Raw genomic sequence first — 53037 nt, 5'->3', positions numbered from 1 at the left:
GTTGGCCTTGGCGCGGATGAGGCGAACATCGTCTTCTGCAATACCGGTCATTGGGCTTCGGTGGTGTGGTTCGGACTGTCGGAACTGCAGGGCAACAAGAACACCTCAATGTATGATGGATCCATGGCGGCCTGGACACAGGACGAATCCCGTCCCGTCCAGTGACCCCGGAAGACTTCATCTGATCGCATCAAACTGGCCCCGGTTCACGCCGGGGCCAGATTGGTGATCTGTCCGAATTCGGGCTTGCCCGGAAAGCGAGAATTTTAAGGTCATGTCTGACGCGACAATCAATGAAGGTGCCGATAGCCGTCCGGTTTTCCTGCCCCCGGTTAGTGCGGATCGCCTGCCACTTGCAGTGGTTGCCGCCGCGCTGGTTGCGGGCTTTGTCGTTCTCACAGTGCTGGTCGATCTGCGACAGGCGGCTCTATTCCTGGTTGGCGGATTGCTGGGTGCCACGCTGTTCCATGCTTCATTCGGGTTCACCGGTGGATGGCGGCGCCTGGTCGTTGAACGCCGCGGTCGGGGTGTGCGGGCACAGATGCTCATGATTGGAGTTGCCGCGATTGCGATGATCCCCCTGATTGCCGCCGGCAATCTCGGCGGGCAGGCTCTTGTGGGCGCGACCGCCCCGGTCGGCGTATCGGTGCTGGTCGGTGCGGCGATTTTCGGGCTGGGCATGCAACTTGGTGGCGGCTGCGGTTCCGGCACCTTGTTCACGGTCGGTGGTGGATCGTCCCGCATGCTGGTCACACTGATCTTTTTCATCCTTGGCGCGCTCATCGGTACTGCCCATTTGCCCTGGTGGTTGGGCCAGCCTTCACTGCCCGCGATTGCCCTTGGCGATGTCTTCGGCACAGGCGTTGCAATCGCCGTTACACTGGCCGGGCTGGCTGCCGTGGCTGCAGTCACCGTCCTGATCGAAAGGCGCTCTCACGGGGCGCTCGAGCAAGAGCCGGCGCCACGCCGTGAAGGGTGGACCTGGTTGCTGCGGGGCCCCTGGCCGCTGGCTGGGGCAGGCTTGCTGCTGGCCGTGCTCAACGTGGCTACGCTGTTGATTGCCGGGCATCCCTGGTCGGTCACTTTTGGATTCGGGCTATGGGGCGCCAAACTTGCCCAGGCGGCGGGTGTTCCTGTGTCGAGCTGGGAATTCTGGACCTGGCCCGGTCCCCAACAGGCGCTCACCCATTCAGTCCTGGCAGACACGGTTTCGGTTCTCAATTTCGGGGTCATTCTGGGGGCTGCTGCCGCTGCTTGCTTCGCAGGCAAGTTTGCACCCAAGGTAGTCGTGCCCCTGATGTCCTTTGCGGCCGCGGCCATCGGTGGGATCCTGATGGGATATGGAGCCAGATTGTCCTTTGGCTGCAATATTGGCGCGCTGTTCTCCGGGATCGCTTCGGGAAGCGTGCATGGCTGGCTTTGGTTTGCTGCCGCCTTCGCGGGCTCATATATCGGTGTCTGGGCGCGGCCCCTTTTCGGACTTGATGGGTTGAAACGGTCATGAGCAACACACGCAATACATTGCTCTTTGGTGCAGCGCTGGCCGTCACAACAGCCGCGGTCGCTGCGGACCATGCCACACACCCGGTACCCAGGGCCCAGCCAGCTATGACCAGCAGCACAGGCGGCGGCAGTGCACCCTGTTCTGCCGGTGCGCCTCGGGCCACCGCGCCCTGCTCGGCTGCTGCGCCCGCAACCCCGTCTGCAAATTCCGCGCCACCACCCCCGCCAGCGGCCAAGCCGTCCGAGGCGGCAGAGAAGGCAGCGCCGCCGCCGCCACCGCTCAAGCGTGACGATCAGGATGGGTGACATCGAACGGGCCAAGGCAGAGATCGCCTATTGCGAGGCAATACTCGCCAAGAGCGGCCTCAACGTGGTTGGTGAGACTCTACGGGACGCCGATGCAGTGACAGTCTGGGAGCATTATCCGGCAGGTGACGTGTTCGATCCGGAGACCGGTGCCCAGTGGTATTATCATTCGCATGAAACGGGCGAGGAAGGTGCGGAGCACGGACATTTCCATTGTTTCCTGCGGCCAAAGGGACAGGACGGTCCCATCCATCACCTGATCGCGATTGGTGTCGACGATCGCGGGCGCCCCTTGCGGCTCTTCACGGTCAACCAATGGGTTGTCGATGACGACTGGCTGGATGCCGCGGGCACGATCGCGCTCCTTGATCGATTCGATGTCAGCCTGGCGAGGCCTTCCTTCCTGGTGAACCGGTGGCTGACGGCACACTTCACCGCCTATACCGCCGAAATGGCGGCGCTGGTGCGCGAGCGCGACGCAAGACTGGCGAGCCACAAGCCCGTCGGCGGTGTAGATTCACGGTCTGACCGTTCGCTGGAAGTGACTTCAGAAATGGTGCTTCCAACCCTTGCCGGCTAACACCTATCGACCAGATTATCGAGGTTGATACCAACATGGGCCTCGCTCCCGAGGGGCCGAGGGAGTTTGCTTCCGCGATCTGCGCCGACTTCACCGAATTGACCTGTTTTTTTGTGCTTCGGACGAGGAGAAGCCAGGCTTCAAGCCGGGCGCAGGTCGATGCAAATGAATTTGCAGAATCGAAATTTCGAAAAAGTGCTTGCAAATCACGTGAGGTAATGCAAATCTTCCTGCACATTGATCGAATGTGAAGGAAAGTTTTCAGGCGATGGCCTTTGCCCAGCAAATTCAGCAGAGAGCGGAAAGCCTCACACCTTCTGAGCGGCGGCTGGTTTCCTCCGTGCTTGATCAGCCCCGGACTGCAGCGCTGAGTACGGTGACCGAACTGGCCAAGGGGGCCGGGGTGCATGAGGCCACCGTCTCTCGCCTGGCCCGCAAGCTTGGATATTCGGGGTTTGCCGCGTTCCGCCAGGCGCTTCAGGAAGAGTTCATTCCGAGCCAGGAAACCGCGACCCGCCTGAAAAAGACCATTGATACCGCAGGCGAGGAAGGTGTTCTCGGAACCCTTGTCGCCCATGAGGTGGAGGGCCTTTCAAAGCTTGGGCAGCACGTTGATGACGATGCCGTCACAGCGGTGGCGCGGGCGTTGATGAGCGCCCGCAAGATCTTCATTTTTGGGCACGGAAATGCGGAAATCCTGGCGCTGATGATGGCCAAGCGGTTCCGCCGCTTTGGCCGCGATGTCCACTTGTTGGCCGGCGATGCGCGTGAACTGGCCGAGCAGGCACTGGGCATGGGGGCACAGGACGTGCTCTTGGCCTACGCGTTTCGCCGGCCGCACCGACAATATGCCCCGTTGATGGGGTTGGCAGCCGAAGCCGGTACAAGAACCATCGTGATCTCCGGATCGTCCGGCCATGTACTGGTTCCGGCGCCCGATCAACTCCTGAGCGCGCCGCGGGGCGGCGATGCGCAGGGCTTCCAGACCTTGACCGTACCGATGGCGATCTCGAATGCGATCGTCATTGCCGCCGGGGCGCTCGACGAAAAAGCGTCTCTGAAAACGCTCGACAGGCTGGGGAGTCTCATCGAGCGCTTCGACTGAAGTAGACTGAAATTGGGAGGAACCATCATGAACGTCCGCTTCGCGGCGGTTGGCATCGCTGTGCTTATGACAGCATCCACCGCTTTTGCTCAGGATCTCGACCAGCTGAGCGCTGAAGACCTGCTACCTCATGCGCAAGCCGAGGGAACGGTAACCGTATATTCCTTCACCAGCCGTATCTCACGCGTCGAAACCGCCTTCGAAGAGGCCTATCCGGAAATCGACCTTCAGGGGTTTGACATTTCCTCGACCGAGCAGATTGCCAGGCTCAAGGCGGAAAGCGCCGCCGGGGTCGCCAATGCAGATGTCGTCTATATCTCCGACGCACCGGTCGTTCTGACCGAACTGCTGGCTGAGGACATTATCCGGCCTTATGTGCCCCCGCGGGTCGAAGACCGGGTACCCGAGAACTTCAAATGGCCGCTTCTGGCCCAGCGCCTTTCCACCAAGGTGCTGATGTATAATGAAGAGGCCAATCCGGACGGCGCGCCCGTCTCCAATCTCTGGGAACTCACCACCGGGGACTGGACTGGCCGGGTGGTTATGGTCGATCCGCTGCAGCGCGGAGACTATCTCGATCTCATGACCGAGATCGTGCTGCAATCGGATGCCATGGCTGAAGCCTATGAGGCGCAGTTCGGCTCGGCCATCGAACTCGGCGACGCTGCCAATGCCGGTGAAAGGTTCATCATGGATCTGTTCGCGAACGATTTGATCCTTGTTGGGTCGACCGACGATGTGAACGCTGCCGTCGGCAAGTTGGGCCAGGACAATCCGCCCATCGGCTTCACGAGCTATTCCGATCGCCGCGACAATGAAGAAGAAGGCTGGGCCTTGCAGGTGGCCAATGACGTCGATCCTGCGCCTGGGATCATCTTCCCCGCCGTGATCGCGATCGCGACCGATGCAGCCCATCCTGCCGCCGCGCGGCTGGTGATCGACTTCCTGATGGGTGATGAAAGCGAAACCGGCGGACCGGGCTTCGCACCGTTCTATGTGCCGGGCGACTATGCCACGCGCACCGATATCACCCCGCATCCGGACGCCGTCTCCCTTGATGACTTCCGCGCCTGGCGTTTGGCGCCGCTGGAAACCGCCAAGATCCGCGCCGATGTCGGCGACCTGATCCTGACGCTTCAGTAAAATAAACTGGTCCCGGGCGGCTCGGTCCGCCCGGCGACCCCGTTAGCCGAATATCTAGAAAGGAAGTCCGGGTATGGCGAACGCCGTTCTCGACCATGCCGGCCGCCGGGTGTATTTCCGGCAGGGAACCATCCTCAAGGCCGTCGTGCTGGCATTGCTGACCATGCTGATCGTGCTTCCGCTGGTCAGCACCGTTGCGGCAACCTTCGCGCCCGGGGCGATTGCGGCCTGGAACGACGTCCTGTTCAGCCGCCTGTCGCGCAACCTGTTTTACAGGCCCCTGACCAACACGCTGGTCATCGGTGTGGCTGTGTCGCTGAGCTGCGTCTTGCTGGGCGGGTTCCTGGCGTGGCTGGTTGTGATGACCAACGTGCCCTATCGCAGGGTAATCGGTGCGATGGCCACCTTGCCCTTCATGATCCCCTCATTTGCTGCGGCTCTCGCCTGGGGTACCCTGTTCCGTAACGACCGCGTCGGCGGCCAGGTCGGATTTCTTCAGGGGCTGGGCCTTGATATTCCCGACTGGCTGTCCTGGGGCATGGCGCCAACCCTGATCGTTCTGACGCTGCATTACTTCTCACTGGCGTTCACCGTCATCGCCGCGGCGCTGGCCACCGTGAACTCGGATCTCGTCGAGGCCGCTCAGATCGCGGGTGCCAAAGGACGGCGCATCGTTCTCGGCATCGTTCTGCCGGTCGCAATGCCGGCACTGATCGCCGGTGGATCCCTGTGCTTTGCCGGTGCGGTGTCGAATTTCGCCACGCCGGCACTGCTCGGCCTGCCGGTGCGCATGCAAACCCTGTCGACTCGCCTGTTCGGCATGATCGAGGTCGGACAGACCGCGCGCGGCTACGTCATCGGTATCCTGCTGGTGTTGATCTCCGCTGCGCTGTTGTGGGCGGGCAACCGGTTCGTTTCCGGCCGCCGGTCCTATGCCACGATCACCGGAAAGGGCGGGCGCGCCAAACGCTTCGATCTCGGCCCGGCCCGCTGGCCAGTGTTTGTCCTTGCCATGGTGCCATTGATTGCGGCCACCATAGTCCCGGCGGTGGTGCTGCTGGCGTCGAGCTTTGCGCCATCATCGGCGGAACTGTTTTCAAACTGGACCGCACATTACTGGATCGGACGGTCCGATCCGGCATTCGCCCAGGGTACGCCGGGTATCGTTCACAACCCCGATATTGTGCGGGCATTGGGTGTCACCATCGGGCTCGGCGTGTCGGTCGCGGTAACCGGCATGATGATCGGGCTGCTGACGTCCTTCACAACCGCGCGCTATCGCTCCGGCTTTGTTTCCGCCGCGATTACCCAGATCAGCTTTCTGCCGCTCCTGGTGCCCGGTATCGCATTTGGCGCCGCCTATATTGCCTACCTCGGTGCGCCGATTGGCCCGTTCCCGGCCCTTTACGGCACGTTTCTTCTCCTGGTGATCGCCGCAACCGCCTATCTGCTGCCGTTTTCTGCGCAAACCGGCCGCGCTGTCATTCAGCAGGTGTCCGGAGAACTGGAGGAGGCGGCCCGCCTCACAGGTGCGGGCTTTTTGCGCCGGCTCGGGGCGATCACCTTCCCGCTCGCGGTCAGGGGGCTCACGGCGGGCGGCATTCTGATCTTTGTCAAGATCGTGCGCGACCTGTCGCTCGTAGTCCTCTTGTTCACGCCGACCATGCCGGTGATGTCCGTTCTCGCCTATCGCTACGCTTCGGAGGGCTTCGCCCAGTTCGCGAACGCCATCACCGTCGTCATTCTCATCCTGTCGGTTGCGGCCACGCTGATCGCCAACCGGCTTCAATCCAAATCCCAGCCCTGGCTGAACAACTGATCAAGGCTATGCTCGAACTCAAATCACTCACAAAACGGTTTGGCGAATTCACCGCGGTGGATAATGCCTCGCTTTCGGTGCCCGACGGCGCATTCCTCGTTCTTCTGGGACCGTCGGGCTGCGGCAAGACCACGCTGTTGCGCATGCTGGCCGGGCTCGAAATCCCGAGCCGCGGACAGATCGTCTTTGACGGGCAAGTGGTCTCCGACGGGGACAAGAGCTGGTCCGTCGAGCCTGCGAAGCGCAATTCGGGGCTGGTGTTTCAGTCCTACGCCCTTTGGCCGCATATGTCCGTGCGCGGCAATGTCGAATGGCCGCTCAAGGTTGCCGGCATGTCGGCTGACGAGCGCGCAGCGCGCGTTGGTGAAGTCCTGAAGATGCTCGACATCGCGGCGCTTGCCGACCGTTATCCGAACGAGATTTCCGGCGGGCAGCAGCAGCGGGTCGCGATTGCGCGCACCATTGCGCCGAAGCCGGGCGTTCTCCTGTTTGACGAGCCGCTGTCCAATCTGGATGCCCGGCTCAGAATAGAAATGCGGACCGAACTCCTGCGCCTGCACCGGGCGACCGGCGCAACGACAGTCTATGTCACTCACGACCAGATCGAGGCCATGACCATGGCGTCCCACGTCGCGGTGATGAACGCCGGCCGGATCGAGCAGTTTGGCGCGCCGCTCGACCTGGTCGAACAGCCGGCGACGGCGTTCGTTGCGACTTTCGTGGGTACGCCGCCCAACAATCTGGTTCCGGTCGAAGCGGGTAGGGACGGCTGTGTCGTGCATGGCAAGATCATGCCCTTTTCACCGCCGGAGGGTGCCGTGACCGCGCTCTTTCCGGCAGATGACATCACCATTGCCGAGGGCGAAGGGCCTAGGACCCTGGACATGGAACTGGCGGAGTTCTCGCCCATCGCCGGGCGCGTCATGGTCACCTCGCTTGATCGGGGGCTGCGGATCACGTCGATCCTCGACGAAAGGCCGCCTGTGGGGGTGGGCGAACGCATTCACCTCAGCCTGCCGGCACAACCTGTCGCCTGGTTCGATGCTGCCGGGCAAAGGTTGGGCTGATGCGGGTGCTCCTCATCAGACACGGGCAATCGGAATGGAATGCCAGCAAGCGGCTGCAGGGACAGGCCGACATCTCGCTTTCGGAAACGGGACGCCGCCAGGCCTCGGCCTTGCGCGAGGTTCTTGCCGAGATCCGGCCGGACCGCGCCATCGGGTCAGACCTCAAGCGGGTGCGCGAAACCGTAGAACGGGCTTGGTCCGGAGAGGTCGAGTTCACCCCGGGACTGAGGGAAATCGATGTCGGCGACTGGACGGGCCGCGCGGTGCCGGAACTGATCGATGCCGAACCGCTGTACTATGCGGGGTGGCGGGCCGGGACGCATACACCGCCGGGCGGCGAAAGCTGGGCAGACTTCAAGCAGCGCGTTTCCGCGGTAATCGACCGCAATGGCAGGCTCGCATCCCACGATAATCTTCTGGTCGCCTGTCATGGCGGTGTGATCAGGGCGGTGCTGGACCACTATCTTGGCCTTGAACCGCGCCATATCATCCCCGTTGCGCCAGCCAGCCTGACCGCGATCAGGGTGCCGGGGGATGGCGGTCCGGCGCGCCTCGAACTGTTCAACTACCGGCCAACAGGACTTGATTTCGAGGCGCCGGACTGATGATCACGGCGATTGCTGCCCTTCTTGCCGGGGGAGCGCTTTTGTATTTTGGCGGCAACTGGCTGGTCGACGGCGCGGTGGACTTGGCACAGCGGCTTGGAATTTCCTCGGTTCTCGTCGCCATTGTCGTCGTCGGTTTCGGGACCTCACTGCCTGAGCTCATTGTTTCGGTCACAGCGGTGACGGATGACGCTGACGCCATCGCCATGGGCAATGTGGTCGGCTCGAATATTGCCAATCTGCTTTTTGTTCTAGCTGCCAGCGCGCTGATCCTTCCGATCACCATTCCGCGTATCTGCCTTCGGCTCGACGGCCTGGCCATGGGTCTGAGCGCAGCACTTCTGGCAGCGCTATGTGTTGATGGCGCGCTCACATGGTTGGACGGGCTGATACTCTGCGGGGCTCTATTGGCCTTCGTGTTTGTCCGTACCATTCTCGACCGCGCCGGGGATGAGGTGACGCTTGAAGGGGGCATGCCGGGACTTGCCACGGCTGGTGCGATCTGCGGTGGGCTTTTGGCGTTGCCGCTCGGGGCGCATCTGTTCGTGTTCGGCGGGGTCGAGCTCGCCCGGGCGCTGGGCGTGAGCGAGGCAGTGATCGGCTTGAGCGTCGTGGCGCTGGGCACTTCGCTCCCCGAGTTTGCGACCTGTATCGCGGCAGCCGTCAAACGCCAGTCCGGCGTCATTGTCGGCAATATCCTGGGCAGCAATGTCTTCAATTCAACCCTGGTGATCGGGGGCGCCGCCCTGGCCGAAACGATCTCCGTCGACCCGATCTTCACCCGATCGGTCCTTTGGATCATGATATTCGCAACCGCGCTCAGCCTGTTCTTCATGTGGACAGGCGCCCGGCTCAACCGAGCCGAGGGCCTGGTGATGCTCGCTCTTTATATCGGTGGGGTGGCCGGTCTTGCCTGGCTCTAGGGCCCGGGAAGGGAACTTGCTGATCTGGCGACGCGCTGGCGATAGGGACCCTGCTTCAATGATGCTCAAACAGCCTAAAACCTTCAAACGATTCGTAGCGCCACATTTGCAGAATGTTGTGGCCTCGGCAGTCCCTCGACGCCTAGCGCCTCCGGTGTACCGGTGCAGTCGGCCTTTGATGTCCGCCAACCGCATCTGATCACTCGTTGGTCGGGATCCAGTATTCGTTGGTTGCCAGTCTCGACCGGCGCAGGCGTTCGATCATCGGTTCGCCGACATTGATGGCGAGGATCGTTGTGAGGATGTCGATCACCATCAGATGGGCGATGCGAGTGGAGGATGAGGAATAAAGGAAAGTCTGCTCGTCAGAATCGACGTTGATCAGAATATCGGCTTCCTGGGCCAGCGCCGATGTCGAGCGAGAGATGACGATGACCTTGGCGCCCACCCGTCTGGCCAGCCTGGCCACATCGACGGTCTCCTTGCTCTGGCCGGCAAAGGACATGATGAGTGCAGCGTCGCCGGCTTCCATTGAAGCTGCCGCCTGTAGTTGCATATGCGGATCTGCCATCGCGATGGCGCAATAGCCCATGCGGGCAAGGCGGTGCTGAACCTCAGCAGCGACGAAGTTCGATTGCGCAATGCCGCATATGTCGATCCTGCGTGCACTGCCGATGACCTCTGCCGCTGCCACCACCTGATCGTAGTTGAGTTGGCTCTTGACCAGGTTGAGCTGCTTCATGGCCGTGCCCAGCATCTTGTCACCGACAATCTGGGGCGTGTCGATCATGCTGACATCGGCGTCAACAAATGGCATTCCCGTGGCGACATCGGTCGCCAGGGCGAGTTTGAGATCTGTAAATCCACCAAGACCAAGTTGACGGCAGAACCGGAGAACGGTCGGTTCGCTGACGCCCGCCTTGTCCGAAAGAGCCGCGATGCTCATCCGCATCACCTTTTCGGGTTCGCTGATCACGATCTCCCCGACCTTCTGCTCCGACGGCCGCATCTCGTCCAGATTACGAATAATATAGGCGGACAGCGAAGATCTGGTCTTCCCCTCGTTCATAGGTACGCCCTCTTTGTGGTTTTCCTACATCTATATAAATTGAAACTGACGCACAACATAAACTGCTATTTGTTCAAATGCTTTGTGCCAATGTTTTCGATGCAACGAAATTTATATTCAATTTCCGCGACCTTCAGATTGAAAACACGTTGGTTAGTAAAACTACATGATTTGAACTTCTGACACAAGTGGATGTTTTGCGGCCGTGTATGTTCCGAAGGCCGTATCAGAACTTTTAGTCATTTAAAATCAATATTTTAAGTCGCAAAACAGGCGTGAATCCGGATGTGGACATCCGTTTTTTCCGCAGAGCCGATTGACTCCCGATCCGAACAGGAGTTAGTAAAACAACATCACTGAGAGAGGTTCATGATTATGTCTACACGACCGGCTCACTGGGGCGACCCGGAGCTGTCCAAGTTCGACCCGCTTCCCAGGATTATGGCGTATGACAAGTTCTCCGACGGGATGCGCGGGTACACGGCGCTTGTGGGTAACTACGAGTACACGCTCGACAATGTGCTCCCGGGTTTTCGGGACATGAACCAGCCGATGCTGAGCAATGGCAGTCACTGGGAAACCGGCACGCATGGCGCGCTCAGTGGAACCTATGCGCTGAAGATTGCATCGCGTCCGCGTCCACGCTCGGTCAATATGGCGCTCAAGCGGATGACATTCCGCAAGGCCTGTCCAATCCAGATCGAAGCTTATTTCGCGATCAAGCCAGAGGCTACCGAACTGCTTTTGTCTGACCTTGATGTCGGTGCCTTCGGCCTGGTGCTCGACCTGCAGGATAACGAGCGCAGGATCATGCCGCATGTCCGTTATCTGAATGCACTCGGTGGCGAGCGGCAGCAGAAGTGGCAGTACAAGAGCGTGCTGGAGATGCCGCACGAGGTTGGCGGTGACGCTTCCACGGGTGAGACCCGTTCGCATCATCATTTTGGCGCCGATGGCTGGGTCGACGTCCCGGGGGGTGCGCAGGAGCTCTGCTATAATGAGGTGCCGACCAAATATAACTGGCACTATTTCAAGCTCGGCTTCGACCTGGCGTCCATGAGCTTCACCCATTTGCAGTGCAATGACCGGGTTTTCGATGTTTCGACCCTCGAGCCAATGCGCATGGGTGCGTGGCCCAATCTCAACTGCATGCTGAACGTCTGCTGGACCATCGAAAGCGACAGCAACAAACGCGCTTTTCTCTACCTGGACTCGGTCCTTGTTTCGGGAGACTGGGCCGATGCGTGAATCGATTTCCGCCGTTGTCGCCCGAAACGACGTCTGGGAAGGCGTTGCCGCCAGCGAACCCTATGAGGTGGCCTGGGCCTCCGAGGCCGTGATCTTTCTGCGAAATCTCGCATCGACGGGAACACCGGAAACAGCCCGGGCCTGGGTGCAGATCTCTCCTGACGGGCTTCATTGGACAGATGAGGGAACGCTGCTCGCGATCCCAAGAGAGGGCGATCTGACCAGCGTTCGCATCCGCGGCTTCGGCGCGTATCTGCGCGTGATGACCGTTCTACCTGAAGGGTCGAGCTTCAAGGCCCTGCTTACGTTTTCGCTGAAGGAGTAGATGAACATGCCAGCGAACAAGAAGATCGGATTTATCGGGCTTGGCGCGATGGGGCGCGGCCTGGCCGGCAATCTTACCAAAGCCGGATATGACGTTGTCGTCTGGGACAGAATGCCCGCTGCAGCCGAGGCTTTTGCCGCGCGTACGGGCGCACAGATTGCCGCTGGTCCCGCGGAGCTCGGTGCGCAGGTCGATGTCGCCATTTCCATGGTGCCGGACGCGCCGGATGTGCGCTCGATCACCCTCGAGGCCGGCGGGCTCATCGAGAGTGGCAACAAGGACTTCATCTATATCGACATGAGCACGATCGATCCCACGACCTCGCGTGAGGTCGGTTCAGCACTGGCCGAGGTCGGGATCAAGATGATCGATTCTCCCGTCGGCAGAGGCGTTGCCGAGGCCGAGGCGGGGACAGTGACCTTCATGGTTGGCGGCGAGCCGGACGTCTTGTCGGAGGTCCGGCCGATTCTCGAGGTCATGTCCTCGGAGATTCTGCATGTCGGCCCGTTGGGTGCCGGCTCTGCCATCAAGCTGGTCAACAATTTCCTCGGCGGCGGGATCATCGCCACGATCGCGGAGGCGCTGGCACTGGGCGTCAAATCGGGTCTTACCGTCGAGCAGATCATCGATCTGTCCGACCGTACCGGAACATTCAACAAGATCCTCAATACGGTTCTGCCGTCCAAGGCTTTCCTTGCGGACTACACCCCGGGGTTTGCCTCCAGGTTGGCCGCGAAAGATCAGCGGCTTGCGCTGAAACTGGGTTCGGATCTCGGAGTCGAACTGCCGGTCGGCGATGCCGTCATGGCACGCTACGCCGCGTGTGAAGAGGCGTTTCCGGATGAGGACTATATGGGCTCGGTCATGCGCCTGGTGGAAAAGCAGGCCGGTACAAAGCTTCGGTTCAAGGGACATTAGCCCGGGCCGCAACACCGCGATGCGGTGAAATCAAAGGAGGAGACCAATGAAGAAATCGATTGGACTATTGGCGCTGGCGGCGTCGCTCAGTTTGAGTGTGTTCGCCGTACCGGCATCGGCCCAGAGTATCAATGTGCTGGGTCACCGCGTTCATCAATCCGTGTCGACGGGCGAAAGCGCGGGAACGACCGGCGGTGACGTGACCGAGACCTGGCGGGCGGAAAACGGCGATATCAACTGGATTACGGCCGACGTGACGCCGATCCATGATCGCCTGTTCAGGGAAATGACCCTTGATGCGGGTAATATCGACCTGGCATTCTTCCTCAACCGTTTCGTTTCACCGGATGTCTTCGAGCTGCTGGAACCGCTCGACGGCTATCAGGCCGAAAGCCCCATTGAGGCGTTTGACGGCCTGAGTCAGGGGATGCGTGACGCCATGACTTATGACGGCAAGCTCTATGGCATCCCGTTCCGTCATGCCACGAATGCCCTTCTCTATAATTCGAAGATCCTTGCAGATCAGGGCATCGACAGCATTCCGGAGACGTTTGCCGAACTCGTCGATATGGCGATTGCCATTCACGAAAACGATCCTGAGGTGTACGGCTTTGCCAATCACTCGGGTACATCGCCGACCTTCATTCTCAACCTGGCTCTTGCTCACGGCGTTCAGTTCCTTGAGCCCGACTATACGCTGAATGCGGACACGCCGGAGTTTATCGAGACGCTCGAGACCCTGAAGCGGCTTTATGACAATGGCGGTCTGGTCCAGGATTACATTTCGGGCACGCTCGACACGATCATCGCTGACATGCAGAACGGCCGTGCGGCCCTGTCGCTCAATCCGTTCGGTCGTGTTGCGGTGCTCAACGATGCCGAGCTCTCCCGTTTCCCGGGCGACATCAAGGCGGTCGCGGTTCCGGCCGATCCCAATGGGGTGACCCCGGCTCAGACCGAGGTCTGGTACATGGTCATTCCGAAGAACTCGACCAACAAGGACCTAGCCTGGAGCCTCATTCGGGCGCTGTCCTCTCCGGATGCGACCGTGCGTGAGGCGCTCAACGGCAACGGGCCTGTCCGTCCGGCGGCCTATCAGGACCCGCGGATCGTGGAAACCAACCCGGCCGCCGAGGAGGAAGCCCTGTCGGTGGAATCCGCCAAGGTTGCGTTCCCCGGATTTGACCAGGCTGCACGAGCCCAGGAAATCCTGAGCGAGGAAGCCGATGCCATGCTGCTTGGTCGGCAGACGGCAGCGGAAGCTGCTGCCAATATGCAGGCGCGGATTTCACCGCTTCTGCCGACAAACTAACTATCCTCAAATCTCCGCATGGGCAGGTCTTCCTGCTCATGCGGAAACGCCCATCAGAGTGAACGTGCCGTCATGTATCGAATCCGACCAGTCCACCTCATATTCCTGACGCCTGCACAGGCTATGGTGACGTTCATGCTGGCCGGACCCGCCGTCTATGTGCTCTGGCTCAGTTTCACGGTTTCCAATTTCGGGCAGAACCCCCAGTTCGTGGGCTGGCAGAACTACGCTGCCATTCTAACGGACCGGTATTTCTGGACCGCGGCCTGGAACACCTTCATCGTCGTCAACGCCGTCGTCTATATCGAATTGCTTCTGGCGGTTCTGGTAGCGCTCGTGGTTGCGAGTCTGAAGACAGGCCGAATGCTCATGTTCGCCGTCGTGCTCGTGCCCTACGGGATCAGCGAAGTCGTGGGTGTGCTTTCCTGGCGGTTCCTGGCGGATCCCAGCATCGGGCTGATCACCAATACGCTTGCGCTGATCGGCATCGACTTCAACTGGACGCTCAATCCCGAGGCGGCGCTCGTGCTGATCACAACGATCAGCATCTGGCATCACCTGCCGTTCTCCTTTGTCATCATCTATGCGGCTATTATCTCGGTGCCCAATGAGCTCTATGAGGCGGCGCGGGTCGATGGCGCCACTAAGTGGCAGGAATTCTGGCTGATCACCGCACCGATCATCGTGCCGGCTGCACTGCTCGCCATCATCTTCAGGTACGTGTTCGCCTTCAGGATGTTCTCGGAGGTCTGGCTTGTGACACAGGGCGGGCCGATCCGGCTGACCGAAGTTTTGGGCACCTATCTCTATCGCACCGGATTCCGGTACTCGGATTTCGGCGGCGCCGCCGCCACAGGCTGGCTCATGGTTCTGGGCTCACTGCTCTTGGCCGCAATCTATCTCAGGGCGATCTACAGGAGCGCTTTCCGCGATGCGTAAGTTTATCGGACGATTTGGCAAGGCGCTTGCCGTTGGGCTGATCTCGGTGTGGTCGCTGTTTCCGATCGCCTATGTGGTGCTCAATGCCTTCAAGCAGCACCGGGACATCTTCGTGTTCCCGCCCGACGTGATCTTCACGCCGACCTTCGACAATTTCATCTCCATCGCAGAGGTCTATCCGCAGTTCTTCGGCTATATGCTCAACAGCCTTCTCATTTCGGTCTCGGCCACGCTCGTTTGCGTCGTCGCCTCCGCGCTTGCCGGCTATGTCTATTCCCGCTTCAGGGGCAAGGCGCTTGCCGCCAGCGCGTTCTACCTCGTGGCCATCCGGCTACTTCCCCCGCTGGTTATCACCATCCCCCTGTTTCCCTGGGTGAACATTCTGGGGCTGGCGGACACCTACTGGGTGCTGATTGCACTTTATGCGGCGTTCTGGCTGCCGCTCAACGTGCTGATCATGAAGGAATTCATCGATCAGATTCCGCGCAGCCTCGACGAGTCCGCGATCATTGACGGCGCCAGCGAATGGCAATTGCTGCGCCATATCATCCTGCCGCTTTCGGCACAGGGCATGGTGGCCTGCGCGGTCTTCGTGTTCGTGTTCTCGTGGAATGAATATGTCTATGCGTTCATCTTCACGATCCAGAACGCCAAGACGACGCCCCTTGTGCTTGCCGAGATCATGGATTCGGTGACCGGCACCAATTACGGCGTCCTTTTTGCCGCCGCCACCATTCAACTCATCCCAGTCGTTCTCCTGGTTCTCGTGCTCCAGCGTCAGCTGGTGGCGGGTCTCACCGCGGGCGCCGTGAAGGGCTAAGCCGCTCCTTATTCGATGGAAGATCAAACAGAATGCTGACTAACTGGATTTCGAACGCCGCAACGCCCTCTCATTCGGTCGAGACGATTGAAGTCATCAATCCCGCGAGCGAGGAGGTCATGGATCTCATCCCGAAGGGATCGGGCGAGGATGTCAGCGCGGCGGTGGAAGCAGCCAAAGCCGCACATGCTGGCTGGAGCGGGCTGGCCCCGGTTGAACGCAAGGCGGCGCTTTTGGCTGCTGCCGACAAGCTGATGGCCATGCATGAAGAGCTGGCGCGCCTGATCACCCAGGAAAACGGGAAGCCGCTGTTCCTTTCGCGCGGCGAAGTTGCCGGTGCCGCATCTGCCGCGCGCATGTTTGCGGAACTGTCGGTCCATTTGCGGGCGGGCAGCCAATTGGCGGCTTCCGGGCAGCTCAACTTCCAGCAGCGATACTCGCGCGGCGTCGTCGGATGTATCGTTCCCTGGAATTACCCGGTAGCGCTTGGCGTGGAAAATCTCGCCGCGGCAATCTCGGTCGGCAATACGGTGGTCTGGAAGCCTTCGGAGAAGACGCCGCTATCGTCCCGTCTCATCGTCGAGAAGGTTTTCGGCGATCTGCCGCCCGGCGTCGTCAACCTGGTTCTGGGAGACGGCACGGCGGGTGCTGCGCTGGTCGAGCATGAGGACGTCGATGCGATCCTGTTTGTGGGATCGGAAGGAACAGGCCGCCGGATCGGCGAGAGCTGCGGGCGAAATCTCAAAAAGGCCATACTGGAACTGGGCGGAAAGGATGCGCTTATCGTCGATGAAACCGTGGATGTCGCCAAGGCAGCAGCCCTGACCATCGACGCGGCCTATTTCAATGCGGGACAGCTCTGCACCGCAACCGAACGAGTCTATGTTGCGCGCCAGGTCTTCGAACCATTCGTCGAGGAAATGGTCAAACAGTCCAACGCCATTGTGCAGGATGATGGCCTGCTCGACGGGGTCGGGATGGGACCGATGGTCGATCACCTCCAGCTTGAACGCGTCATCGACCACGTTTCGGATGCCGGTGCGCATGGCGCCACGATCCATTGCGGTGGCGCGCGTCTGGACCGGAAGGGCTATTTCTTCCCGCCCACGGTTATGACCGGCATGTCAGCCGATGCGCCGATCATGGTGGAAGAGACGTTCGGACCCGTTGCCCCGATCGTGCCGTTCGACGATTTCGACGAAGCGATTGCAATGGCTAACTCCAGTCGCTTTGGGCTTGCGGGCGTGGTTTGCACCAATTCCTCGGATCGCGCGGTCAAGGTGCTGCACACGCTTCGTGCGGGCATGCTCAAGATCAACATGCCGCCGCGTAAGGCGCCCGGAGGGACATCCGAACCGGTGGGCGCAAGTGGTCTCGGTCACGGATACGGTCAGGAGCTACTTCTGGAACTTACGCGCCAGAGTTCCGTGCAGTGGAAAGGCCGGTTGTGATGGCCGCACGTGTTGCCATGGTTTCCGGCGCGTCCCGCGGTCTGGGTCTGGCTGTTGCCCACCGGTTGGCTTCTGCCGGCTGGCGGCTCAGCCTCGGCGTCAGGAACCCCGAGCGGCTGAAGGGTGATGTGCCGGGCGGTGATAATTCGATCGTTTGCACCTATGACGCGCTGCAACGGGATTCCGCGCAGCACTGGGTGGACAGCACCATCGAGCGCTTCGGTCGCGTCGATGCGGTGGTCAACAATGCCGGCACCGGTCTCAAATATGCGCTTACCGACGAGGATGAGACCGCCCTCGACACGCTGCTGGAGGTCAATCTCAAAGGACCCTTGCGGGTAACCCGTGCCGCGCTGCCCCACCTCATCGCGTCGGGTCAGGGCAGGGTGATCAACGTCTCCTCGCTGTCCGGCAAGCGGATCAACCATGCCAATGTCGGTTATGCGATGACAAAGCATGCCCTGATGGCATTGACCCATGCCACGCGCCGTATCGCCTGGGATGAGGGGGTCCGCGCTACGGCGTTGTGCCCCAGCTATATCGATACGGACTTCAATGAGGGCGTCACCGCGATCTCGAAAGACGAGATGATCCAGCCCGACGATCTCGCAGAGGCCGTGCTGCATCTCGCCAGCGCCCCGCAAACCTTCTCTGTTGCCGAACTGCTCGTGAACTGTCGGCTCGAAGACACACTATAGGAGTTAGACATGGTCGAAGTTGGCATCTCGAATGTTATCAAGAAATACGGCGCGGTCGACGCGATCAAAGGGATCTCCGCCTCGATCAAAGATGGCGAGTTTGTCGTGCTGGTAGGACCGTCCGGCTGCGGAAAATCAACCCTTTTGCGCATGATAGCCGGGCTTGAAGAGATATCCGGCGGCACGATTTCCATCGGCTCGAAAGTGGTCAATGACATGCCGCCCAAGCAGCGGAACATTGCCATGGTGTTCCAGAACTACGCCCTTTATCCGCATATGACGGTGGCCCAGAATATGGGCTTCGCCCTTCGGCTGGCGCGCGCTAATAAGGCCGAAATGGACAAGCGTGTGCGGGAGGTCGCCGAAATTCTCGGCCTGACCGAATATCTCGACCGCTTCCCCCGCGCTCTTTCAGGTGGACAACGCCAGCGTGTGGCCATGGGGCGGGCCATCGTCCGAGATCCGGCCGTGTTCCTGTTCGACGAGCCGCTTTCCAATCTCGACGCCAAGCTGCGCACGGAGATGCGCACTGAGATTAAGGCGCTTCATCTGAGGCTGAAAGCCACCATGATCTATGTGACCCATGATCAGATCGAAGCCATGACCATGGCCGATCGCATCATTGTCATGCATGACGGTCTGGTCGAGCAGATCGGTACGCCGCTGGAGTTGTATGACGAGCCGGTCAACAAATTCGTCGCCGGGTTCCTGGGCTCGCCGCCGATGAACTTCCTGCCGGCCCGGATCTCGGGGGGCAAGCTGCTGACTGATGCTGGCTCGGACAGTGTCTGCATTGCAGAAATGCCCGACCAGGAAGACCGGGACGGGCTGGATGTCGGCATCCGACCGGACAAGTTTGAAATCGCCGATGACGGTATTCCGATGCGGGTCAATGTCGTCGAGCCGACAGGCGCCGAGATCCAGGTTGTCGGAGATGTCGACGGCCGGAACATGGTCGTCGTGTTTCGCGACCGGCTTGTCTTCAATCACGGCGACATCGCGCGCGTTCGGCCCGTCCAGAACGGCTTCTACCTTTTCGATGCCAAAACCGGGGACCGGTTGCCCGTCGCGTGATCGCGACCGCGCGAACCCTTCAGCCCAATGATCTTGGAAGCAATATCCCTATGAACAGACACGCAATTGACCCAGTCCCGCGGGAAATGGATCTGAGCCGTTTCGACCCGCTTTCGCGGATCATGTTCTACGACGACTTCAATCACGGCATGTCTGGCTGGACGATTCTGACCGGGAACTACACCGGCAGCCTGCGCAACATGCATCCTGGATACCGTCAGTTCACGCCACCGATGCTCAGCAACCTGACCCAGTGGGACGGAGGGACGCATGGCGGGCTTTCGGGCTCCTATGCGCTCAAGCTTGCGACCCGCCCCAATGCCGGCGCGCAGACGGTCTCGCTCAAGCGCCTGACTTATCCGAAGGCCTGCACCATGCAGGTGGAGGCATTCTTCACCTTCAAGCCGGAAGCGACGGAGCTTGAACTTTCCGATCACGACGTTCGCTCTTTCGGCTTCGTGCTCGATATTCAGAACGCGCAGTACCGGGTGCTGCCGCAGATCCGATACCTCAACGCGCTCGACGGAACGCTGGCAAACAGATGGCAGTACAAACCCCGAACCAGGGAGTTCGACGACGTCGGCGACCGGACCGTCACGCTCTATCATTATGGCGAAGAAAACTGGGTCGATATCCCCGGTGGGTCCCAGACGCTTTGCTATAATGAGATTCCGACCAAGATCAACTGGCACTATTTCCGGCTCGGCTTTGACATTCGGACCCTGAGGTACACCGAGCTGCAGTGCAATGATCTGGTACTCGATCTGTCCGGTCTCGAGACGCTCAAATTCGATGCAATGCCCAATCTGAGCAACCTGTTCAACATCATTCCGTTTGTCGAAACCGACTCCCGGAAGCGGGCATTTCTCTACTTCGATTCAATTCTACTTTCGGGTGACTGGTGATGCTTGCAGAGAGCTATACGGCGGTAATTGCGCGGGGTGAGGACTGGACTGACGGTTCAGCCACCGAACCTTACGAGGCCAGCTGGGCGCGTGAGGCTGCAATTTCGCTGCGACGGTTGGAGGCGGCGCCGAGCAGTGGTGCCGCCAGTGCCAGGGTTCAGGTCTCGCTCGACGGTCTGCATTGGGTCGACGAAGGCACGGTCGTGGCAATCCCGTCCGAAGTCGACACGGTCACGCTGGCACGGATTACCGGGTTTCCCGGCTATTTGCGTCTGGTTGCCGACATGGCCGATGGCGACACTGCCTTCATGCTCGCGACCTTGTCGCTGAAAGGCTGAGTGTCTCGACCATGAAGGCCATCGAATGCACGAAACCGGAACAGCTGACGCTGGTCGACCGGTCCGTTCCCGAGCGCAAGACCGGCGAAGTTTTGCTTCGGATGTTGCGGGCGGGCATTTGCGGCACGGATATGCATATCTATGCGGGCAACCAGCCCTATTTCGAGTATCCGCGGGTGATCGGGCATGAATTGAGCGCGGAGGTTGTTGAGTCTGATCCCGAAAGCGGATTGCGCGACGGTGATCTGGTCTACATCAACCCGTATATCGCCTGCCATTCATGCATTGCCTGCCGGTCGGCCAAGACCAATTGCTGCGTCTCACTTTCCGTGCTTGGCGTGCATCGCGATGGCGGGTTGGCGCATTATCTCAGCCTGCCCCGGGAGAATGTGATCAAGGCCGACGGCCTTGGTGCCGATCAGGCTGCGATGGTCGAGTTCCTGGCTGTCGGCGCACACGCCGTTGCGCGGGCACAGGTGAGAGAAGGGACCAGTGTGCTGGTCACCGGCGGAGGGCCGATCGGCATCGGTGTTGCGCTATTTGCCAGCCTGCGCGGTGCCAAAGTCACGGTCGTCGACATGCGTGAGGAACGCCTTCGCTTTTGCGCCGGCCATCTCGGTGTTGAAACCGAGCATGCGGGCGAGGGGTTGAGGGAGCGTTTGCTCGACCGCACAAGCGGAGAGATGTTCGCCACCGTGTTTGACGCGACGGGCAGTCCTGCGGCGATGGAAGCCGGTTTTCTTAACGTCGCCCATGGAGGGACCTATGTGCTTGTCAGCATCGTCAATGCGCGTATCGGGTTTGAGGACCCTGAATTCCATAAGCGGGAGATGTCGCTTCTGAGTTCGCGCAACGCGCAGCTGCAGGATTTCGAACGCGTCGTCAAAGCCATGCGCGATGGCCATGTTCCGACAAAGGCGATGAACACACACACCGTTGCGTTCGAAGATCTTCCCCGCGAGATGCCAAACCTGATTCACAGCAATTCCGGCACAATCAAAGCGTTGGTTCAGATCGGGTGACCGGCTCATCAACCGGTCGAAGAAGGGGTTGGTCGTCCCGGCAGGACGTCAAGCGTGCCAGGTCATTGACCATGCGGTGTCCCAAGTCTGACCTCAAAACCAAATGGCGACATCTCGGAGAGTGAAGTGCGAATAGTCCATCTCGGCCTCGGAAACTTCTTTCGCGCACATCAGGCCTGGTACACCGAGCAGGCCAACCATCTGGGCGCGCAGCCCTGGAGCATTACCGGCGTTTGCATGCGGCGGCCGCATCTGCGGGACATGCTGGTTCAACAAGATTGCCGATATACACTTGAGCTGAGTGATGTCGCCGGGCGCGAACTGCATGAGATCTCGGTTCTTGATGCCGTGCTTGTCGCCTCGGAAGAGCCGGGCAATGTCATCTCCGCCATCGCCGATGGCGACACCGCGATCGTGACCCTGACGGTGACCGAAAAGGGCTATGACCTGAAGCCCGATGGCGGCCTGAATGCCGATAGCCCGAATATCAGAGCCGATCTGGAACACGGCACGCAGAGCAGCATGGTTGGCCTGCTGGCTGCAGCATTGAAAGCGCGTTCCAGCAAGCGGACGCCGCTGACGATCCTGAGTTGCGACAATCTTCCCCGCAACAGTCGACAGTTGCGTCAGGCGATCCTCGACTTTTCCGGGCTTGCGGGCCTTGGCCTCGACGAATACCTCGAGGATTGCGTCCGTTTTCCGTGCTCCATGGTGGACCGGATCACGCCGTCGACCGACAGTGAACTGGAAGCGCGCGTCGCGAAAACGGGCCTTCCACCCCGTGCACCGGTTTCTGCGGAGAAATTTACCGACTGGATCATCGAGGACGACTTTGCCGGACCGCGTCCCGATTGGGGCAGCGTGGGCGTGTCTTTCGTCGACGATGTTGCGCCTTTCGAGCTCCGGAAGCTGCGCATGCTTAACGGCCCTCATTGCTATGTCGCCTTTGCGGGTATCCTCGCCGGATACGAGTTCGTGCATGAAGCGATTGTCGATCCTGCGATCCGCGCCATGACCGAGACGATCATGGATGAGGCGATGGAGACACTGCCGCCGGAATCGCGGGTCGATGCCCTCGAACACAAGGCCAGCCTTCTCAGGCGGTTTGAGAATCCCTTCCTTGATCATCGTCTTCGGCAAATCACGTTTGATGGTTCGGTCAAACTGCCGATCCGGGTCTTGCCTGTCATCGACGCGCGTGCCGGTATGGGTTTGTCATCACCCGGCTGCGAGGCACTGTTGACGGCCTGGCGGCAATTCCTTGCTGCCGAGATCGAGGCCGGCCGGGACCTTCATGACCCTGCGGCCCTGGAGTTGAGGCAGATGGTGCAAAACGGTGTCGCGGCACTGGATATCCTGGAGGCGCTCAAATGAAGCAGTGTTGGCGATGGTTTGGTCCCCAGGACCTGGTCTCGACGGACTGGATGCGACAAGCCGGTGTTGAGGGTGTTGTCAGCGCCTTGCACCAGTATCCGGCTGGCGAGGAATGGAGCCGGGAAGCGATCGAAACCCGCCAGGCAGAGATCGGGCGTTTCAGTGATGGCTCACCTTCGGGACTCACCTGGGATGTGGTTGAAAGCCTGCCGGTCTCGGAGGCGATCAAAACCCAGACCGGCGACTGGCGCGCCCATGTCGAGAGCTGGCGTAACAGCCTCGGGAAACTCGCCGACGCCGGCATCCGAACGGTTTGCTACAACTTCATGCCGGTGCTCGACTGGACTCGGACCGAGTTTGAGTATCGGCTCCCCCATGGCGGGACCGCGATGCGGTTTGATGCCATTGATTTCGCCGCCTTCGATCTGTTCATTCTGAAGCGGAAGGGCGCGGGCGACGACCTTCCCGAGGATGTGGTCGAAGAGGCGAGGCGGCGGCATTCGAATTGGTCTGAACCCGAATGCAAGGAACTCTTCAATCGGTTGGTTTGCGGCCTGCCCGGGACCGCAAAGGGGATCACGGCCGAAAATTTCCGTGACGCGCTGACGGCGTATCACGATATCTCAGCGGATCACCTCCGCAGCAATTATGTGGCCTTTCTTGATGAGGTGGTTCCTGTCGCCGAAGACCTCGGCATGCGCCTTTGCTGTCACCCGGACGACCCGCCGTTTCCGCTTCTGGGATTGCCGCGCATCATGTCGACTGAGGCAGACCATTTATCGATTCTTGAAGCGGTGGATTCACCGGCAAACGGGGTCACTCTTTGCTCGGGATCCCTCGGCGCCCGCAGCGACAATGATCTCCCCGGTATGATGCAGCGGCTCGGGCCGAAGGTGCATTTCATTCATCTGCGCAATGTCCGGCGCGAAAGCGATCATCTGGGTTCCTCTTTTTACGAGGCCGAGCATCTCGACGGTGACACCGACATGCGTGCGCTCGTGGCCGCAGTACTGGAGGAAGAACAGCGCAGAAAACAGGAAGGCCGCGCGGACTGGAACATACCCTTCCGGCCCGACCACGGACAAAAGATACTCCATGACTCAGGCTTCGATGCTCAGCCCGGCTATCCGGCGATCGGCCGTTTGCGTGGCCTTGCCGAATTGCGGGGACTGATTGCTGGTCTGTCTGGGGTGTAGGCCGACCTTGTCAGACGAACTTGACGATAACCAAGCTGGCGCTGAGCAAGTGGCGAAGTCCAAGCCCAATCCGTTTCGCTATTTCAAGACAATACCAGAGATCTTCCGCCTTGCGTTGATCATGTATGAGCACTTTTCGTCGTGGCTTCGGAACGTCGAGTACCTACTGCGCGAGGGCGCCGTCGATCAGTTCGCGGGGTCAGTCAATGATCCAGTGGATCATTGACCCCAAGAACGGCGAAGTGCTGGACGCGGTCGTCACGAAGACGCGTGACCGCAAGGCGGCATTGAAATTGCTGCGAAGACTGCTGAAACGGCATGACAAGCCCGAGGCCATCGTCACTGACAAGCTGAAGTCATACGGCGCAGCGTTGCGCGACCTGGGGCTGCATCCCGACCGCCACGAAACCATCGGCCGCTGGAGCAACAACCGGGCCGAGAACAGCCACCCATTATTGCGAAGACGGGAAAGGGCGATTCTCCGGTTCCGGCGGATGGGAAGTCTGCACAAGTTCGCCGCCGTGCATGGCTCGGTGCACAATCATCGCAATCAGGCACGTCACCTCTGCAGCCGATCAAACTCAAGTAGAACCGCACCGCTGCCCTCAACGAGTGGCGTCAGCTTCTGGCCGCATAGGGCAGGGCATATCCGGTAAAACCGAGACCGGTACTCGTTTGTCTGACAGCACAGCCACCCAGTTGAGCCGTATCCCGGTTTTAGAGGGCTTTTCCGCGATTTTGTTACCCAGTTTGTTACCCGAGCCACCCGGGCGTTGGCGATCGATGATCGCCGGTGCCGGGAGGGTTCGCTTGCCTCTCGGTGATCGCTCTGGTTGGCAAGAGTGCCAACGCCAAATCTAAGTCGCCCTAATCCGCGGCAGGGGTCGCGCCCTTCCGGAGTTTGAACCAACGACCCCCAGACCCGGAGGCCTGAGGGCGGAAAGGTTGAGGGCGCGGGCGAGAGGTTCTGCGCGCGCCTGTCCTCAAAGGCGTCAGAGCGTGTCGGAGAACCGGCTGACGGTGAGATCGATCAACGTGTCGAAGGCTGTCATGTCGCCGGTGAATATATTGAAGGTGTGATCGGCGTCCGGGATGATCTGCTTTTCCGAATTGTCCGAGGAGGACGATGCCGCAAGGATTGCGTCCGTGACGGCCGGATCAACGACAGTGTCGTTGGCACCTGCTATGGCCAGTACTGCCCCTTCGTAGGAAGCCATTTCCTCGGCGATATCGATGTTCCGCACCTCTTCGAACCAGTCGATGGAAACATTGAGCGGCGTCCGCCACTCGAACTCCATTACGGCGAAGCCGTTCTCCTGGGCTTCCTCATAGAGTTCGGTACCGAAGCCAGACATGTCGAGCGCGCCGGCCCAGGTCACAAGGCTGCTGATTCCGGGATTGCGCCCGGCGGTCAGCATTGCCACCGTGCCACCCTGGCTCCATCCCAGAACGCCCACACGGTCATCCGCTGTTTCATCCAGCCCGCGCATATAGTCGATAACGCTCAGTCCGTCCTGCATGCCGCCGGTGAGCGTATACTCGGTGTAGTCGACCTCGCTGTCGCCATTGCCGGCAAAGTCGAAGCGCGCACTGGCGATCCCGGCTTCGGCCAGTTTGGGCGCGAGCAGGTCATAGCCATTGCCTGCCTCGTGCCGGTTGGATCCGGTGCCGTGGAACATGACGACAAAGGGGAAGGGGCCGTCACCGTCCGGCAAGGTAACGGTTGTCGGGATCTTGTGGGTCGCGCCGTCGATCATGACCACCTCTTCTCCCGCCTGGGCCGCGAGCGGGGTGGCGAGCAGAGAGGCGCAGAGCACGGCAGACCGTGCGGCAGGGTGCAGGTTCATCAGGGTTCCTCCATATAGGCTCATGGCCGATAGCTTTCAGCCTGACTAAAAGTTGTTTCCCATCACCGGTCAGGCGGCGAGACGGCAAGAGCGCTTCATCCCCATCGGTCGCTCACTGGAAACGGCGGGCCGGTCAATGTGCGCCGAGACCGTTTTCGCGGATCTGTGCGCAATGCTCGATCAGAAGTTGCGCATGCTCCTTCTTTTTTTCATCGGTCATCCGGCTTTCGGGCGTGGAAATGCTGATGGAGGCCACGGCCCGTCCGTGTTTGTCGAGGATCGCCGCACCCGTTGCATAAACGCCTTCGCGCCATGACGTCGTCGTCGCATAGCCCCGCGCGGCGATTTCCCTGAGTTCAGTCTGCAACGCGGCCAGGTCAGGCACCTGAATACCGGGGAAATCGTCGAGAAGCTTGACGCTGGCACTGGCATGAATCTCGGCCTGCTCCGCGGGCGAAAGTTGCGCCAGAAGGGCTTTGCCTGTGGCGGTGACGAGAACCGATGCTCTTCCGCCCAGCGCCTCGACATGCCGGATGGCATGGTTGGATTCGATGCGCTCGATCAGAATCATTTCATTGCCGTCCCGCACGGCCAGATGCACCGTTTCGCCGGTCGCACGGCGCAGACTCTCCATATGCGGCAGCACTGTTTCCCGCAGACCGAAATGGCTGCCAGCCTTCTGCGCAAGGCGGCTGGCGCGATAGGTCAACTCCCATCGGGTCTGCTCATCCGCTGATGGTTGAATCCAGCCAATCTCCTCAAGCGACTTCAGAATTCGCTGCACCGAGCTCTTGGGCTGCTCCAGCAGCGTGGCGAGTTGGGTCACGCCGATGGGCTGGTGGTCGGCGATCGTTTCCAGTGCGCGCAGCGCTTTGCCCAGACTTTTTATCGTTGACATCGGTAAGGGTTCTCTGCAGTGTTATTCCACAATAAGGAACACTGTTCCACATAATGGCACAAAAACCAAGACCCAAAATGAAAAATCGAGAGGAGACAGAGATGATTTCCACGAGTAGCCGACGCAGCGTTGCGCCCTTGCGCACAGCCTGCGCCCTTGTGACGGCCCTGGCCTGCGCCACATTGCCGGGAACTGCTGCAATGGCGCAGCAGTCCGGCGGCACGCTGGAGCTTGTCGGTGCCGGCGACGTCGCCAGCTTTGACCCCGCTTCCGCGCGTTCCGCTGCGTTGTTCCTGCATCGTGGACTGACGCGAACCCTGCTTGCCTTCCCCACCAGTGACGATCCCGCTATTGCGGGGACGCCGGTGGCCGACCTGGCCGAGAGCGTTCCGGTCGCCGAAGAGGGCGGCAAGGTCTACCGCTTCAAGATCCGTGAAGGTGCGATGTGGGGTACAGACCCGGCGCGCCAGATCACCGCGGCCGATGCCGTTCGCGGGTTCGAGCGTCTTTGCAATCCGGTGCGCGGCACCTATGCGCCTTCCTATTACATCGGCATCATTGAAGGGTTCGAGGCCTTCTGCGACGGCTTCCGTCAGGTCGAGCCGACGGCTGAGGCCATGAAGGCCTATATGGACGAGAACGACGCTTCGGGGCTCGTGGCCGAGGATGAATTGACCCTGCGGATCACGCTGGAAACGCCGACGCCCGATTTTCTTTCGATCGTCGCCCTGCCGTCTTCGGCGCCCATGGCTGAGGAAATGCTGGACTATCTGCCGGATTCGCCTGATTTCCGCCGGAACTACGTCTCGTCCGGTCCCTATCAGGTCGCCGATTACGTCCTGAACGAATATGTCCACCTCGAGCGCAATCCGGCCTGGGACCCGGCCTCCGATCCGTTGCGCAAAGGCTATGTCGACGCGATTGAGGTTGCCTTCGGCACGCCCGATGCAGGCAAGACCCAGAGGATGATCGAATCCGCCGACATCGACGGCTATTTCGATCTGTCCATCGCCACGGCCGACCTCACCCGGATCATGGCCAATCCGGACGATCCCCAGCTCAAGCAGTTCACTGACGGAGCGGTCAATCCTGCCCTGATCATCAATATCAAGTCGCCGAATAATGACGGTGCCCTGGCCAACCCGCTGGTGCGCAAGGCGATCAACTATGCGGCCAACAAGGCGGCCGTCGTGCAGGTCGGTGGCGGACCCAACGTCAAGATCCCCGCGCACCAGATCCTTTCGCCCCTGGTCGATGGTTTTGAAGAGTTCAATCTCTACCCCACCCCCGACAATGCCGGGGATCCGGAAAAGGCCCGCGCGCTTCTGGCGGAGGCCGGCTACCCGCAGGGTATCGACCTCAAATTCTCCTACTCGGCTGGCGGTCGGTATGAACTCTATGCCGCGGCGCTTCAGGCCGACATGGCCAAGGCCGGCATCAATCTCATCATGCAGCCCGCTCCTTCGCGGACAGTCTACAGCCAGATGTACCAGAACCCGCGCGCGGTCGAGAACGGCGCCTGGGACCTGGGGATGCGCAGCATCAGCCCGGACTGGATCGGCAATTCCGCCCGCACCATGATCGTGCCACTGTTCGACGGCTCGGCCTGCGAGACCAGCGCGACCAACTGGACCTGCTACAACAATCCGGAGGTCAATGCGCTGATCCAGACCGCCCTGACCGCCGAGAGCGGGGACGTTGCGGCCGAGGCCTGGCGCAAAGCCGATCGCCTGATCATGGAAGACGCCCCGATCGTTCCGCTGATCTCCGGCAAGATCTCGCTCTATGTGTCCGAGCGTCTGCGCAACACCACCATCAACCTGTTGTTCAACAACGTCGATCCGACCCTGGTGTGGATCGAGGAATAACACCCAAAAAAAGCGGCGGCGTCCCGACCGGTTACCGGGGCGCCGCGACGCGTGGGCAAAGCGCGTCAAGACCCAAAGATTCCAATCAGGAGACACCAATATGGACTATCGGACGATCGGGACATCGGACCTCAAGGCGTCGGTTCTGTCGCTCGGGTCGTACCAGACCTACCAGCGTATGGAATATGCGGACATTGTTGCGCTGATCCGGCAAGCCGCCGACGCCGGTGTGACCTTGTTCGACGTTGCCCATTATCGCACCGCGCCGCATACCGAAGTCGTGGTCGGGCGCGCCCTTCTCGATGCGGGGCTTCAGCGTGATGACTTCCTGATCATGGACAAGATCTGGTGGTACGACAGCAACGATCCGGATCTGGAAACCCAGCTCGATCGTCTGCTTTTCCGCCTGGGAATGGACCACCTCGACGTCGTCACCTGCTATGGCATGCGGCCGGGGCGCGACGATCCCGCCGAAACCGCGCGCCTGGTCGCCGGCTTCGTGACCAAGGGCAAGGCCCGCGCCTGGGGCGGTCTCAACTGGTCCGCCGCCGATCTCCGCATTGCTCATGAGACTTGTGTGGCCGAGAACCTGCCCGGCCCCCAGATCGTCCAGTCCAAGTACAATATTGCGCGCCGCCGCGTGGTGGAGTCGCCCGAATATTCGGCCCTGCGGGACGAGACCGGTATCTCGATCCATGCCTCGGATGCGCTTGAGGGCGGAATCCTGGCGGGCAAGCTGAATAGTGAACGGAAGCTGGGGCGCGACCCGGGCAATATCCGCGAGGAGATTATCGCGATGGTGCCGCGCCTGCGCGAGATTGCCGGTGACTTCAATTGCACCATGGCGCAACTCGCCATCGCCTTCTGCATCGCCAATCCTCAAACGGCATCGCTGCTTTTCGGCGCCAGCAATTCCGAGCAGCTCAAGGACAATCTCGGAGCCGTCGAGGTGTCGCGCAAGCATGGGGCCGACATTCGTGAGGCTCTCAAAGATATGGGCGTTGAAGGCCACGGCTTCGATCTGCCCCCGAACCACGCCAGCCCGTTGGCTGCGGACTGAGGCTAGGACGGATGTCGACCCAATCCACAAGCCAGTCCGCTTCATTGGTCTCCGGAAGGCATCGCGTCCTCAAGCGATTGTTGCGGGACAAGGTGTTCGTTATGGCCGCCTCGTTCATCGCCGTCCTGTTTCTGGTGGCCATATTCGCACCCCTGCTGATCGAGTTGATCGGCCACGGTCCGAACGAGCCGTTCCGGGAAACAGGCCTGACCGCTGGCGGCGTCCCGTTGCCGCCGAACGGGGAGTTCCTGTTGGGGACGGATGTGATCGGTCGCGACCTGCTGTCGCGACTGATCGTCGGCGCCAGGGTGACGGTCTTTGTGTCCATGACCTGCGCGATCCTCTCTGTCACCATCGGGGTTATTATCGGCCTTATCGCCGGCTATCGCGGCGGCATCGTCGATTTGCTGCTGGCAGGTTTCATCGACATGGTGCTCGGGCTGCCGCTGCTGGTGACCGCCATTGCCCTGGTCTCGGTATATGGCGCGAGCTTCACCGTCATGATCGGAACGATCGTGTTCTTCACCTGGGGACCGATCGGACGGATCGTGCGCAACCTCGTCGTTGCGGCCAAATCCGCGGAATATGTGCAGGCGGCGCGGGTGCTCGGTGCATCCGATACCCGGATCATGCTGCGCGAAATCCTGCCTAATATCGCCGGTCAGGTGTTGATTTATGCAAGCCTGCTGATCCCGCAGGTCATCGTGATGGAAGCCTCGCTCTCCTTTCTGGGGTTGGGCGTTCCGCCACCGACCGCCACCTGGGGCGGTATCATTTCCGAAAACCAGCTCAACTACGCCGTTGCCTGGTGGTCCATCCTATTTCCCAGTTTCGCATTGCTGGCTGCCACACTGGCCTTCAACCTGCTGGGAGACAGCCTGAGGGATGCGCTCGATCCTTCCGCCGCTAACAAGGGGCGGGTGAAATGATCGGATATGTCCTGCGCCGGCTCGCTTTCGGGTTGATGACACTCTGGTTCATCAGCCTGGCGGTCTTCATACTGTTCTACGTCGCGACGCCGGGCGATCCGGCCCTGATGTTCGCGGGTGAATACGCGACCTACGAACAGATCGATCTGATACGAACCCGTCTCGGGCTCGATCAGCCGCTTCACGTTCAATATTTCACCTATATCGGCAATCTCCTCCGGTTCGATTTCGGAACGTCCTTCGTCAATCAGGAGGATGTGCTGGCCACGATTTTGAGGCGCTTGCCGGTCACCGCGTCCCTTGCCTTCGGCACCGTCGCCATCTGGGTGGCTATCGCCATCCCGACCGGAGTCTTTTCCGCCCGCCGTGCAGGCAGATTGCCCGACCGGCTGGTTACCGCCACGGCGCTGGCGGGCATGTCCTTTCCGACATTCGTCGTCGGGACGCTGTTGTTCTATGTCCTGTTTTTCGTGCTGACCAATGCGGGCTTTCCCGTGTTTCCCTCGGGTGGCTATGTCGCCTTCACCCGCGATCCGCTCGAGTGGCTGCGCCATATGCTTCTGCCCTGGATGACCCTGGCGGTGGTGGGGGCGGGCACCTACACCCGGATCGCTCGCGGGAGTCTGCTCGAGACGCTGAACCAGGACTATGTTCGCACGGCGCGTGCCAAGGGGCTGCGCGAGAACAAGGTGATCTATCACCACGCCCTGCCACCATCGATGACCCCGGTCATTACCATGATGGGCCTCGATCTCGGTGGGCTGCTGGGCGGCACCATCATCACGGAAAGGATCTGGGGCCTCAACGGCGTCGGTTCCCTTGCCGTCCAGGCCGTCGAAACCGGCGACCTGCCGACCATCATGGGGACGGTCATCTTCGCGGCGTTCTTCGTCGTGGCGGCCAATCTGATTGTCGATGTGATTCAGGTCCTTCGCAATCCGCAGATCACGCTGTGACCGCTGTATTTCACCCATTTCCTGGAAAAAAGAATGCAAGACTTCAATAAGAACACCACCGTCCAGGGGCCTTCCGAAGTGCCTGATGCCGACCCTCAACGGCCGATCGGACTGATCGTTCCGCCGGCGCAGGGTCTGGTGCCGCCCGATGCGAATATCGTTTATCCGGGGGTAAATTTCGTCGCTCGCGGGCTTGGACTGACCGAGATGTCGTTGAAAGGCTATGACACGGTGATCGGCAAGGTCGGCGACGCCGCAGAGGCGTTGGCGGCGGACGGTGCAATCGCCATTTCATTGATGGGCACGTCGCTGAGCTTCTATCGCGGCGACGAGTTCAACGAACGCCTTCTCGAGGAAATCGAGACGCGCTCGGCGCTGCCGGCAACCACCATGAGCAGTTCGATCACGCTGGCCTGCCACACGATGGGCGCCCGCCATATCGCCGTTGCGACTGCCTATGACGAGGTGGTGAGCGCGCGGCTTTGCTCTTTCCTCAAGGCCAGCGGACTTGAGGTGGTTTCGGTTGCGAACCTCGGTATCGTCTCCATCGACGAGGTGCATTCTGTGGCCGAGGCGGATGTGCTGAATATCGGCCGCGATGCCGTTCGGAATGCAGGCGATGCCGATGCCCTTCTCATCTCCTGCGGCGGGCTGTCGACGCGGGCGGCCGTTGAAGTGCTCGAAGGCGAGACGGACCTGCCCGTGGTGACATCGCCGCTCGCCGGATTGTGGGGGGTCGTCGCCAAGGCGGGACGCGACCCCCGTGTCGAGGGGCATGGCCGCCTGTTCCGCCGCAGCCCGAAGGCCTGAAGGAGGCGCAAGATGTTTCTCGATATCCGCAATCTCCAAGTCACGTTTCAAACCGAGACCGGCGCGGTACGCGCCGTCAATGATCTGAGCCTCAGCCTTGATCGGGGGAAGACCCTCGCCATTGTCGGCGAAAGTGGTTCAGGTAAGACGGCGGCGGCGCTGTCGATCATGGGTCTGCATGGTTCATCGGCCCGGATCGGCGGCAGCATCAAGCTGGACGATCAGGAGCTCGTGGGTGCCGATGATGAGACCTTCCGGCGCCTGCGCGGAGACAAGGTGGCGATGATCTTCCAGGATCCGCTCACCGCCATGCACCCGCATCATCGCATCGGGGACCAGATTGCCGAAGCCTACCAGGCGCACTACTCGGCAAAGAAACAGGACGTACGCCGCCTGATCCTCGACATGCTGGACCGCGTGGGAATGACAGACCCCAAGCGGGTCTATGCGAGCTATCCGTTTGAACTGTCGGGCGGCATGAGACAGCGCGCGATGATCGCCATGAGCCTTGTCTGCAATCCGGACCTGCTGATTGCCGACGAGCCGACCACGGCATTGGACGTGACCATTCAGGCGCAGATCATCGACCTGCTTGCCGACTTGCAGAAAGAGTTCAATTCGGCGGTCATTCTGGTGACCCACGATCTGGGCGTCGTGGCCGAATTCGCAGACGATGTAGTGGTCATGTATTGCGGCCGCGCCGTTGAATCGGGCCAGGCGGAACAGATATTCGATCATCCCGGTCACCCCTATACGCAAGGACTGCTGGCCTCGGTGCCGCGGCTAGATCAGGAGCGTGGAATGCTGGTGGCAATTCCCGGAACCCCGCCCAATGCCGGGCTCACGATCGAGGGTTGCCCGTTCGCGCCGCGCTGTTCACGCACCCAGGACGTGGCGGATGATCTTTGCCGCTCGGTGCTGCCCCCGCTGGTCGGGATCGAGGACGCCCACACCGCCGCATGTCACCTTGCCGCAAATGACGCCGAAGGGAGGCGATAGAATGGGCGCCAGCCAGGAAAGCCGGAAGGCCGCAGAAGGCCTGGATAACAAGGAAAATCGGGAAAACCACACATCGTTGCTGAAGGTCGAAAACCTGAGCAAATCGTTCGGGACGCGCCGGATGTTCGGGCAAGGCGAACTCATCGATGCCGTGAAAGATGTCAGTTTCGAATTGCAGGAAGGTCGAACGCTCAGCCTCGTCGGCGAAAGCGGATCGGGGAAATCCACCATCGGGCGCATGGTCGCCAGCCTGATTGAGCCGACGTCCGGCCGGATCGCGTTTGAAGGCGACGACCTCTCGCTATTGGACGGTGCGGCCAGACGCGCTTTGCGCCGGCGCATTCAGATGGTCTTTCAGGATCCCTATTCTTCACTCAATCCCAGACATACGGTCGGGGAGATCGTGGGAAGCGGCCTTGCGATCCAGAAGATCGGCCCGCCGGCCGGGCGCCAGGCGGAGATCATCGAGATCCTCGAGCGCGTCGGGCTCGATCCTGCCCATCACAACCGCTATCCGCGGGAATTTTCGGGCGGACAGAGGCAGCGTATCGGCATTGCGCGGGCGCTGATCATGCAGCCAAAGCTGCTCATTTGCGACGAACCGGTTTCGGCACTGGACGTTTCGGTGCAGGCGCAGATCGTTAACCTGCTGATCGAGCTGCAAAAGCAATACAATCTCGCCTATCTGTTTATTGCCCATGATCTGGCGGTGGTGCGGCATATTTCCGATTTTGTCGCCGTGATCTGCCGGGGGCGGCTGGTAGAGATCGGGCCGGTCGACGAGATTCTCAAGACCCCGTCGCATCCCTACACAAAGTCCCTTCTGGCGGCGGTACCCATACCGGATCCACGCAAAGCCAGAGCGAGGCGCAAGGTCATCCTTAAGGGTGATGCCAAACCCAGCCTTGCCGTCCGCGGATGTCCGTTTGCCCCGCGCTGCCCGATCGTCGAACCCGTATGCCGCGAAACGGTGCCGCCAACTGTGTCGGTGGGCACGAACCACCGGACGTCCTGTCACTTCCCGGACAAGAAGTTGCATCCGGAGAACGAACACCCGGCTGCGTAACACCGGCTAATTGTCTGGCCGGCGCCGTCAGGCGACCGGTTACAGCGCGATAGGCTGCGGGCCAGCTATTATGCGATCCTGCTGTAGCATAATGGGCCGAAGATGGTAGCAAACTCAGTTCTCGGAATTCGCACTGTCTCGGCCCTGTACGCGACAATGATTGGCGGTCAATGAGAAAGGGAGTGTGCACTCCGTTCTTTCGTGGGCCAGCGTCTCGTCGATTGCCGGGTCACAGCGATCTTCGATTCATGTGCAAGGAATCGGTGCCCGTATTCCGAGTAGGTCTTCATTTGCCCGTATGGATCGGTGAACCCGAGAGCGATTCGATCCTGAGAATATGCTCGACGACAATCGTCCTCATCTGGCGCACATTGGCCCTAGAGGCCTCTTCTGCGGCATCCGCATCGTTGCGGAGGAGCGCCGCGATCAGGGTACTGAAATCGCGCCGGAAATCGATCGGATCCTCCGAATATCCACGCCGGGCCGCAACGACCCGGTCGAGGCGTTCGGTTATCTGCTGCGTGAACGAGATCGCGTAGCGGTTCTTTGAAGCGAGACGGATCGAGCGCAGGATTTCGCCGCTTGCCGCCAGCACCGCCTGTTCCTCTTCCTCATTGGAAGGGGGCGCCGGTCCGAAGCAGATCGCGTTCAGTTCGATGAGCCTGTCGTGAATCGGCGCGATCTTCCCGCTGCTCATCCGGGCGAGTTGCGGCGAGATCAGCTCGGAGAGGTCGTAAAGCTCCATAACATCCTTGAGCGTGATGTCGTCGATCCGGTAGCCCTTGTTCGGTGCCGATTTCACCCAATCACCCGCGACCAGCCGCTCCATCGCCGCCCGCACCGCCGAAAGGCCGAACCCGGTATGGGTCATGAGCCGCTGCGTCGAAAGCAATTCACCCGGACGCAGGATGCAGTCGATGATATCGGCCTTGATCAGAAGATAGGCGCTGTCGGTCATCGTCTTGGCGGAGCCGGCCTGCTCCCGCGCCCTTTCAGCGCTCGGTACGCCGTGGCTGATAGCGCTCGACATAGTGTGCTTCCCGTAAGGATCGGTTGATTTTGGCTGATGGCTCATAGCATCGGGGCGGCCCCGAATAAAGCTGTGCCATGCCAAATCTCCCCGTTTTGCCGTTCAGTAACATATTACTGTTGCCATAATAATGATCGGTGATATGGTACAACTAAGGAAATTGGCTAGTCAGCGAAACAGGAGATGGCTGGTGGACATACCGAGCGCCTTTAACACGGCAACCGATCAGGAGCAGGAATACAGGTGGAGCCGCACACGCGCCTTCATGGACGAACATGGGCTCGATGCGTTGCTGATCTTCGGTTCAGATCGCAGCGACAGATATGACGCCGGCCAGTACCTGACCTATGACCGGCGCTATCAGCATCTCGTTTTTCCGCGTGAAGGCGAACCGACAATGATCGCCTTTGCCGCCCAGGTCGCCACCCAGAACATGGTGGCGGGTGAGCGGGGCCAGACAAGCTGGATCAACGATATCCGCACTGGCGCCGTGACCAGTCTCGGCCCGGAAATCCTCAGGGAGAAGGGTTTAGACAAGGGCCGTATCGGGGTGATCGGCGCCGGTTGGGGTGGTCCCTTCTTCCGATACGGCTGGGTACCCAAGGATGCCTGGGAGGCGGTTTGCGAGGCGCTGCCGGATGCAACGGTGGTGCCGGTGACCCAGGAGTATGGCCTGTTGATGGCCCAGCGAAGCCCGGCCGATCTCCGGCATCTTCGCCATGCCGCCGAGGCCGGTGACGCCGCGATCAGGGCCATGATGGATGTGGCCCGGCCCGGTGTCACGGAAACCGAGATCTATGCGGCGGGATACGCTGCCCAGCTCAAGCTCGGCATGCGGGTCACCTGGATGCTGTTTCAAACCGGTTTCGAGAATCCGTCCTGGGGCGAACCGACCTGGCTGATCAGGGGGCATCGCCCTCGTGTGCTCGAGGCGGACGATATCGTCGGCGCGGAAATCTTCCCGAACTTCGCAGAACTCAACACCCATGTGAACATGTGCTTCACCTTGGGCGAGGTTCCGGATCAGACTCGCCGATGCCACGATATCGCGCGGGAAAGCTACGAAATCGGGCGCAGCCTTTTGCGGCCCGGTGCCAGCTTCCGCGACGTCTACGAGGCCATGGAACAACCGACACGCAAGGCCGGCGCCTGGCATCTGACGCCCCAGATCGCCGCACTCAATCCCCTTCTGGGTGGCGGCCCGTCGGCTGACGGCATTCGCGATCAACTGCCGGATATGGCTGTAAGATATCCGCATGTCGACGGTGGAGAGCGCATGCCCTTCGACTATGAAATCAAGGAAGGCATGACCTTCTCCCTGCAGCCCGACTGCAGGTTCGGACGCCATTGGTCGCTGATCGGCGGTGTCGTAGCGGCCGTCGAGGGCGGCCTCGAAGAATACAATGAACTGTCGCCGCAAATGAACAGTGTGAGCTAGGCACAGCGGACCGTATCGTTATGACGGTCCGGGTCCCGTCTTGCGCCGCACACAAAACTGGACAAGGAGGAAATCCAGCAATGCGAAACTTGAATCATGCCATCAATGCGAGGACCGCGGCAGCGGTCTTGCTCGCTGCCGGCCTCAGCACCGGCGAGGCGCTAGCCCGGCCACAGATCCCCGATGGGATTTCGGCCCTGTTTCCCGCCGCACAACAAGAGGGCAGTGTGTCCTTGTTCGTGAGCACCGATGCGCGGACCGCCGAAGACGAGGCCCGTCTGGAAGAGGCGATCTCCACAGATCTCGGGATCGATATCGATATCCGGCTGGTCAGCGGCGCGCCGGACCCTGTCTATATCCAGCAACTGGTCCAGCAGCATAATGCGGGGGTCGAACCGCCGGTCGACATGCTGGTCACGGTGCCGACCTTGCTGGGCGTTCTCAACGATGCCGGGGCGGTCGCCCACACGGACTGGTCCGCGCTTGGCGCGGCGACCGACGATGTTGCCGAGCAAGTGCATGGTCTGTTCGTTGCCGAGTTCGCTCGTCCGGTGATCTACAATACCGACGTGCTGAGCGCCGACGAGGTCCCGACAACGCTCGAGGAATTGTTGAGCGAGGAATGGGCAGGCAAGGTCGTTACCGCCGCGCTTCCGGACGTCTTCTCTCCCTGGGCGATCGGGCTTGGCGAGCAGGGCGCGCTCGACATGGTCGAGAAGCTGTTCGTGGACCTGCGCGTCGGCATCGCGCCCGCGCCGACCGCCATCCGTACCCTTGTCGAGAGCGGGGAATACCCGATCGGTTTCGGTATCCGCATCTCCGGCGAGCAGATCGAGAACAAGTCCCCGGTGGCCTATGCCCCGATCAAGGCGCCGCTTGTGCCGCGTTTTGCCGGCATTCTGGAGAATTCGTCTCACAAGAATGCGGCGGCCGTCGTCGGATGGTGGTTGTCGGCGACCGACAGCGGCCAGCATCTGGCAGCAGAGGTGCTCGACTGGCCGCGTCACACCATTCCCGGTTCCGACCTTTATGACATGACGGAGCTGATGGGCGGTGTTTACGCCGCGCCCGCCGGCTGGTGGATGAATGAAGGCGTTGCCGCCGGCAAGGCCATCGCCGACCTGCTTCGGGACCTTTAACACGCTTGGGGGCACGGCTTCCGTGTCCCCTTTTAATCGCGGAATTCCCTTATGACCCGTCCGGACGGACCAGCCCCGACAATCTTCGCCCATCGCCGCGACCCGATCGGTCTCGCCGTGCTGATCCTTGCCGGCATCGCGATTGTGCTTTTGCTTTTGCCCATCGCCGGGCTCGTTCTCAGCAGCCTGACATCCGATGAAACCGGGCGGTTCGACTTTTCGAATTATGCCGCGATCGTGGGGTCGCGGAAGTTCCTCAGGGTGATCGGGAATACGGCGATCCTGGCCTTTGGCAGCCTCGCGGTGATGTTTGTCGTCACCATCCCGCTGGCCTGGCTCTTCGCGCGAACCGACTTCGCCTGGCGGGGCGGAATTCTTGTTGCCGTGACCAGTCAGATCGCAATTCCCGGCTTCCTGGTCGCCCTTGGCTATATCTTCCTGCTCAATCCCTCCAACGGCCTCGCCAATCTCTGGTGGCGTGAGGCGGGCGGAACAGGGTCCATCATCAACATCTACTCGATGCCCTGGATCGTGTTTCTGCAGGGTCTCACAATGGTCGGGCCTGCCTTCTACTTTCTGGCGCCGGCCTTCTCCTCGATTGACGGATCGATCGAGGAAGCGGCCAGCGTGCACGGGGTCGGCAAGCTGAACACCCTCACCCGGATTCTCCTGCCCATGTCGGCGCCGGCCCTGATCAGCACGGGCCTGTTCTTCCTCGTGATTTCGGTCGAGACCTTCGATTATGCGGGCATGCTGGGCATGCCGGCCCGCATCGATGTGATTGCCACCTGGATCTATCAGTACACGCAGTCTTCCATGAGCGTGCCGCAATATGGGCATGCCTCCGCAATCGGCACCATGACGGCGGCCGTGCTTTTGATGCTGATCCTCTTGCAGATGCTGGTCTTTGCGCGTCAGAGCGACGCCGGAACAATCGGGGGCAGGGCGAAATCGGCATCGGTCAGGCTCGGACCCGCCGGTAAGCTTCTCGCCAAGGCCGGCTTTGTGCTCTACGCCTTTGCCGGGATCGGCCTGCCGTTTCTGATGCTGGTCTGGACCGCGCTCCTGCCCGTGCCGCAGCCTCCATCGCTCAAGGCGCTACAGGACGTGTCCCTTGAGGGATTCGGTCCCCAGTTCTGGGCGGAGCTGCAAAATGTCGGCGGCACCACCCTGTTCATCGCGCTGGTCGTGCCCAGCGGAGTGCTCGTCCTGACTGTCGCGATGGCCTGGATGTCGGGTCGGGTGAAGGCGCTGGGCTGGATGACCGAGCTGGTCACCGTGGTGAGCCTGGCCGTCCCCTCGATTGTGGTGGCCGTGGTGTTCAACCTTGCGGGCCTGGCCATACATCGGCACCTTCCGGTCTACGGAACCGTCTGGCTCCTGATCATGGCTATCGGCGTCCGATACGTCGCCACGGCTCACCGTATTACCGAAAACGCCTTTCGGCAGTTGAACCCCGAAATGGCGGAATACGCCCGGACCGCAGGCGTCACGTCAGGGCGGACGCTGTTCGGCATCATTATCCCCTCGATCCGGACGGGCCTGATCTTTGCGTGGTTCTGGGTGGCGCTTCTGACGCTGCGGGAACTGCCCATCACGCTCATCATGAGCAACTACGATCTGCAGACGCTGGCATCGCGGATCTTCCTCTACAACAGCTCCGGCCAGACACGTCAGTCCGCCGCCCTGTCACTGGCGCTGTTTGCGATTGTCGCCGTCTTCCTTGCCGGGTTTCTCCGGCTCACCCGGCGCCCTGCCTCTTCAAGGAACAAGGACAACAGTTTCGCATGACAGCCATAGCCCTGCGCAATATCGAGAAGCGATTTGGCGGCAATAACGGCCTGTCGGTTCTCCAAGGTCTCGATCTGACGATTGAGGAAGGTGAGGCCTATGTCCTGCTCGGACGATCGGGCTGCGGGAAAACCACGACCTTGCGTCTGATTGCCGGTCTCGAGGAACCAAGCGGCGGTGAACTGTTGATCAGCGGAGACGCTGTCTATTCACCCGCCAAAAAGGTCTGGGTACCTCCCGAGCAGCGTCCCATTGGCATGGTGTTCCAGTCATACGCCCTGTGGCCGACCATGACCGTGATGGAGAATGTACGCTTCACCCTGGCGCATGGCCGCACCCGGTTGAAACGCGCCGAGGCGCTGGAACGCAGCCGCCAGGTCCTCGAGATGATGCAGATCATGCATCTGGCGGACCGGCGGGTCACCCAGCTCTCCGGCGGCCAGCAGCAACGCGTGGCTCTGGCCCGCGCGATTGCCCAGAGGCCGCGTATCCTGCTCATGGACGAGCCGCTGTCCAATCTCGATCCCCAGCTTCGCTCCGATGTGCGTGGCGAGCTTCGCAAGCTGTGCAAGGACCTGGGTATCAGCTCGGTCATCGTGACCCATGACCGGGACGACGCGCTGGGGCTTGCCGATCAGGTCGGGGTCATGTCGAACGGCAAGATCCTTCAGCAGGCCGAGCCGGCAACGGTCATGAACCAGCCGAGATCCCTGTTCATCGCGCGGCTTTTCGACGAGATGAACACCTTCTCGGGTCGCATACTGGCCCTGGAAGAGGGGCTAGCCAGCATTGAGATTGCCGACCGGACGCTGCAGCTTCCCGCGCAGGAGTGGATGAGCCTGGAGCAGCAGGTTACCGTAGGCGCAAGGCCCGCCCGCCAGCACTTTGCCGATGAGGGAATGGCCGGGACCATCATTGAATCACATCTTGAGGGCCAGATGCGCCGCAACAAGGTGGATGTCGATGGCGCTGTGCAGACCATCTATCACCACGGTGCCGCCCTCGAGGTCGGGACCCGAGTCCACATCGCCACCGATGAGAATGGCTGGCTGGTGTTTCCCGGCGACTAACCACAGCAAGCCGCTGTGATTTCGCGGCTTCATCCGGACGAATTCGACAGAGTTTTCTTGACGGCACTGCCTATTCAATGCAATCATAATTGAACAATATGTTCATATTTGAACAACAACTGCGAGATAGTCGCCGACCCAAAAGGAGTTCCTTCGAGATGGCAGAACTGGCAAAGATCCCGATGATCAATCCCCCGGATGTCGAGATTCCCGATGGGAAGACGCTCGGCGAATGGATCGAGTCTCGCGTCGCACGATATGAAACGCGCACGCTGGATTGGGATGCACTCAAGTTTCAGGCCGACTTCGACCCGAAATACCGCCGCGCGCAGATGCGCTATCTCGGCACCGGGGCCACGGGCGTCAGCGACGATGGAAATGTCGTGCCAGCCGAGAATTTCACCTTCTCGACAATGGTGCTGCCGGCGGGCTGCGAGGGGCCGCTGCATATCCACACCGACGCGGAAGAAGTGTTCTTCATTCTCAAGGGCCACAAGATCCGCCTGTTCATCGAGCATCTCGGTGAAACCATCGAAACGGTCCTCACCGAGCGCGATCTGATCTCGGTGCCGCCGGGCGTCTATCGCGGCCTCATCAATGAGGGGATCGAAGAAGCCCTGATGTGCGTGATGATCGGCAATCCGAAGCCCGTCACACCGAGCTATCCCCCCGAGCATCCGGTTTCCAAGATTCCCCGGAACAAGAAGTAGCACGGTTCGCGGCGCGCTCAGCGCCGCGGATTCCGAGAGGTCGCGATGGTGAATGAGCATGTCATCGATGGAATGAAGGTGGTCGAGCGGCCGGGCTCCGGCCCTGCGGTGATGTTCCTGCATGGCATCGGATCGTCAGCAAATTCATTTGCGCCCTTGTTCGAGCGGCTTCCCGCACATTGGAGGCTGCTGGCTTGGAACATGCCGGGATATGGCGGCTCGGTGCCGTTTGATCAGCCCTGGCCCTTGGCCGAGGACTATGCGGATCGATTGCATGACTTGATCAGGGCGACCGGTGACGGCGCGCTCCATCTCGTCGGGCATTCATTGGGGGCGCTGGTTGGCGGCACCTTCGCCAGCCTATACCCCGAATGGGTCGACCACCTGGTCCTGATGTCCTGTGCCATCGGACATGACACGGCGCCGGGCGGTGCACTGTCCGCAGGCGCCCGTGAGCGGCTCGAACAGTTGGACAATCTCGGTGTACGCGAGTTCGCACGGCAACGTGCGCCGGGCCTGGTTCACGACCCCGCCTGCAATTCCTGCATTGTGGACCAGGTCCGGGACGTCATGGGAACCATCGATCCTGCCGGATATCGCCAGGCGACAGGGATGCTGTCTTCCGGCGCGCTCATTGACAGATTGGCCGGTCTTGAGGTGCCCACTTCGATCATTGTCGGCGAGAACGACATGATCACGCCGCCAAAGACGAACATGGCGGCCCATTCCCTCCTGCCCGAGGCCATCCGGCGCGATTTCATCATGATCGATGACTGCGGGCATGCGATCTATCAGCAGCAGCCGGAGCGCTGCGCCCGCATCCTCATCGACACATTCGGCGGAGACCGGCATGACTGAAGACAACAACAAGGCCTCGCAGGATCTGATCGTGCCACCGGTCCATCGGGCGGCGAAGCTGTTGCGCTATATCGGCGACGGCAACCGGTGCCAGAACCTCTCGACGGCGGCCAGACAGACGGGCCTGAACAGGACAACCCTGCTGCGGCTGCTCAACACATTGGCCATTGAGCATCTGATCGAGCCGATCCCCGATGGGGGCGGCTACCGGCTGGGTGTGGGGCTGATCTCGCTCGCGGCGGAAGCGCTTTATTCGCGGGACGTCATCGAGCTGGCGCGCCCGGTGCTGCAAAGCCTGGCCGACGAAATGGGCCTTTCCGCCCATCTCGGCGTGATGGCCGGCAGCGAGATCATCTATCTGCTGCGCGCCACCCCTGATGTGCACCTGGTTTCCAATGTGCAGGTCGGCAGCCGAATGCCCAGCCATGCGGTGACGATCGGCCGGGCCCTGCTTGCCAGCATGGACGACGCGGAAATACGCGATGCCCTGCGCGACGTGGAGTTCGTCAAGGTCAGCGACCAGACCCCCATGTCGATCGAAGGGGTGCTTGAACAGGCCCACCGGGACCGCTCGCTAGGACAGGCCTGGTCTCTCTCCGCTTTCGAGAAAGGGCTGGGGTCCTGCGCACAGGTCGTGCGCGACCATACCGGCCGGGCTGTGGCCGCGATCAATGTTGCGGGGCCCGAAGGGCAGTTTTCGGCAACCGGCGGCAAGCGCGATCGCATTGCCAGTGCCGTTGAGAAGGCCGCCGCAAGGATTTCCGGCGCGCTCGGTTTCACGGGCGCCGCCGGCAAAGGACAGGTTGAAGGAGGACATGGTGAGCGCTGAAACCATTCGCGTCGGCGCCCTGCGCGGCATTGTCATGCGTGGGCCGGCCATCAACGAGACGCTGGCATTCTACGAGGAAAACTGGGGCCTCAAGCTCGCCCGGGACGACAAGGACACGATCTTCTTGCGCGGCACCGGCAATGAGCCATTCATCTATGGCCTCAAGAACGATCCCACCTATGGCATCGAATATATCCATTTCGCGATGCCTGACCGCCAGTCCGTCGAGGCCCTGCATCGTCAGATCGGCGACCGGGGCGGATATGTGCTCGGCGAGCCGGCGGAGATCGGCGACGGTTTCGGCGGCTACGGGTTCGAAATGCTCGATCCTGACGACCGCAGGCTGCGCTTCACCTGCGAGATCGGAATCATTGACCCGATCGACGATCCCGTCCGCCCGCGCAAGATTTCGCATGTTGTCCTCAATACCCCGGATATGGGGGGCACCGAGAAATTCTATATCGACGTGCTCGGCTTCAGGGTAAGCGACTATTCGGCGGATCAGATGGTGTTCCTGCGCTGCAGCACGGACCACCATTCAATCGCGCTGGTGCGCGGCAATTATCCCAGCGTCAATCACGTGGCATTCGAACTGCCGAACATTGACGGGTTCATGCGCTCGATCGGCCGCATGAAGCAGATGGGCCAGGTGCCGAGCTGGGGACCCGGCCGGCATGGCCCGGGCGACAATCCGTTCGCCTATTTTGTCTCGCCATCGGGCTTCGTCATCGAGTTCACCTCCGAACTTCAGCAGATCGACGAACAGGCCCACATCGCCCAGATCTGGTCGCGTGACAATCCCGAGAACATGGACCGCTGGATGACCGCCGGACCGCCGACCCCGGCCATGCGGGCGGTCATGCAGGGGCGTCCGGATCCCGGCTTCAGGCATCTGAGGGCAAATTCATGACCCCGGATTTTGAGGGCAAGGTGGTTGTCGTCACCGGCGGCACCTCGGGCATTGGGCTCGCAACCCTCGAGCGCCTGCTTTCCGGTGGCGCCTCCGTCGCCTTCTGCGCCCGCAACGGTGATCGGGTCACCAAAGTGTGCAAGGACATGGCGGCCCGCTTCGGCGAGTCACGCGTGTTGGGTCAGGTCGCCGATGTGCTCGACGCCGATGCCTTTTCGGCATTTGCCCGGGCAGTCGACGACCGGTTCAGACGCTGCGATGCCCTCGTCAACAATGCGGGGCAGGGACGGTTATCCACTTTCGCGGATACCAGCGATCAGGACTGGCGCGACGAGATCGAACTCAAAATCTTCAGTCAGATCAACCCTATACGCTCGTGCGAGGCCATGCTGCGCAGGTCGGGTGGCGCCATTGTGGTGGTCAACTCGCTGCTCGCCTATCAGCCCGAACCCCATATGGTGTGCACCTCCGCCGCGCGGGCTGCCGTGCAAAGCCTGGTCAAGTCCCTGAGCGTGGAATTCGCCCCGGAGGTTCGCGTTAACGCGATCCTGGTGGGTCTGGTTCACAGCGGGCAATGGGAACGACGGTTCGAACAGCGCACCGACAAATCCCAGTCCCGCGAAGCGTTTTTCGCCGAACTCGCGGCCAGAAAAGCCATTCCGCTCGAACGGCTGGGGCGGCCCGAGGAGGCGGCAAGCGCCGTCGCGTTTCTGGCCTCTGACGCCTCCAGCTACATCACCGGCGCACATCTCGATGTGTCCGGTGGACTCTCCCGTCACATTTAGAAAGTCAGTCTATGCCGACCGCCAATCCGGACGTGACGCAATCGGTTGCCCACTACATCGTCAGCTATATGGCAGATATCGGTGTGACGACGGTTTTTGGCGTCATCTCCATACACAATATGCCGATCCTCGATGTTCTGGCCGCCGAAGACCGGATCAGGTTCGTGCCTGCGCGGGGCGAGGCGGGCGCCATGAACATGGCGGACGCCTATGCGCGGGTTTCCGGCGAAATCGGCGTGGTTCTCACCTCAACCGGAACGGCCGCCGGCAACGCGGCGGGCGCCCAGGTGGAGGCGCTGACGGCGGGAACGCCGCTCCTGCATATCACGACCCAGGTCGACCTCGAATTCGCGGATCGCGACCGGGCTGCCATCCACGATGTGCCGCGCCAGCCCGATATGCTCCGGGCGATCTCCAAATCCTACTTTCGGGCCTGGAGCGCCGATGCAACACCGGGCGCGCTGGCTGCGGCGGTCTCGGATGCCCTGTCGGCGCCTCGGGGGCCGGTCACTTTCGAGATACCCGTCGATGTCCAGCGTTCGGACATGACCACGCGCCCCGCATTGGGGCCGGCATGCGTAAGCATGCCGGGCGTTGCGACTGCGGCAATCGATGACTTGGCCCAGCGCGTGCGAAATGCCCGCAGGCCGATGCTGTGGCTTGGGGGAGGCGCGCGTGGCGCGACAGTCGAAGCGCGCGAACTCGTGCGGCGTGGCTTCACGGCGGTAACCAGCACCAATGGCCGCGCCGTGGTGGAGGAAACCAATCCCTCGACGCTGGGCGCATTCAACATGACGCCGGCGGCCCAACGCATCTACCGACAGGCGGACCTGATGCTGGTTGTGGGGTCGCGATTGCGCGGTAACGAGACCCATAACAATCGCATGACCCTGCCGTCGCCCCTGATCCAGATCGACGCGGATGCGTCCCAGGCGGGCCGCAACTATCCTGTTGATCTGTTTGTCCATGCGGATGCTCGCGAGGCCCTGGCGCTTTTGATCGATCGACTGCCTGAGGCGCTCGATGTGGACCGGAACTTCCATTACGACGTGGCGGTCGCCCGCGCGCAGTCCGAAGGTGAGTTGCGGTCCGCACTCGGCCCCTATCAGGAAATTGCGGAAACGCTGCAGACCCGGATCTCAGCAGGCGGGCACCCCTGGGTGCGCGACGTGACCATCTGCAACTCGACCTTCGGCAATCGTTATGTGCAGATCGCCGATCCTCGACACGGCGTCCATGCGCTTGGCGGTGGCATTGGGCAGGGCGTTGCCATGGGCGTCGGCGCGGCACTCGCCGGAAGTGGCGCCAAGACGGTGGTGCTGCTGGGCGATGGCGGCACCATGCTGGGCCAGGCAGAGATGATCACGGCCGTCGAGGAACAGGCCGATCTGGTCTTCGTGTTGATGAACGATCAGGCCTATGGGGTCATCAGGAATATCCAGGACGCCCAGTATGGCGGTCGCCGGCACTATTCGGCGCTCAAGACACCGGATTTCGAGCAGCTTTGCCGGTCGATCGACTTGCCCCACCGCCGGATCGGCAGTGCCGAGGCCTTCCCCGAAGCGCTGGACGATGCCCTCGGAACCACCGGACCCTGCCTGATCGAGGTCGATATGCTGGCCATCGGGCCGTTTGCGCAGGTCTTTGCCGGTCCGCCGGCCGGGGCGGCTGGAGGTCAGACATGACCGTCCGGCACCTCGGAGTCATCGGTATTGGCGCAATCGCCAAGATGCTGCTGCTTGAACTCGCGAAAAGCAACGATGCCGCGCAGCCCGGTCTGACGGTTCTGTGTCGGCCGGAGCGGTGCGACACGGTCAGGGACTGGCTGGCCGTGAACTGGCCGGGGCGCGCGAATGTCGCGGTGTCGGCTGCCGAACTGGCGGCCTCGACGCCCGATTTCGTTGTTGAATGTGCCGGTCAGGCGGCATTGGCGGAATATGTTCCCGACATTCTCGCCGCCGGCATCGAGACTGCCATCGTGTCGGTCGGCGCATTGGCCGACCTGCATTTGTTCGATGCCGTCAGGCAGGCTGCGGCCCGTGGGGGAACACGTGCCGTGATTGCGCCGGGCGCCGTCGGCGGCCTCGATGCGCTGTCCGCCTATCGGCTCGCCGGTCTCGACAAGGTGGTCTATTCGGGGCGCAAGCCGCCCGTCGCATGGAAAGGATCGGTCGATCCCGATGCGGTCGATCTCGACGCGCTCACGGCGCCCCAAGTGATTTTCGAAGGTGACGCCAGGCAGGCGGCATTGAATTTTCCCAAGAACGCCAATGTCGCCGCCACCATCGCGCTTGCCGGCAACGGGTTCGAAAAGACAGCCGTGAAGCTGATTGCCGATCCCGGGATCGAGCTGAACATCCACGAAATCGAGGCCTTTTCGGCCATCGGCAGGCTGCGGTTCTCGATCGAGGGCCGCAGCCTGCCCGGTCAGCCACGGACCTCGGCAACGACGGCCTTCAGCGCCTTGCGCGAGATCCTGAACCGGTCCAGCCACATCAGCATCTAGGGTGCCAAATGACGTATGACATGCCCAGCGGGGAGATATTTGTCGCCGGAGAGTGGCGGCGTGGCCAGGGGAGGGACATCCGCTCCGTATTTGCGGCGGATGGCACGGAAAACCTGACCTTCAAAGGAGCCGCGCAATCGGATGCGGACGATGCCGTCGACGGGGCCGCGACGGCGCAGAAGGCGTGGGGCGCCTTGAAGCCATTCGAGCGCGCCCGTCATCTCTACCGCATCGCGGATGCCATAGAAGCCGATGCGTCGCGGCTGGCCTATATTCAAATGCGCGACACCTCGAAGTCGCTGCGCGAAACGACGGCGCTCGTCAGATCCGCTGCCGGCACCTTCCGGTATTTCGCCGCCGTGGCCGAGACCCATGACGAACAGCTCACCAGCGCGCGCGGCGAGTATCTCAGCCTTTCGGTTCACGAGCCCCTTGGCGTCGTTGCCGGGATTACCCCCTGGAACTCGCCCATCGCCAGTGACGCGCAAAAGGCCGCGCCCGCGCTCGCTGCGGGCAACGCCATCATTCTCAAACCCTCGTCCTGGGCGCCGTTGACCAGCCTGGCGCTCGCTGAAATCGTCGAGCAGGCCGGTTTGCCGGCGGGGCTGTTCTCGGTCCTCCCGGGGAGCGGCTCGGAGGTCGGCAACCGGCTTGTGGAACATCCTGATGTCGCCAAGGTCTCCTTCACCGGCGGCACCTCCACCGGCTTGAAACTGGCCGAAATCGCCGCGCGAAAGCTGATGCCGATTTCCCTCGAGCTTGGCGGCAAGTCGCCGACCATTGTCTTCGAGGACGCGGATATCGACCTGGCCATCGCCGGCATCCTGTTCGGCGTGTTTTCCTCGACCGGGCAGTCCTGCATCGCCGGTTCGCGCCTGTTCGTGGCGCAGGCGATCTACGGGGAATTCATGGACCGCCTCGTCACCGCCACACGGCAGCTTCGGATCGGTCATCCGGAAGACCCGCGGACCCAGGTCGCCCCCATGGTGCATGCCGATCAGCGCGCTTCGGTTGCCGGCTTTGTCGAGGCGGCCCGCGAAGAGGGCGGGCGTGTGCTTTGCGGCGGCAGAGCGCCCGAAGGTCCGCACTATGCCGATGGCACCTATTTCGAACCCACCATCATCGACGAGGTGTCGAACGACGCCCTCATCTGCCGTGAGGAGGTTTTCGGCCCTGTTCTCGCGGCCATGCCCTTCTCCGGCGATGATGAGGTGATCGCCCGCGCCAATGACAATGCCTACGGCCTCGCATGCGGCCTATGGACGAGGGACCTTCCCCGTGCCTGGCGGGTGGCGCGATCGGTTACCTCAGGCACGGTCTGGGTCAACACCTACAAGCAGTTCTCGATATCCGCGCCGTTCGGCGGGGAGGGAATGAGCGGCATGGGCCGGGAAAAGGGCCGGCAGGGCCTTCTCGCCTATATGGCCCAGAAATCGGTTTATCTCGACACAAGCGGTGCGCCCCATCCCTGGGCCGATTGGCCTCCCGCAGGTGAGTGAAGCGCGCAGAACGACCAGGAAGACGGATATGACGCAATTGAATATCGGAATCTGCGGTGGCGGCGTGGGTGGCTTTTGTGCCGCCATAGCCCTTGCACGGTTCGGACACGATGTGACTGTTTTCGAACAGGCGCCCGAATTCCGGCGGATCGGCGCCGACGTCAATCTCACGCCCAATGCCGTCAAATGTCTCGACGGGCTGGGTGTGGGCGACCGGCTTCGCGAGACCGCGGCCCGGCCGGCGTTCCGGATCAGCAGAACCTGGGATACCGGCGAGGAGACCTCGCGCCTGCCCATGAGCGAGGCGGCGGCCGAAACCTATGGTGCGCCGCAACTCACCATCCATCGCGGTGATTTGTTGCGGGCGCTCGAGGACATGGTCGAACCACAAAGAATTCGGCTCGACAGCCATGTTGAGGGCGTCGCGATGCAGGACGGCAAACCGCAGGTCGTTCTCGCCTCGGGAGAACAGGTCGGTTTCGATGTTGTCATCGGGGCCGACGGCATCCACTCGGCCGTGCGCGAAGCACTTTTCGGTCCGGACGACCCCGAGTTCACAGGGCTGGTTTCCTATCGCGCCGTTGTGCCCACGCACGCGGTCGATGTGCCCAATCTCGACTGCTTCACGAAATGGTGGGGTCCGACCCCGGATATCCAGGTCGTGACCTTCCCGCTGCTTCGCGGGGAGGAGACCTTTGTGTTCGCCACCACATCGCAGTCCGATTGGACGGAGGAAGGCTGGACCGTCGCCGGAGACGTCGAGGAACTGCGGCGCGTCTATGCCGGCTTCCATCCCGATGTCCGCGCACTTCTGGCCGCCTGCCAGAGTGTCACCAAGTCGGCGCTCTATGTCCGGGAGCCGCTTGAGCGGTGGAATAGTGGTCCGGTGACCATTCTCGGCGACGCCGCACACCCCATGGTGCCCTTTATGGCTCAGGGCGCGTGCATGGCTATCGAGGATGCGATCGTGCTGGCGCGGGCACTCGAAAAGGCCGGGCCCGCCGATGTCGAGGACGGCCTCGCCCGATATGCCGCGGCGCGGCAGGCGCGGACCGCCAGGGTTCAGGAGAATTCGCGCGCCAACACCTGGCTCAAATCCGCCGGGAACGCGGATTGGGTCTATGGCTATGACGCGTGGAACGTCCCGATCTGAGGACAGGGACGACCACGCCACACCCCCCGCCGCCGACGGGACTTTCGCACCAATCCACTGATCCATTGGATCCGACAATTGACAGTCAAAATATAATTGATAAAGTCAATGAAAATGAAGACTGATATGGGAAGGGAGTGGTGGGAAATGCGATCAATGCGCATCATAAAGCCCAGATTAGGGCGGATGATGTTGAGGGCGCTCCTCATAAAAAATGATGAAATCATATAATAATTTGTCAGCGCAAAGCACGGTCCGGTGCGATCGATCGTCGGTTGCCCTCGACGTGCAGGGTGAAGGGTGCCGCCTGTCATGAAGTTGAGAATCGATCACCATCCCGACCCGATGGTCGGCATGATGCCCCTGTTCTATGCCATCGATACGGGACTGTTCGGGCGGCATGGAATTGAGCCCGAATTTGTCGCGCGCACCAACGTCCAGGCGATAGAAGACATGCGTGCCGGCCGGATGGACATTTCCTTCTCCGGTCCGACCCTCACCATCATGGCGCGCGAGAAATTCGGTCTCGACACAAGGTTCATATCGGCTGCGGCCCTGCGCGGATCATATGGCGGTCGCGAAGCCGACTTCATGAACATCGTGGCGGCCAACGGCGTGGAGATCGCCAGGCCGAAGGACTTTGAAGGCAAGAGGCTGGGCGTGTTCGCGCTCGATGGCGGGATTACCCATTCCGGGCCACTCTATCTGTTCAACAAGCATGGTGTCGACGCGACTGCCATCCAGTGGCGCACCATGCCTTTTCACCGGATGGCCGACGCCATGGCCGACGGTGAAATCGACATTGCCGTTAATGTCGAACCCTTTGTGACGATGATGCTCAGACGCGGCCTGGGCAAAACGGTCGATGAGGTTTTCGGCGGTGGTTCGCTGGCCATGGCGACGACGGGCAATCCCTCGCTCGTGTCCAACTGGTGGACCACCCGCGAAACCTATGATGCCCATCCGGAGTTGTTCATCGAGACCAACGCTGTCCTCAACGAGGCAATCGAACAGATTTATGCCGATCCCGAAGCGGGGCTCGATGCAATGTCCCGGCAGACGGGGCAGGACCTGACATTGGTGCGCGAGATCGGTCTCAGCACGAGTTTTCTTCATGCCTGCGCAATTGATGCTCCCGAAATCCGGGAGATGTATGAGCGCTGGGCGGGGGTGCTCAGGGGCGCCGGACTACTTGAGAAGGAGGTTGACTGCAGCGTGTTTTTCTAAAGCCGCCCGGGAGGAAACGGGTGGATCATCAAACGGGGAGGAGCAACATGTTCCACAAGACCATCGCACTGGCAGCCGCTATTGGCGCGGCCTGCCTGCCAACATCCGCCGCAATGGCAGATGACGAACTTCAGGACGCCACGCTCTATATCGGCTGGCGCGCAGAGGCGGAATTCGGCGGCTTTTTTCAGGCCCTTGCGACCGGCCTTTACGAGAAGCACGGCCTCAATGTCGAAATTCAACTGGGTAATCCCCAAAGCAACCCCGCCCAGCAACTGATTGCCGGCAAGGTAGATTTCACCGTCGGCAGCAGCGGAACAGCCCTCAACGCAGCGCGCGAAGGGGCTCCGATCGCCGCGGTTGCGGCAATGTTCCAGAAAGACCCGCGTATCATGGTGGGCCATCCGGGGCAGGGATATGAGAGCCTTGAAGACATGGTCGGCCACACGGCCTATGTCGGGGCGCTGGGCATGGCGACGTTCTGGCCGTTCCTTCGCGAGGAGTTCGGGTTCAGCGATGAGAATGTGAAGCCCTATACCTTCTCGATTGTACCCTTCGTCGCAGACGAAACGGCGATTCAGCAGGGCTATGCAACCAACGAGCCGCACGCCCTGCATATGGCGGGCATCGAGAACCCCGTCGCATTTCTTCTGCACGACTATGGATACCGGCCCTATGCGGTCAATGTCATGGCTCGGCAGGATGATATCGCAAACCGGCCCGACTTCGTTCAAAGTTTCATCGATGCCTCGATAGAAGGATGGCAGGACTATCTGCATGGCGACGCCTCGCCCGGCAATGCGTTGATCAAGGAACGCAACCCGGACATGGAGGACGATGTCCTCGAATTCGCGCTGGAAACCATCCGGCAGGGCGGATTTGTGGATGCCGAAGATGCAGCCGAGCTCGGCATCGGGGCCATGACGGACGAACGCTGGCGCGAGTTCTACGACACCATGGTCTCCGCCGGTGCCTTGCCAGGCGATATCGACATCTCCAAAGCTTACACCCTTCAGTTCGTGAACAACCGGGTAGGGCTTCAGTGAGTGAAACGACCACCGCGGTCGAAGCCACGGTAAGGCTTCGCGGCATTTCCAAAACCTTCAGCAATGGTACCACAGCTGTATCGAAGCTGAATCTCGACCTGGAGCCGGGCAGCTTTGTCAGCCTGCTCGGCCCCTCGGGCTGCGGAAAGAGCACGGTCCTGCGCATGATCGCAGGACTGATCGATCCCAGCGAAGGCGAAGTCACGGGGAGCCGCGAAGCCGGTCGTATCGGCTTTGTATTCCAGGAACCGACCCTGATGCCCTGGGGGTCTGCCCTCGCCAATATCAGGTTGCCCCTCGATCTGGCGGGTGTGAAGCCGGCCGAGGCAAATGCTCGCGCCAGGGACGCTCTTGCCCAGGTGGGCCTCGAAGGGTTCGCCGATGCCTATCCGCGCGAATTGTCGGGCGGAATGAGGATGCGCGTATCGCTTGCGCGGGCGCTGACCACCGAGCCGGATATTCTCCTGCTCGATGAACCCTTCGCCGCGCTCGACGAGATCACGCGCTTCAAGCTCAACAACGACCTGCTGGCGCTCTGGCAGGCCAAGCGGTTCACAGCGGTCTTCGTCACCCATTCCGTGTTCGAGTCTGTCTATCTGTCGCAACGGGTAGTCGTGATGGCAGCCCGTCCGGGACGCGTTTCCGACGATCTTGCGATCGAGACCGATCTGGCACGCGGCGAGGAGTTCAGAACCTCCGCCGACTACGCGCAATTGTGCCGCAGGGCTTCGGAGGCGCTGGAAAGGGCCATGGCATCATGAACAAGACTTCACCCTTGCGGCGCTTTGGCCTGCCAATCGGCCTTGGCATTCTCACCCTGATCGTCTGGGAAGGATGTGTGCAGGCACTCAACGTGTCTCCCTTTCTCCTTCC

The 53037-nt window shown here is 61.2% G+C and carries 51 protein-coding genes and 1 pseudogene (1 of these 52 cut by a window edge); 48 read left to right on the top strand and 4 right to left on the bottom strand.

Features of this window, described 5'->3' with window-relative positions:
* The 9 genes and pseudogenes from G489_RS22755 to G489_RS0109665 all read left to right on the top strand — a co-directional run.
* A pseudogene (locus G489_RS22755) lies at window positions 1-165 on the top strand (sulfurtransferase); the annotation flags it as partial.
* A gap of 109 nt (window positions 166-274) precedes the next feature.
* Window positions 275-1504 (top strand): YeeE/YedE family protein, encoded by a 1230-nt coding sequence (locus G489_RS0109700; RefSeq protein ID WP_029041384.1) that lies wholly within the window; start codon window positions 275-277, stop codon window positions 1502-1504.
* 297 nt (window positions 1505-1801) lie between these two features.
* Window positions 1802-2389 (top strand): DUF6969 family protein, encoded by a 588-nt coding sequence (locus G489_RS0109695; protein WP_029041383.1) that lies wholly within the window; start codon window positions 1802-1804, stop codon window positions 2387-2389.
* Window positions 2390-2657: 268 nt separating this feature from the next.
* The gene (locus G489_RS0109690; RefSeq protein WP_029041382.1) at window positions 2658-3494 is read left to right on the top strand and encodes a MurR/RpiR family transcriptional regulator; all 837 of its coding nucleotides are present in this window, start codon (window positions 2658-2660) and stop codon (window positions 3492-3494) included.
* A gap of 27 nt (window positions 3495-3521) precedes the next feature.
* Entirely contained in the window at window positions 3522-4637 is a 1116-nt protein-coding gene (locus G489_RS0109685) for an ABC transporter substrate-binding protein (protein WP_035872213.1), read from the top strand.
* A gap of 73 nt (window positions 4638-4710) precedes the next feature.
* Window positions 4711-6456, top strand: a complete 1746-nt coding sequence (locus G489_RS0109680; protein ID WP_029041380.1) for an ABC transporter permease — start codon at window positions 4711-4713, stop codon at window positions 6454-6456.
* 8 nt (window positions 6457-6464) lie between these two features.
* Window positions 6465-7523 carry an ABC transporter ATP-binding protein gene (locus G489_RS0109675; RefSeq protein ID WP_029041379.1) on the top strand — a complete coding sequence of 353 codons (1059 nt, stop codon included), beginning with the start codon at window positions 6465-6467 and terminating at the stop codon, window positions 7521-7523.
* Window positions 7523-8128: a histidine phosphatase family protein gene (locus G489_RS0109670; protein WP_245578871.1), complete on the top strand. Its 606-nt coding sequence runs from the start codon at window positions 7523-7525 to the stop codon at window positions 8126-8128. Before G489_RS0109675 ends, G489_RS0109670 begins: the two co-directional genes overlap by 1 nt.
* Window positions 8128-9051: a calcium/sodium antiporter gene (locus G489_RS0109665; protein WP_029041377.1), complete on the top strand. Its 924-nt coding sequence runs from the start codon at window positions 8128-8130 to the stop codon at window positions 9049-9051. Before G489_RS0109670 ends, G489_RS0109665 begins: the two co-directional genes overlap by 1 nt.
* 199 nt (window positions 9052-9250) lie before the next feature.
* On the opposite strand, the gene G489_RS0109660 is transcribed toward G489_RS0109665, so the two are convergent.
* Window positions 9251-10120: a MurR/RpiR family transcriptional regulator gene (locus tag G489_RS0109660; protein WP_029041376.1), complete on the bottom strand. Its 870-nt coding sequence runs from the start codon at window positions 10118-10120 to the stop codon at window positions 9251-9253.
* 375 nt (window positions 10121-10495) lie between these two features.
* Between G489_RS0109660 and G489_RS0109655 the strand changes: the two genes are divergently transcribed.
* From G489_RS0109655 to G489_RS19915, 15 genes are all read left to right on the top strand, one after another.
* Window positions 10496-11368, top strand: a complete 873-nt coding sequence (locus G489_RS0109655; protein WP_155889351.1) for a DUF6772 family protein — start codon at window positions 10496-10498, stop codon at window positions 11366-11368.
* Complete coding sequence (locus tag G489_RS0109650) at window positions 11361-11693, top strand: hypothetical protein (protein ID WP_029041374.1); 333 nt, start codon at window positions 11361-11363, stop codon at window positions 11691-11693. The genes G489_RS0109655 and G489_RS0109650 overlap by 8 nt, the downstream gene beginning before the upstream one ends.
* Window positions 11694-12611 carry an NAD(P)-dependent oxidoreductase gene (locus G489_RS19930; protein WP_051332500.1) on the top strand — a complete coding sequence of 306 codons (918 nt, stop codon included), beginning with the start codon at window positions 11694-11696 and terminating at the stop codon, window positions 12609-12611.
* Between the two features lie 46 nt (window positions 12612-12657).
* Window positions 12658-13923: an ABC transporter substrate-binding protein gene (locus G489_RS0109640; protein WP_029041373.1), complete on the top strand. Its 1266-nt coding sequence runs from the start codon at window positions 12658-12660 to the stop codon at window positions 13921-13923.
* A 135-nt stretch (window positions 13924-14058) separates the two neighbouring features.
* On the top strand, window positions 14059-14862 hold the full coding sequence (locus G489_RS0109635) for a carbohydrate ABC transporter permease (RefSeq protein ID WP_245578866.1): 804 nt from the start codon (window positions 14059-14061) through the stop codon (window positions 14860-14862).
* Window positions 14855-15682, top strand: a complete 828-nt coding sequence (locus G489_RS0109630) for a carbohydrate ABC transporter permease (RefSeq protein WP_029041371.1) — start codon at window positions 14855-14857, stop codon at window positions 15680-15682. Before G489_RS0109635 ends, G489_RS0109630 begins: the two co-directional genes overlap by 8 nt.
* A 32-nt stretch (window positions 15683-15714) precedes the next feature.
* A complete protein-coding gene (locus tag G489_RS19925) occupies window positions 15715-17133 on the top strand; it encodes an aldehyde dehydrogenase family protein (protein ID WP_051332499.1) in 1419 nt (472 codons plus the stop codon).
* Window positions 17133-17831 carry an SDR family NAD(P)-dependent oxidoreductase gene (locus G489_RS0109620; protein WP_035872211.1) on the top strand — a complete coding sequence of 233 codons (699 nt, stop codon included), beginning with the start codon at window positions 17133-17135 and terminating at the stop codon, window positions 17829-17831. The genes G489_RS19925 and G489_RS0109620 overlap by 1 nt, the downstream gene beginning before the upstream one ends.
* A 9-nt stretch (window positions 17832-17840) precedes the next feature.
* Complete coding sequence (locus G489_RS0109615; protein ID WP_029041369.1) at window positions 17841-18905, top strand: ABC transporter ATP-binding protein; 1065 nt, start codon at window positions 17841-17843, stop codon at window positions 18903-18905.
* Window positions 18906-18991: 86 nt separating this feature from the next.
* The gene (locus G489_RS0109610) at window positions 18992-19810 is read left to right on the top strand and encodes a DUF6772 family protein (RefSeq protein WP_035872210.1); all 819 of its coding nucleotides are present in this window, start codon (window positions 18992-18994) and stop codon (window positions 19808-19810) included.
* Window positions 19810-20148, top strand: coding sequence for a hypothetical protein (locus G489_RS0109605; protein ID WP_029041367.1), 339 nt, complete (start codon window positions 19810-19812; stop codon window positions 20146-20148). Before G489_RS0109610 ends, G489_RS0109605 begins: the two co-directional genes overlap by 1 nt.
* An 11-nt stretch (window positions 20149-20159) precedes the next feature.
* On the top strand, window positions 20160-21170 hold the full coding sequence (locus G489_RS0109600; RefSeq protein ID WP_029041366.1) for a zinc-binding alcohol dehydrogenase family protein: 1011 nt from the start codon (window positions 20160-20162) through the stop codon (window positions 21168-21170).
* Between the two features lie 126 nt (window positions 21171-21296).
* Entirely contained in the window at window positions 21297-22544 is a 1248-nt protein-coding gene (locus G489_RS19920) for a mannitol dehydrogenase family protein (protein ID WP_081691500.1), read from the top strand.
* The gene (gene uxuA / locus G489_RS0109590; protein WP_029041365.1) at window positions 22541-23740 is read left to right on the top strand and encodes a mannonate dehydratase; all 1200 of its coding nucleotides are present in this window, start codon (window positions 22541-22543) and stop codon (window positions 23738-23740) included. The genes G489_RS19920 and uxuA overlap by 4 nt, the downstream gene beginning before the upstream one ends.
* A gap of 206 nt (window positions 23741-23946) precedes the next feature.
* Window positions 23947-24396, top strand: coding sequence for a DDE-type integrase/transposase/recombinase (locus tag G489_RS19915; protein WP_210162598.1), 450 nt, complete (start codon window positions 23947-23949; stop codon window positions 24394-24396).
* A gap of 336 nt (window positions 24397-24732) precedes the next feature.
* Here G489_RS19915 and G489_RS0109580 read toward each other — a convergent pair whose 3' ends face one another.
* Entirely contained in the window at window positions 24733-25587 is an 855-nt protein-coding gene (locus G489_RS0109580) for an alpha/beta hydrolase family protein (protein ID WP_035872209.1), read from the bottom strand.
* 133 nt (window positions 25588-25720) lie between these two features.
* Window positions 25721-26485, bottom strand: coding sequence for an IclR family transcriptional regulator (locus tag G489_RS19910; protein ID WP_051332496.1), 765 nt, complete (start codon window positions 26483-26485; stop codon window positions 25721-25723).
* Between the two features lie 101 nt (window positions 26486-26586).
* Here G489_RS19910 and G489_RS19905 point away from each other — a divergent pair, with 101 nt between their 5' ends.
* The 7 genes from G489_RS19905 (at window position 26587) to G489_RS0109540 (ending at window position 34173) form a co-directional block, all read left to right on the top strand.
* Window positions 26587-28353, top strand: a complete 1767-nt coding sequence (locus tag G489_RS19905; RefSeq protein WP_162142422.1) for an ABC transporter substrate-binding protein — start codon at window positions 26587-26589, stop codon at window positions 28351-28353.
* A 100-nt stretch (window positions 28354-28453) separates the two neighbouring features.
* Window positions 28454-29413, top strand: coding sequence for an aldo/keto reductase (locus G489_RS19900; protein WP_051332494.1), 960 nt, complete (start codon window positions 28454-28456; stop codon window positions 29411-29413).
* 11 nt (window positions 29414-29424) lie between these two features.
* The gene (locus G489_RS0109560; RefSeq protein ID WP_029041363.1) at window positions 29425-30342 is read left to right on the top strand and encodes an ABC transporter permease; all 918 of its coding nucleotides are present in this window, start codon (window positions 29425-29427) and stop codon (window positions 30340-30342) included.
* Complete coding sequence (locus G489_RS0109555) at window positions 30339-31298, top strand: ABC transporter permease (protein ID WP_029041362.1); 960 nt, start codon at window positions 30339-30341, stop codon at window positions 31296-31298. Before G489_RS0109560 ends, G489_RS0109555 begins: the two co-directional genes overlap by 4 nt.
* A 33-nt stretch (window positions 31299-31331) precedes the next feature.
* Window positions 31332-32108 carry an arylmalonate decarboxylase gene (locus tag G489_RS0109550; RefSeq protein WP_051332493.1) on the top strand — a complete coding sequence of 259 codons (777 nt, stop codon included), beginning with the start codon at window positions 31332-31334 and terminating at the stop codon, window positions 32106-32108.
* Between the two features lie 12 nt (window positions 32109-32120).
* A complete protein-coding gene (locus G489_RS19895) occupies window positions 32121-33107 on the top strand; it encodes an ABC transporter ATP-binding protein (RefSeq protein WP_035872206.1) in 987 nt (328 codons plus the stop codon).
* A 1-nt stretch (window position 33108) separates the two neighbouring features.
* Window positions 33109-34173: an ABC transporter ATP-binding protein gene (locus tag G489_RS0109540; protein ID WP_051332492.1), complete on the top strand. Its 1065-nt coding sequence runs from the start codon at window positions 33109-33111 to the stop codon at window positions 34171-34173.
* Window positions 34174-34459: 286 nt separating this feature from the next.
* On the opposite strand, the gene G489_RS0109535 is transcribed toward G489_RS0109540, so the two are convergent.
* Window positions 34460-35203, bottom strand: coding sequence for a GntR family transcriptional regulator (locus G489_RS0109535; RefSeq protein ID WP_029041359.1), 744 nt, complete (start codon window positions 35201-35203; stop codon window positions 34460-34462).
* A gap of 190 nt (window positions 35204-35393) precedes the next feature.
* On the opposite strand from G489_RS0109535, the gene G489_RS0109530 reads away from it, so the two are divergent.
* From G489_RS0109530 to G489_RS0109445, 17 genes are all read left to right on the top strand, one after another.
* Window positions 35394-36641, top strand: a complete 1248-nt coding sequence (locus G489_RS0109530) for a M24 family metallopeptidase (RefSeq protein ID WP_162142421.1) — start codon at window positions 35394-35396, stop codon at window positions 36639-36641.
* Window positions 36642-36721: 80 nt separating this feature from the next.
* On the top strand, window positions 36722-37780 hold the full coding sequence (locus G489_RS0109525; RefSeq protein WP_029041357.1) for an ABC transporter substrate-binding protein: 1059 nt from the start codon (window positions 36722-36724) through the stop codon (window positions 37778-37780).
* Window positions 37781-37831: 51 nt separating this feature from the next.
* Entirely contained in the window at window positions 37832-39571 is a 1740-nt protein-coding gene (locus G489_RS0109520; RefSeq protein ID WP_029041356.1) for an ABC transporter permease, read from the top strand.
* A complete protein-coding gene (locus G489_RS0109515) occupies window positions 39568-40641 on the top strand; it encodes an ABC transporter ATP-binding protein (RefSeq protein WP_029041355.1) in 1074 nt (357 codons plus the stop codon). The genes G489_RS0109520 and G489_RS0109515 overlap by 4 nt, the downstream gene beginning before the upstream one ends.
* A 158-nt stretch (window positions 40642-40799) precedes the next feature.
* Window positions 40800-41351, top strand: coding sequence for a cupin domain-containing protein (locus tag G489_RS0109510; RefSeq protein WP_051332491.1), 552 nt, complete (start codon window positions 40800-40802; stop codon window positions 41349-41351).
* A gap of 45 nt (window positions 41352-41396) precedes the next feature.
* Window positions 41397-42209 carry an alpha/beta fold hydrolase gene (locus G489_RS0109505; protein WP_029041353.1) on the top strand — a complete coding sequence of 271 codons (813 nt, stop codon included), beginning with the start codon at window positions 41397-41399 and terminating at the stop codon, window positions 42207-42209.
* The gene (locus G489_RS19890; RefSeq protein WP_051332490.1) at window positions 42202-43038 is read left to right on the top strand and encodes an IclR family transcriptional regulator; all 837 of its coding nucleotides are present in this window, start codon (window positions 42202-42204) and stop codon (window positions 43036-43038) included. The genes G489_RS0109505 and G489_RS19890 overlap by 8 nt, the downstream gene beginning before the upstream one ends.
* A complete protein-coding gene (locus G489_RS0109495) occupies window positions 43028-43948 on the top strand; it encodes a VOC family protein (RefSeq protein ID WP_245578864.1) in 921 nt (306 codons plus the stop codon). The genes G489_RS19890 and G489_RS0109495 overlap by 11 nt, the downstream gene beginning before the upstream one ends.
* Entirely contained in the window at window positions 43945-44733 is a 789-nt protein-coding gene (locus G489_RS0109490; RefSeq protein ID WP_029041351.1) for an SDR family oxidoreductase, read from the top strand. Before G489_RS0109495 ends, G489_RS0109490 begins: the two co-directional genes overlap by 4 nt.
* A gap of 11 nt (window positions 44734-44744) precedes the next feature.
* Complete coding sequence (locus G489_RS0109485; protein ID WP_029041350.1) at window positions 44745-46418, top strand: thiamine pyrophosphate-binding protein; 1674 nt, start codon at window positions 44745-44747, stop codon at window positions 46416-46418.
* Window positions 46415-47239 (top strand): aspartate dehydrogenase, encoded by an 825-nt coding sequence (locus tag G489_RS0109480; protein WP_029041349.1) that lies wholly within the window; start codon window positions 46415-46417, stop codon window positions 47237-47239. The genes G489_RS0109485 and G489_RS0109480 overlap by 4 nt, the downstream gene beginning before the upstream one ends.
* A gap of 8 nt (window positions 47240-47247) precedes the next feature.
* A complete protein-coding gene (locus G489_RS0109475; protein ID WP_029041348.1) occupies window positions 47248-48738 on the top strand; it encodes an aldehyde dehydrogenase family protein in 1491 nt (496 codons plus the stop codon).
* A 28-nt stretch (window positions 48739-48766) separates the two neighbouring features.
* A complete protein-coding gene (locus G489_RS0109470) occupies window positions 48767-49891 on the top strand; it encodes an FAD-dependent monooxygenase (RefSeq protein ID WP_029041347.1) in 1125 nt (374 codons plus the stop codon).
* A 312-nt stretch (window positions 49892-50203) separates the two neighbouring features.
* Window positions 50204-51118 carry an ABC transporter substrate-binding protein gene (locus G489_RS0109460; protein WP_029041346.1) on the top strand — a complete coding sequence of 305 codons (915 nt, stop codon included), beginning with the start codon at window positions 50204-50206 and terminating at the stop codon, window positions 51116-51118.
* Between the two features lie 47 nt (window positions 51119-51165).
* Window positions 51166-52164: an ABC transporter substrate-binding protein gene (locus G489_RS22750; RefSeq protein ID WP_029041345.1), complete on the top strand. Its 999-nt coding sequence runs from the start codon at window positions 51166-51168 to the stop codon at window positions 52162-52164.
* Window positions 52161-52925: an ABC transporter ATP-binding protein gene (locus tag G489_RS0109450; RefSeq protein WP_029041344.1), complete on the top strand. Its 765-nt coding sequence runs from the start codon at window positions 52161-52163 to the stop codon at window positions 52923-52925. Before G489_RS22750 ends, G489_RS0109450 begins: the two co-directional genes overlap by 4 nt.
* On the top strand, window positions 52922-53037 hold the start of the coding sequence (locus G489_RS0109445) for an ABC transporter permease (protein WP_029041343.1). Its footprint extends 676 nt past the window's final position; only the first 116 of its 792 coding nucleotides appear in the window; its start codon is at window positions 52922-52924; its stop codon lies beyond the right edge, outside the window. Before G489_RS0109450 ends, G489_RS0109445 begins: the two co-directional genes overlap by 4 nt.

Source organism: Cucumibacter marinus DSM 18995, from assembly GCF_000429865.1.
Classification (GTDB): Bacteria; Pseudomonadota; Alphaproteobacteria; order Rhizobiales; family Devosiaceae; genus Cucumibacter; species Cucumibacter marinus.
This window is presented reverse-complemented; position numbering and strand designations above follow the sequence as displayed.

Bases quoted from the DNA above. Each gene is read 5' to 3' on its own strand.
- G489_RS19930 (WP_051332500.1), top strand. From the start codon at position 11,694: ATGAACATGCCAGCGAACAAGAAGATCGGATTTATCGGGCTTGGCGCG.
- G489_RS0109485 (WP_029041350.1), top strand. From the start codon at position 44,745: ATGCCGACCGCCAATCCGGACGTGACGCAATCGGTTGCCCACTACATC.
- G489_RS0109510 (WP_051332491.1), top strand. From the start codon at position 40,800: ATGGCAGAACTGGCAAAGATCCCGATGATCAATCCCCCGGATGTCGAG.
- G489_RS19925 (WP_051332499.1), top strand. From the start codon at position 15,715: ATGCTGACTAACTGGATTTCGAACGCCGCAACGCCCTCTCATTCGGTC.
- G489_RS0109700 (WP_029041384.1), top strand. From the start codon at position 275: ATGTCTGACGCGACAATCAATGAAGGTGCCGATAGCCGTCCGGTTTTC.
- G489_RS0109560 (WP_029041363.1), top strand. From the start codon at position 29,425: ATGTCGACCCAATCCACAAGCCAGTCCGCTTCATTGGTCTCCGGAAGG.
- G489_RS0109620 (WP_035872211.1), top strand. From the start codon at position 17,133: ATGGCCGCACGTGTTGCCATGGTTTCCGGCGCGTCCCGCGGTCTGGGT.
- G489_RS0109600 (WP_029041366.1), top strand. From the start codon at position 20,160: ATGAAGGCCATCGAATGCACGAAACCGGAACAGCTGACGCTGGTCGAC.
- G489_RS0109695 (WP_029041383.1), top strand. From the start codon at position 1,802: ATGGGTGACATCGAACGGGCCAAGGCAGAGATCGCCTATTGCGAGGCA.
- G489_RS0109680 (WP_029041380.1), top strand. From the start codon at position 4,711: ATGGCGAACGCCGTTCTCGACCATGCCGGCCGCCGGGTGTATTTCCGG.
- G489_RS0109670 (WP_245578871.1), top strand. From the start codon at position 7,523: ATGCGGGTGCTCCTCATCAGACACGGGCAATCGGAATGGAATGCCAGC.
- G489_RS0109635 (WP_245578866.1), top strand. From the start codon at position 14,059: ATGCTGGCCGGACCCGCCGTCTATGTGCTCTGGCTCAGTTTCACGGTT.
- G489_RS19900 (WP_051332494.1), top strand. From the start codon at position 28,454: ATGGACTATCGGACGATCGGGACATCGGACCTCAAGGCGTCGGTTCTG.
- G489_RS0109610 (WP_035872210.1), top strand. From the start codon at position 18,992: ATGGATCTGAGCCGTTTCGACCCGCTTTCGCGGATCATGTTCTACGAC.
- G489_RS0109615 (WP_029041369.1), top strand. From the start codon at position 17,841: ATGGTCGAAGTTGGCATCTCGAATGTTATCAAGAAATACGGCGCGGTC.
- G489_RS0109690 (WP_029041382.1), top strand. From the start codon at position 2,658: ATGGCCTTTGCCCAGCAAATTCAGCAGAGAGCGGAAAGCCTCACACCT.
- G489_RS0109550 (WP_051332493.1), top strand. From the start codon at position 31,332: ATGCAAGACTTCAATAAGAACACCACCGTCCAGGGGCCTTCCGAAGTG.
- G489_RS0109675 (WP_029041379.1), top strand. From the start codon at position 6,465: ATGCTCGAACTCAAATCACTCACAAAACGGTTTGGCGAATTCACCGCG.
- G489_RS0109475 (WP_029041348.1), top strand. From the start codon at position 47,248: ATGACGTATGACATGCCCAGCGGGGAGATATTTGTCGCCGGAGAGTGG.
- G489_RS19915 (WP_210162598.1), top strand. From the start codon at position 23,947: ATGATCCAGTGGATCATTGACCCCAAGAACGGCGAAGTGCTGGACGCG.
- G489_RS0109685 (WP_035872213.1), top strand. From the start codon at position 3,522: ATGAACGTCCGCTTCGCGGCGGTTGGCATCGCTGTGCTTATGACAGCA.
- G489_RS0109490 (WP_029041351.1), top strand. From the start codon at position 43,945: ATGACCCCGGATTTTGAGGGCAAGGTGGTTGTCGTCACCGGCGGCACC.
- G489_RS0109605 (WP_029041367.1), top strand. From the start codon at position 19,810: ATGCTTGCAGAGAGCTATACGGCGGTAATTGCGCGGGGTGAGGACTGG.
- G489_RS0109655 (WP_155889351.1), top strand. From the start codon at position 10,496: ATGTCTACACGACCGGCTCACTGGGGCGACCCGGAGCTGTCCAAGTTC.
- G489_RS0109525 (WP_029041357.1), top strand. From the start codon at position 36,722: ATGCGAAACTTGAATCATGCCATCAATGCGAGGACCGCGGCAGCGGTC.
- G489_RS0109520 (WP_029041356.1), top strand. From the start codon at position 37,832: ATGACCCGTCCGGACGGACCAGCCCCGACAATCTTCGCCCATCGCCGC.
- G489_RS0109660 (WP_029041376.1), bottom strand. From the start codon at position 10,120: ATGAACGAGGGGAAGACCAGATCTTCGCTGTCCGCCTATATTATTCGT.
- G489_RS19910 (WP_051332496.1), bottom strand. From the start codon at position 26,485: ATGTCAACGATAAAAAGTCTGGGCAAAGCGCTGCGCGCACTGGAAACG.
- G489_RS0109470 (WP_029041347.1), top strand. From the start codon at position 48,767: ATGACGCAATTGAATATCGGAATCTGCGGTGGCGGCGTGGGTGGCTTT.
- G489_RS19905 (WP_162142422.1), top strand. From the start codon at position 26,587: ATGATTTCCACGAGTAGCCGACGCAGCGTTGCGCCCTTGCGCACAGCC.
- uxuA (WP_029041365.1), top strand. From the start codon at position 22,541: ATGAAGCAGTGTTGGCGATGGTTTGGTCCCCAGGACCTGGTCTCGACG.
- G489_RS0109540 (WP_051332492.1), top strand. From the start codon at position 33,109: ATGGGCGCCAGCCAGGAAAGCCGGAAGGCCGCAGAAGGCCTGGATAAC.
- G489_RS0109480 (WP_029041349.1), top strand. From the start codon at position 46,415: ATGACCGTCCGGCACCTCGGAGTCATCGGTATTGGCGCAATCGCCAAG.
- G489_RS0109580 (WP_035872209.1), bottom strand. From the start codon at position 25,587: ATGAACCTGCACCCTGCCGCACGGTCTGCCGTGCTCTGCGCCTCTCTG.
- G489_RS0109555 (WP_029041362.1), top strand. From the start codon at position 30,339: ATGATCGGATATGTCCTGCGCCGGCTCGCTTTCGGGTTGATGACACTC.
- G489_RS0109640 (WP_029041373.1), top strand. From the start codon at position 12,658: ATGAAGAAATCGATTGGACTATTGGCGCTGGCGGCGTCGCTCAGTTTG.
- G489_RS19895 (WP_035872206.1), top strand. From the start codon at position 32,121: ATGTTTCTCGATATCCGCAATCTCCAAGTCACGTTTCAAACCGAGACC.
- G489_RS0109665 (WP_029041377.1), top strand. From the start codon at position 8,128: ATGATCACGGCGATTGCTGCCCTTCTTGCCGGGGGAGCGCTTTTGTAT.
- G489_RS0109630 (WP_029041371.1), top strand. From the start codon at position 14,855: ATGCGTAAGTTTATCGGACGATTTGGCAAGGCGCTTGCCGTTGGGCTG.
- G489_RS22750 (WP_029041345.1), top strand. From the start codon at position 51,166: ATGTTCCACAAGACCATCGCACTGGCAGCCGCTATTGGCGCGGCCTGC.
- G489_RS0109460 (WP_029041346.1), top strand. From the start codon at position 50,204: ATGAAGTTGAGAATCGATCACCATCCCGACCCGATGGTCGGCATGATG.
- G489_RS0109515 (WP_029041355.1), top strand. From the start codon at position 39,568: ATGACAGCCATAGCCCTGCGCAATATCGAGAAGCGATTTGGCGGCAAT.
- G489_RS0109535 (WP_029041359.1), bottom strand. From the start codon at position 35,203: ATGTCGAGCGCTATCAGCCACGGCGTACCGAGCGCTGAAAGGGCGCGG.
- G489_RS0109505 (WP_029041353.1), top strand. From the start codon at position 41,397: ATGGTGAATGAGCATGTCATCGATGGAATGAAGGTGGTCGAGCGGCCG.
- G489_RS19890 (WP_051332490.1), top strand. From the start codon at position 42,202: ATGACTGAAGACAACAACAAGGCCTCGCAGGATCTGATCGTGCCACCG.
- G489_RS0109650 (WP_029041374.1), top strand. From the start codon at position 11,361: ATGCGTGAATCGATTTCCGCCGTTGTCGCCCGAAACGACGTCTGGGAA.